Below are 46,277 nucleotides of genomic sequence, written 5' to 3' on the forward strand. Positions count from 1 at the left end.
GCCCGGGGTGGACGTCGACGACCTTCCCGTCACGGGTGCCGAACCGGGCGACGCCCTCGGTGACGTACAGGAACTGGCCTCGCGCGTGGTGGTGCCAGGCGGTCCGCGCGCCGGGCGCGAAGCGGACCTTCGCGACCGTCGTGCGCTGGTCGTCGGTCTGCGGGGTGACGATGGGGTCGAGCCACACCTGGCCCGGGAACTGCTCGTCGGGGTTGAGGGTCGTGGGTTGCGGGGGCAGGATCTTCACGGGTTCCTCACTTCTCGTCGGTGTCGGTGTCGGTGTCGGTGTCGGTGTCGTCGTCGTCGCTGTCTGCGTCGTCGGCGAAGAGCTCCTTGGCGACGCCCATGGCGGCCATCCCGCGGGGCCAGCCCGCGTAGAGCGTCACGTGGGTGATGGCCTCGACGAGCTCGTCCTGGGTGACGCCGTTCTCGACGGCGCGACCGAGGTGGAACCGCAGCTGCTCGGTGTTGCCGCCGGCGGTGAGCACCGCGACGGTGACGAGGCTGCGGTCGCGCGCGGACAGTTCGGGGCGGTTCCAGACGTCGGCGAAGAGGACGTCGTCGGTGAGCTCGGCGAGCTTGGGGGCGAAGTCGCCGAAGAGGGTGCGCCCTCCGCCGACCTGGACGGGCTGATCTGACATGGCTGAGCTCCTGGTGATGGGTGTCGGGGCCGGGACGTCCGGTGCCGGACGCCGACTCCGGGAGGCGGCGGGGTGCCTGCCGGTCCGGGCCGGGTCGCTCTCGACGCTAGGCCGGCGCGGACGGGGCAGGGAGGCCCCGCCAGGGTCACCCTGCCCCGACACGCCCCGCCCCGCCCCGGCGGGAGCCGGGCGCCGACGTCGCACCGCCGACTGGACGTCGCACCGCGCACGTGGGCGGTGCGACGTTCAGTGGGCGGTGCGACGCAGGGCAGCGACGCGGGGCAGCGACGCGAGGGGGGTACTGCTGGTACCGGGGGCGGCGGGACCTGACCGGCACCGCGCCTCCTTGGTTGTCTGGGGGGAGCGGCGCGTCGGCGACCGCGACGCACGAGAGAGAAGAGACCACATGTCGACCTGGTTGATCACCGGCTGCTCCACGGGGTTGGGGCGAGCCTTCGCCGAGGAGGCGCTGGCCCGCGGACACGACGTCGTCGTCACCGCGCGCGACGCCTCGGCCGTGCAGGACATCGCCGACGCCCACCCCGACCACGCCGTGGCCACCGCCCTCGACGTCACCGACCCCGACCAGGTGACCGCGGCCGTCCGCCTCGCCACCGAGCGGTTCGGCGGCGTCGACGTCCTCGTCAACAACGCCGGCTACGGCTACCGCTCCGCCGTCGAGGAGGGCGACGACGCCGACGTGGCGCGCCTGTTCGACACGCACTTCCACGGCAGCGTCCGCACCGTCAAGGCCGTCCTGCCCGGCATGCGCGCCCGCCGCAGCGGCACGATCGTCAACCTGTCGTCGATCGGTGCCCGCCGCACCGGCCCGGGCTCGGGCTACTACGGCGCCGTCAAGGCCGCGATCGAGCAGATGACCATGGCCCTGCGCACCGAGCTCGCCCCGCTCGGCATCACGGCGACGGTCGTCGAGCCGGGCTCGTTCCGCACCGACTTCTCGGGCCGCTCGCTCACGCAGTCCGCCACGCCGATCGCCGACTACGCCGAGACGGCCGGCAAGCGCCGCATCGAGGCCGACACCTCGGACGGCAGGCAGCCGGGCGACCCCGCGGCGGGCGCGCGGCTGCTCGTCGACGCGGTCGAGTCGGGCGAGGCGCCGTACCTGCTGCTGCTCGGCTCGGACGCCGTCGAGATCGTCACGGGCGCACTCGACGACCTCCGCGCCGACGTCGACGCGTGGGCCGACCGCAGCCGCGCCACCGACTTCGACGCCTGAGCCGGACGCCTCACCTGCAGGAGGTGCGGTGTCGGTTCAGACGACCCCGCGCCTCCTGCAGGCCGTCACCTCCGGAGTGCCCGCGACCCCCCGCGGCCACCCCGGCCCGACCGGTGACGCCCCTGCCACGACGACCCGACGGCGCCTCGTCGCCCGGGCTGGCCCACGCCGGTGACGTCGGCTGCCGGCGACGCGGTGACGCGATCGGCTGACGCGTGGCTTCGAGGTCACGCTAGTCCAGTTGGTACTAGTCATCAATGGACGGGACGAAAAAAGGGTGCCCCGCTCTCCGGGGCCCTGGGTGCACCGATCTCGCCGTCGCGCGAGTAGTCCTCGACCCAGGCCCGCTCGCTGCGCAACTGGTCGAGCAGGTGCCGGAACATCGCGACGGACTGCACCGGGAAGCGCGTCGCGTCGTCGTCGCTGGCGTCGAGATAGGCCTGGGCCGTCGCCATGCGCTCGTCGAGGGCCCGGACGCGCGTGGCGAAGATCGTCGCCCGCGTCTCCTCGTCGACCAGGTTCAGCAGCGCGAATCGGACGTAGAACTCCTCGTCGTCGCCGGCGCGGGAGAGTGGGAAGTCGGCGATCCGCCCGATCAGCAGGTCGCGCCCCGCGTCGGTCAGCGAGAACACCTGGCGGTTCGGCCGACCCGTGGTCTCCTCGGTGCGGCGGTCGAGCGCACCCCGGTCGTGCAGGCGCTTGAGCGTCGTGTAGACGGCGTTGTTGTTGACCACGCCGAGGCCCGGGCGCCGCACGTTCCGCTTGATGTCGTACCCGTGCTGCGGCCCGGCGAGCAAGTTGCTCAGGATGAGGATCTCGGTGACCATCCCCACATCATGGTGCGTGTCCGGCCCGTCGACGTCCCGACGACGTGACCGGACGCAGGAGGCGCGGTGCCGGTTCGACCGACACCGCGCCTCCTGCAGGCCCCGACGTCAGTCGGTCGGGGGCGTGTAGAACTGCAGGTCGTTGCCCTCGGTGTCCTTGAAGGGCAGGATGCGGCCCCACGGGTGCTCGCTGATCGTGCCCGTGACGTCGGCGCTGCGCGACTGCAGGTCGGCCAACGCGTCCTCGAGGGTGCCGTCGGGCTGGAATGTGATGACCGCCCCGCCCTCGCTCGAGGCCGCGGCCTCTTCGCGACCGTTCAGGCCGATCATCAGGCCGTTCGCGTCGATCTCGGTCCAGTCGTCGCTCTCGCTCTTCACCGTGAGGCCGAGCGCGTCACGGTAGAACGCCGTCGCCCGCCCCATGTCGGTCACGGGCACCCACACTGTTGCCACTCCGCTTGCCATGTCGACTCCTTCGTCCGGCACCGGACCACCCGGTGCTGCGTCCGGTCCTTGCTACGCCGTCCACCGCGCGAGCCGTGTCGCGAGTCAGGGCACTTTCCCACCCGGAAGCGTGTCTCACGGGTGCCGTCGCCCTGCCGGGCCACCCGCAGGAGGCGCGGTGCCGGTCGGACGCGCACCGCGCCTCCTGCGGGCCGTCGCGTCGGGGGCCCTGCCAGGGCCTCCCACGATCGGCGCGGGGGCGTAGCGTCGAGGACGAGGAGCCCGTCGTCGAGCACCGCGTTCCGACCCGCCCCTCGTCCCCGTACCGAATCCACCCCCAGGAGACCCATGCGCACCGTCAACGCCTACGCGGCACCGTCCGCCACCGAGCCCCTCGTCAAGACGACCATCGAGCGCCGCGACGTCGGCCCGAAGGACGTCATGATCGACATCGCCTACGCCGGCATCTGCCACAGCGACATCCACACCGTCCGCGGCGAGTGGGGCGAGATCCAGTACCCGCAGGTCGTGGGTCACGAGATCGTCGGCACCGTCTCGGAGGTCGGCTCCGAGGTCACCAAGTACGAGGTCGGCGACCGCGTCGGCGTCGGCTGCATGGTCAACTCGTGCGGCGAGTGCGAGTACTGCAAGCGCGGCGACGAGCAGTACTGCGCCAAGGGCAACACCGGCACCTACACGAGCGTCGACCCGGCCGACGGCACGGTCACCCAGGGCGGCTACTCGCAGGCCGTCGTCGTCACCGAGGACTTCGTGCTGCGCGTGCCCGAGTCGCTCGACTACGACAAGGTCGCACCGCTGCTCTGCGCCGGCATCACGCTGTACTCGCCGCTGCACCACTGGGGCGTCACCGAGGGCACCAAGGTCGCCATCGTCGGCATGGGCGGCCTCGGCCACATGGGCGTGAAGATCGCCGCCGCACTCGGTGCCGACGTCACCGTGCTGTCGCAGACCACCTCGAAGAAGGAGGACTCGCTGCGTTTCGGCGCCAAGGCGCACTACGCGACCAGCGACGAGCAGACCTTCACCGACCTGGCCAACTCGTTCGACCTGATCATCAACACCGTCTCGGCGAAGGTCGACATGGGCGCGTACCTCGGCCTGCTCGCCGTCGACGGCACGCTCGTCAACGTCGGCGCCCCGTCCGAGCCGCTCGAGGTGCCCGCGTTCGCGCTGATCCCCGCGCGTCGCAGCTGGGCCGGTTCGGCCATCGGCGGCATCCGCGAGACCCAGGAGATGCTCGACTTCTGCGCCGAGCACGGCATCGTGCCCGAGACCGAGCTGATCGACGCCGACCAGATCAACGAGGCCTACGACCGCGTCCTCAAGTCGGACGTGCGCTACCGCTTCGTGATCGACGCGGCGACCTTCGCCTGATCCGACCCCGTCCCGCCGGACGCCCCCGCACCGTGTGTGCGGGGGCGTTCGTCGTCCCCGGGGGCCGCTCTTGCCGGGTTGCGGTTCGCCGGACCGCATCGCTCGACGCGCCATGCGTGACTTCCTTCGCCGATGAACCCGCTTTCGAACGATGCACCCGGAAGCTTCTGGGTGCATCGTTCGAAACCGGGTGTCTCGAGGCGGGCGTCGGCGGCTCAGCCCTTCCGCTGTGCCCGGTACGCCGTCGGCGAGACCCCGTGGACGGCCTTGAACTGGCGGGCGAAGTAGAAGGGGTCGACGTAGCCGACGCGCTCGGACACGAGGCCGACCGGCGAGTCGGTCGTGTCCAGCAGCTCGCGGGCCCGCGCCATGCGCAACTGGGTCTGGTACCGCAGCGGCGTGACGCCGGTCTCGCGGCGGAAACGGGTGGCGAAGTGCGAGGGGCTCAGCCGGGCCATCGCGGCGAGCTCGTCGACCGAGACGCGCTCGGTGACGTGCTGGCGCAGGTACTCCTGGGCCTGACCGACCGCGGACACCCGTGGTGCCCCGGCCGTCCGCTCGGACGACACGAGCGCCATGAGGTGCCACGCGGCTCCCGAGGCGGCCAGGGCGCTGGCGAAGGTCTGGTCGCGCTCCATGGCCTGGACGACCTCCTCGACCAGGGCCACGATGCGGTAGACGTCCGACAGCTCGCGCACCGGGGCGCCGGCCCGGACCCCGGCGACGCGGAGGAACTCGGCGAGGTCGTGCCCGGCCACGTGCAGCCACCAGAGGGTCCAGGGGGTGGCGTCGTCGGCACCGTAGGCGTGCGCGACGCCCGGAGGCACGATCACGACCTGCCCCGACCGTACGGGGTGCCGCACCCCGGCGACCTCGCACCAGCCCGAGCCCCGGGTGCAGACCAGCACCACGCACTGGTCGACGCCGTCGGGCCGGGTCATGCCGTGCGCCCGGGCCCGGGGGAAGTAGCCCGCGTCGGTGACGACGAGGTGGGACGTGCCCGGCCGCGAGAGGGCGGCCCGCACCCGGGGTCGGGGCATGACGAGCAGGCGTTGACCGGGGAAGCCGTCCTCGAGGAGCATGTGGACGAGTCTGGTCCGCCGCAGTGGTTTCGTCCAGGCAGTCGGCAGGATCGGTCGTTCCGACGGGCTCGGGGCCTCCGTACGCTCGGACCATGCTCACCGCCGAGTCGAAGATGGCTCTTCCCCCCGTGCCCACTGATCAGGCCGCCGCCGGAGTCGCCGTCTGGTCGGAACCCCTCGTCCTCGACACCTACCTGCCGGGCGAGCCCGACCGGTACCCCGCCTTCCTCGACGCCCGCGTCTACCAGGGATCGTCCGGGCGGGTCTTCCCGCTGCCGTTCCACGAGCGCATCTCCGCCGAGAAGCGGCCGCACGAGTGGCAGGCCGTCCACCTCGAGAACCGCTGGCTGCGCCTGGTGATCCTGCCCCAGCTCGGAGGACGGCTGCACGTCGCCTACGACAAGACCGCCGACTACGACGTCTTCTACCGCAACAACGTCATCAAGCCGGCCCTGGTCGGCCTGGCCGGTCCGTGGATCTCGGGCGGCGTCGAGTTCAACTGGCCCCAGCACCACCGCCCCGCGACCTTCCTGCCGACCGACGTGTCGATCGAGCGAGAGGCCGACGGGTCGGTGACGGTGTGGTGCTCCGACCACGACCCCTTCGCCCGGATGAAGGGCATGCACGGCATCCGGCTGCGCCCCGACTCGTCGCTCATCGAGGCCAGGGTGCGCCTCTTCAACCGCAGCGACGAGACGCAGACCTTCCTCTGGTGGGCCAACGTCGCCGCCGCCGTGGGCGACGACTACCAGTCGTTCTTCCCCACCGACGTGCGGCACGTGGCTGACCACGCCAAACGGGCCGTCGTGACCTTCCCCCGGGTCGAGGGCGACTACTACGGCGTCGACTACCCGGCCCGCGTCGACGACGAGCACCCCGACGCCGACCGCCTCGACTGGTACCGCAACATCCCCGTGCCGACCTCGTACATGGTGACCCACACCGACGACGACTTCTTCGGCGGCTACGACCACGGGCGGCGCGCGGGCTTCGTGCACTGGGCCGACCGGGCCATCTCGCCCGGCAAGAAGCAGTGGACCTGGGGTGACGCCCCCTTCGGCCACGCCTGGGACGCGAACCTCACCGACGGCGACGGCCCCTACGTCGAGCTCATGGCCGGCGTCTACACCGACAACCAGCCCGACTTCTCGTTCCTCACCCCGGGCGAGACGAAGACCTTCAGCCAGTACTGGTACCCGATCACCGAGATCGGCCCCGCCCACCAGGCGACCCGTGACGGGGCCCTGCGCGTCGAGCAGCTCGACGACCCCGCCGGGGCCGGGAGCGCCCTGCGCATCGGTCTCGCCGTCACGGCCGTCCACCCGCGGGCCGAGATCGTCGTCCGCACGGTCGACGGCACCGTCCTCGACTCGGTCACGGTCGACGTCGAACCCGGCCTGCCGTCGGTGCTCGACCGGTCCCTGCCGGCGGACGTCCTCCTCTCCGACGTCGTCGTGGAGGCGCGCTCCGCCGGACGCACGCTCGTCACGGTGCTCGGCTCCACGGTCCGGGCGAGCCTCGACGCGGTGGCCGCGGCCGGCACCCCGGAGGCCGACACCCCCGTGGACGGCACCCCCGAGGCCGCCCCCGAGACGGCCGCCCCCGAGGCCGCCGTCGCCCCGCCCGCCCCCGCCGACGTCGAGACCGTCGAGGAGCTCTTCCTCATCGGCCAGTACCTGCGGCAGTACCGTCACGCGACCCGCTCGCCCGAGCCCTACTGGCGCGAGGCGCTCCGCCGCGACCGGGGCGACGTCCGCAGCAACGTCGCCCTGGCGACCCTCCTCCACGCCGCGGCCCGCTACGACGAAGCCCTCGCGCTCCTCCGTGTCGCGGTCGGCCGTCAGTCGGCGTGGGCGCCGAACCCGGCCGACGGCGAGGCCCTCTACCGTCTCGGCCTCACGCTCGTGCGCCTCGGGCGCACCGACGAGGCGAAGGAGGCGCTGGAGAAGTCCGCCTGGAACGCCGCCTGGGTGGCTCCCGCGTCGCTGGCCCTGGCCCGGCTCGCCGGTCCGGCCGACCCCGTCCGGGCCGAGGCCCTCTTGCGCACGGCCCTGTCGCACGGCACCGACAACCTGCAGGTGCGCGACCTGCTCGCGCTGACCCTGCGCGGCCTCGGCCGGCACGACGAGGCGGACAGGCTGCTCGCCGAGACCCTCGAGCTCGACCCGCTCGACCAGTGGGCGCGACACCTCGCGGGCCGACGCCTCACGGACGACGCCCCGACGCTGCTCGACGTCGCGCTCGAGTACGGCTCGTCCGGGCACGTCGACGAGGCGCTCCGCGTCCTCGACCTCGCCCAGGGGGCCGTCGCGTCCACCGCGCTCGGGCAGGTGGCGGTCGGTCCGCTGCTCGCCTACCACCGCGCCTCCTCGTTGGCGAGGACCGGCCGCGTGGACGAGGCGCGTCGGGCACTCGCCGCGGTCCACGCCCTCGACGCGACCAACTGCCTGCCCTCGCGCCTCGACGACGTCGCGGCCCTGCTCGACGCCGTCGCCCTCGAGCCGGCCGACGGCCTCGCCTGGTCGCTGTTGGGCAGCTGGTGTTACGACCGGGGCCGCGGGCAGGACGCCGTCGACGCCTGGCGACGGGCCGCCGCGACCGACCTGGACGACGCGCAGGCCGCCGTCGTGCAGCGGAACCTCGGCGTGGCCGCCTACAACGTGCTGGCCGACCCCGACCTCGCGGCTCGTCACTACGACGACGCGCTGCGCGTCCGTCCCGACGACTCCCGGCTGCTCTTCGAGTCCGACGAGCTGGCCGGGCGGCTGGGGGCGTCCGCCGACGACCGGCTGGCCGAGCTCGAGTCACGGATCGACCTCGTCGCCGAGCGGGACGACCTCTGCGTGGTGCGCGCCCGACTGCTCACCGAGGTGGGACGCCCGGACGACGCGCTCGCCGTGCTCACCTCGCGCAGCTTCCAGCCCTGGGAGGGTGGCGAGGGCCAGGTGCTCGGCGCCTGGGACGACGCCTGCCTCGCCGTGTCCCGTCGGGCGCTGGCCGAGGGCGACGCCGAGCGGGCGCGATCCGCCGTCGAGGCCGCCCTCACCCCACCCGCCACCCTCGGCGAGGCGCGGCACCCGCTCGCCACCACGGCCGAGCTGCACCTGGCCCTCGGCGACGCGCTCGCCGCGGCGGGAGACGCCGACGCCGCCCGGGCCGCCTGGGCCGAGGCCTCCCGGTCGACCGGCGACTTCGCGGGCATGGCCACGCAGGCCTTCACCGAGCGCAGCGCGGCCACCGTCCGTGCCCTCTCCCGTCTGGGCGAGGTCGAGCGGGCGGCCGACCTGCTGGGGGACTTCGACTCGTACGTGGACGAGCTCTCGCGCACACCGGGCGAGGTCGACTACTTCGCCACCTCGCTACCGTCGATGCTGCTCTTCCACGACGACCCGCAGGACGTGCGCGACGCCGAGGTGGCGACCCTGCGCCGCGTCGTCGCCGCCCTCTCGGCCGAGCTCGGGGTCACGACCGACCCGACCCGCGCCTCCTCCGACCCGACCGCACCCGTGGTCACGCCCGGCGACGACGCCGTGCGCCCCTAGAAAGGAACCCCGACCCATGTCACCCATCACCAGGACCCGACGGCGCGTCCTCGCCGTGGCCGCCGCGCTCGCCGCGTCGGTCGCGCTCGCGGGCTGCTCCATCCCCAGCGCCGACGGAGGCGACGGCGGCACCGAGCGCATCGGCGCCCTGTACCTCGACTCCCAGGGCTTCTACGGCGGCGTCAAGAAGGGCGTCCAGGACGCCGCGGACGCCGACTCGAAGAACGTCGACTTCCTCGAGTCCACCTCGGCGGGCGACGTGTCGAAGGAGAGCTCGTTCATGAACACGCTCACCTCGTCCGCCGTCAGCGCCATCATCCTGTCCGCGGTCTCGACCGACGGCAGCGTCCCCGCGGTCCGGCAGGCCAGCGAGGCCGGCATCCCGGTCATCTGCTACAACACCTGCGTCAGCGACGACGCCGTCGACCAGTACGTCACGGCGTGGGTGCTCGGCGACCCGCTCAAGTTCGGCGGCGACCTCGGGAAGCAGGCCGCGACCTACTTCACCGAGGCCGGCATCACGGCGCCCAAGATGGGCGTCATCAACTGCGAGCAGTACGAGGTCTGCCAGCAGCGCTACAAGGGCTTCTCCGAGGCGCTGACCGCGGCCCTGCCCGGCACCGTGTTCGTCGCCAACCAGGAGGGCGCCGAGGTCGACACCGCCGTCTCGACCGCCGAGCAGATGCTCAGCGCGAACCCCGACCTCGACGGTCTCTACGGTGAGGCGGGCGGCGCGACCGTCGGCGCCTACAAGGCCGTGCAGACCCGAGGGCTCGTCGGTCAGGTCGCCGTCTTCGGTTCGGACATGACGAGCGACATCGCCGCCGAGCTCGCCGACGGTTCGGTGCTCAAGGCCGTCGTCGACATCAGCGGCATCGAGGCGGGCAAGCTCGCCTTCGCCGCGGCCCAGGACGCCATCGACGGCAAGACGCCCGCCGAGAAGGTCGTGGCCGCACCGATCGACCTGTACCTGCCGGCCGACGCCGCCGGGTGGACCGAGACCCACCCCGACGGCCTCCCCTGATCGGCGCCGGGGGCCCCGGCACGACGCCGGGCCCCCGCCGCCCCTCACCCCGTCCCCTCGATCCCAGGAGGATCCCCTTGTCAGAGTCGACAGCTCCCATCCCGGACGCGCCGCTCGATCCCGCCCGTGACCGCGGCGCCCCCATCGCCGAGGCCCGCGGCGTCAGCCAGGTCTACCCCGGCGTCACCGCGCTCGACGGAGTCGACTTCGCCGTGCACGCCGGCGAGGTGCGGGCGCTGCTCGGCCAGAACGGTGCCGGCAAGTCCACGCTGATCCGGCTGCTGAGCGGGGTCGAGACCCCCACGACCGGCGAGGTCCTGCTCGGTGGCGTGCCGCTCGGCGCCGGCGGCGTGACCGCGGCCGCCGCAGCCGGCGTCGCCACGTGCTACCAAGAGCTCAGCCTCGTGCCCGGCGTGACCGTGGCCGAGAACCTGGCCATGGGCCGATGGCCGCGCGGTCGTTTCGGCATCGACACCCGGGCCATGGTCGAGCGGGCCCGTGCCACCTTCGAGCGCCTCGGCGCCGACATCGACGTGCACGCCGAGGTCGCCGGGCTGACCCTCGCGCAACAGCAGATCGTCGAGATCGGACGGGCGTTGCAGGACGACCCGCGCCTCCTGATCCTCGACGAGCCCACCAGCGCGCTCGCCGCCGCCGAGGTCGACCTCGTGCTCGACACGGTCAAGCGTCTCGCGGCGCAGGGCGTCGCCGTGCTCTACGTCAGCCACCGCATGGACGAGATCCGGCAGATCGCCGACACGGCCACGGTGATGCGCAACGGGAAGGTCGTCGAGACGGTGTCGATCGCCGGCAGCGACACCGCCCACATCATCGAGCTGATGATCGGTGCCGACCCCGAGGAGCGCGGCGTCGTCACACGCCCCGTCACGAGCGGCGAGGTGTTGCTCGCCGTCACCGACCTCGAGGTCGCCCCGAAGCTCTCGGGCGTCACCTTCGAGGGTCGGGCCGGCGAGGTGCTCGGCATCGCCGGCCTGCTGGGCTCGGGACGCACCGAGCTGCTCCAGGCGATCGCGGGCTTCCGTCCGGCGACCGGGGGCACGATCGCGATCGCGGGCTCCGTCGTCGACCGGCCCAGCGCCTCCCGCATGCTCTCGCTCGGGGTCGGCATGACGCCCGAGGACCGCAAGGGCCGCGGCGTGATCCCCGGCCTCGGCATCGACGAGAACATCGTCATGAGCGACTTCGGCCGGGTGACCCGGGGAGGCGCGCTGTCGTCGGGTGCGATCGCGACGGCCACGAAGGCGCTCGCCGAGCGTCTGAACATCAAGGCACACGACCTGGGCCGGCCGATCGGCACGCTCAGCGGCGGCAACCAGCAGAAGGCGGTCATCGCGCGGTGGCTGCACGCCGACAGTCGCGTGCTCCTGCTCGACGAGCCGACGCGAGGCGTCGACGTCGAGGCGAAGGCGCAGATCTACGAGATCATGCGCGCCGTCGCCGACACCGGCAAGCTCGTCGTCTTCGTCTCGAGCGAGGTCGAAGAGCTGCCCCTCGCCTGCGACCGCGTGCTCGTGCTGCGCGACGGCGGCCTCCGCGAGGAGTTCCGCGCCCCCGACATCTCCCTGCCCGTGCTGCTCCAGGCCTCCATGGTCTCGAGCTGAAGAAGGACGACCCGATGACCACCACACTCGACCCCACGACCACCCCGACCGGCGGACCAGGAGGCGCGCCTCGCGACTCCGCGCTCGGTCGCGTCCGTGACGCCTTCCGTCGCAACACCACGCTCGTCAACATCGTCGGCCTGCTGGTCGCGATCGTGCTGCTGTACCTCTACCTGATGTTCAACGCGGTCGGCTTCTTCACCGTGGCGAACCAGAGCGGCCTGCTGCGCGACGCCGCGCTGATCGGCATCGCCGCCACCGGCATGACCCTGGTGATCATCGCCGGCGAGATCGACGTGAGCACCGGCCCCGCCGTCGCGCTCTCGTCGGTGATCGTCGCCGTCGCCATGACCCAGTGGGGGCTTCCCGCCCTGCTGGCGATCCTCATCACGCTCGTGGTCGGAGCCGGCTGGGGTGCCCTCGCCGGCGTGCTGCGCGCGAGGTTCCTCGTGCCGTCGTTCATCGCCACCCTCGGTCTCTGGAGCGTGCTGCGGGGCCTCGGCCAGTTCGGCACCGACGCCCTGCCCGTGCCGCTGCCGCTCGACGACCCGGTCATGCCGTTCCTCACCGGCACGGTGTTCGGCGTCCCGACGCCCGCCGTCGTGATGATCCTGGCCTTCCTCGTCTTCGCCTTCGTCGCCCGCAAGACCGCGTTCGGCCGCTCGGTCTTCGCGATCGGCGGCAACGCGGCGGCCGCCCGGCTGGCCGGCATCAAGGTCGCCCGGGTGCGGATCGTGCTGTTCGCGATCATGGGCATGCTCGGCGCGCTCAGCGGCGTGCTGCTCGCGGCCCGTCTCGGCTCGGGCAACGCCGGCGCCGCCAACGGCCTCGAGTTCGACGTCATCGCCGCGGTCGTCATCGGCGGCACCGCGATGTCGGGCGGCCGGGGCAGCCTGATCGGCACCTTCCTCGGCGTGATCTTCATCACCCTCATCGGCAACGGGCTCGTGCTGCTCGGCGTCGACTCCTTCCTGCAGAGCGTCGTCCGCGGTGTCATCATCGTGCTCGCCGTGCTGCTCAACGTCACCCTGTCCCGCAAGCGCGGGTCGATCGAAGAGAGCTAGACCATGACCACCACCGCACCCTCCGCCACCGCGTCCTCCGCCGGGGACGCGACCCGCGCCTCCTCGTCCCCCTCCGGCACCATGCAGGGCGTGTTCCTGCCCGGCGACGGCACCGCCGAGCTGCGGACGCACGACGTGCCGACGCCCGGCCCCGGGCAGGTGCTCGTGCAGGTCGGCGCGAGCGGCATCTGCGGCAGCGACATCGGCTTCATCTACCACGGCTACAAGACCCACAAGGGTCTCGACGGCGCCCCCGCCTACCAGGGCGTCGTCGCCGGCCACGAGCCGAGCGGCCGCATCGTCTCGACGGGCCCCGGGGTCACGCGCTTCGGCGTCGGCGACGACGTCATCGTCTACCACATCCAGGGCTGCGGACGCTGCCGCAACTGCCGCTCGGGCTACTTCATCAGCTGCACCGACCAGCCGAACAAGGCGTCGTACGGCTGGCAGCGCGACGGCGGCCACGCCGAGTACGTGCTGGTCGACGAGTCGACCTGCGTGCCCCTGCCCGACGGGCTGTCGTTCGTCGACGGCGCCCTGATCGCCTGCGGATTCGGCACCGCCTACGAGGGCCTGCGCCGCACCGGCGTGCACGGCGGGGAGGACCTGCTCGTCGTCGGCCTCGGGCCGGTCGGCCTCGCCGCGGCCATGCTCGGCCGCATGCTCGGCGCCCGCCGGGTGATCGGCGTCGAGCGGTCGCCCGAGCGCATCGAGTTCGTCCGGGCGACCGGCCTGGTCGACGACGTCGTCCTCGCCGACGGCGACGCGGTCGCGAACGTGCTGGCCCTGACCGACGGCGTCGGCTGCCAGGTCACGGTCGACTGCTCGGGCAGCACGCCCGGCCGTCTGACCGCGGTCGAGGCCGCGGCCGAGTGGGGTCGCGTCGGCCTGCTCGGCGAGGGCGGGCGCCTCGAGACCGAGGTCTCGGACACCCTGCTGCACAAGCAGCTCACCCTCACGGCGTCGTGGGTCACCTCGGTGCAGGGCATGGAGGACGTCGCGCGCATGATCGCCGCGGACGGCCTCAGCCCCGAGATCGTCGTCTCGCACCGGCTCCCGTTGACCGACGCCGACGAGGCCTACCGCATCGCCGCGGCCGGGGCGACCGGCAAGGTCGTGCTGATCCCGGCGGGTGCGCCCGTGCGCGAGGAGGTCGGCTCGCGCGAACCGGCTCCGCGCGCGTGACGTCCCGTCCGGTCGTCGTCGAGGCGGGCACGCCCGAGCTGCCGCTGCTGCGGGTGACGACGCCCGACCTCGAGCTCGTCTTCGCACCCACCCGGGGCGGTCGCTTGCTGTCGCTGGTCGCCCACGGCCGCGAGCGGCTCTGGCGCGACCCGGCGCTGATCGACGCCGACCTCGCACCGGTCGTCCCCGTGGCCGAGTGGCCGGCGGGCGACGGCGACATGTCGACCTGGGCCAACGTCGGCGGCTCGAAGACCTGGCCGGCGCCGCAGGGCTGGTCGGGACCCGACGAGTGGGCCGGCCCGCCCGACCCCGTGCTCGACTCGGGGCCGTGGGCGGTCGGGTGGCACCTCGACGACGGAGCCGTGACCGTGGTGCTGACCAGCGCCGACGACGTCCGCTCGGGCCTCCGAGTCGAACGCCGCTTCACGGTGCCCGCCGTCGGTGCCGCGTTCCGCCAGACGGCGACCTTCACCAACGTCTCGGACGTCCCGCGCACCTGGTCGATCTGGGAGGTCTGCCAGGTCGACACCCGAGGAGGCGCGGGTCGCCCCCTCGAGGACGCCGCGGTCGTCGTCGCCCACGCCGCGCCTCCCCTCGAACTCGACCTCGGCGGCTGGGAGGGCGACGTCCCGTCGTCACGCCACGGGGACGACGTGCTGCTGCCGGTCGGGACCGGCGTGGCCAAGCGCGGCTACCCCGAGGCGTCGGGCTCCGCGGCCTACCGCGACCCCGACGGCACCACACTCACGCTCGCCACCGAACCCGCGGCCGGGGGCACGTGGCCCGACGGCGGGTCGAAGGTCGAGATCTGGCTGCAGCGCCCCACGGCGTCGCCGATCGGCGAGCTCGGCGACCTGCACCCCTCGGCGCACCTCGTCGAGCTCGAGGTGCTGGGGCCGCTCGTCACCCTCGCGCCGGGCCAGGCGACGAGCCTCGACGTCGCGTGGTCGGTGCGGCAAGGCTGAGCCGCCCCGCTGCCGCCTCCGCCCCGCTGCCGCCTCCGCTCCGGTCCGCTCCGCGCGAGCCGCCCTCGCACCCGGTTCCGAACCATGAACCCCGAAGCTTCCGGGTTCATCGTTCGAAACGGGGTTCATCGCGACACGAGTTCACCCACCGGACACCCACCGCCCCTACGCTCGCCACGACAGCGCCTAGGGTTCCGGGGTCCCACGATCCGACTGGTCCGAGCGGCGCCACGGTCGGGCGCCATCGCCGGGCCGTCATCTGAACGGACAAAAGCCTGGAGGACCCGTTCGGCGCGCCCCGCGCCGAGCCGATGGGTCCTCGCATGTCCACCACCGCCCTCCTGCTCGTCCTCGCCGCCGCCGTCTGCCACGCCGGCTGGAACGTCGTCGCCCACGGCGTGAGCCGCCTCGGCACGCCCTTCCTCTGGTGGGGTGCCGTCGCCAGCACCGTGCTCTGGCTGCCGGTCGTCCCGTTCTCGGGCGGCCTCGGTGCGAGCGTCGGCGGGCTCGCGGTCGGGGCAGGCGTCTCGGCCGTGCTGCACGTCGTCTACATGACGGTGCTGCAGCGCGGCTACGCGGTCGGCATTCTGTCGACCGTCTACGCGACGGCTCGCGGCAGCGGCCCCGCGGTCAGCGCCGGCCTCGCCGTCCTGCTGCTCGGCGAGCAGCTCTCGGTGACGGCCGTCGTCGGCATCGCCGTGGTGGTCGCGGGGGTCGTGGCGACCGGACTGATCGACCGGCGGCCGACGGGCTCTCCGGCACCGCGCCTCCTGCACGGGCCGTCGACCGCGTCGACGCCGTCCGCCCCGGGCCGCCGGCGCCGCCTCGACCCCGGCATCGCCTGGGGCCTGCTCACCGGCCTCGCCATCGCGAGCTACACGATCTGGGACGCCCACGCCCTGCGCACCTGGGACCTCTCGCCCGTGTCGTTCATGGTCGGCGTGACCCTCGTCGAGGTCGTCTTCTACAGCGCGTCGCTCGGTCGGCGTCGGGGCGAGCTCGTCGCCGTCGCGCGCGCCCACTGGCCGCGCGTGCTGGCCTTCGGGGTGCTGTCGCCGCTGTCGTACATCCTCGTGCTGACGGCGATCCGGACGGCTCCGGTCGCCCTCGTCGCCCCGGCGCGCGAGACGAGCGTCGTGATGGTCGCCGTCTTCGGTGCCCTCGTGTTGCGCGAGGGGTCGCTCGTCAAGCGCCTGGCGGCCTCGGTGGTCGTGCTCGGCGGCATCGCCCTGCTCGCCCTCTGACGGGCCTCGCCCGGGCCGCCGCCCACCCATGAACCCGGGTTCGAACCACGAACCCAGAAGCTTCCGGGTGCATCGTTCGAAACCGGGTTCACGGACGCATGAGCCCAGGAGGCGCGGGTCGGCCTACAGGAACCCGGTCACCGCGACGGCGACCGCCGCCAGCAGCGCCACCGCGGCCAGCACCTTCGACGACCCCATGACGAGTCGGCGCCTCGGCCCACCGTCGTACGGCTCGTCGTCGGCGTCACGCAGTTCGGGCGGGAGCTCGGCCTCACGGCGACGGCGCTCCTGCTCGAGGCGGGCGGCGCGTTCGGCACGCTCGACCCGGGCGACGCGCTCGGCCTCGTGCCGGCGGGCCAGTTCGGCCTCGCGGTCACGGGCGACGAGCAGCTCGAGTTCACGGTGCGCCTCGTCCGACCAGGCTTCGAGGTCGTCGTCCGAGGCGTCGGGGGTGCCCGGAGCACCGGGGGTGCCCGGAGCGCCGGACGCGCCCGGAGCATCGGGGACGCGGGGCGCGTCGGGCGGAAGGGCCGGGTCGTCGGGGGTGCCGTCGTCGTGTCGCATGCGGAGGCCTTCGTCGCGGGAGCAGGGCGGGGTGGTCGTCCGAGGGTAGACCGCCGCACCTGGACCCGTCATGGCCGCGACGGCACTCCGTCTCGGCCCGGCGGCCACCCCCTCCGTCTCGGCCCGGCGGCCACCCCGCCCGGGTTAGGCAGACAAGAGGTGAACTCTCGTTGAACGAGGCCGAAGGTAGGTTCCTATGTCGGTCGAGCGCGTGCCACCATCGTCACGTCCTGCTCCCACCCGAAAGGCCGTCATGACCCTCCGCCGTCCCCGCGCCGCGACCGCCCTCGTCGGCGCCGCCCTGCTCGCCGTCACGCTGTCCGCCTGCTCGACCCCCGCCTCCTCGGCCACCGGCTCGTCCGACGCGGCCGGTGGCTACGCGGTCGACGACAGCACGCTCGTCTTCGGCGTCGTGCCCGACTCGGTCGACACCGAGACGAACTACCAGCCGCTGATGGACTACATCGCGAAGGAGACCGGCAAGACGGTCGAGTACCACGAGTCGACCGACTACGCGGCCCTGATCGAGGCGAGCATCGCCGGCCAGATCGACGTCGCGTCGTTCTCGGGCTTCACCTACGTCACGGCCACGAACAACGGTGCCGAGCTGACCCCGATCTCGTCGATCACCACGGCCGAGGGCCAGGAGCCCGGCTACTACTCGCAGGCCATCGTGCCGAAGGGCAGCGACATCGAGTCGATCGCCGACATGAAGGGCAAGAAGATCTGCTTCGTCGACCCGTCGTCGACCTCGGGCTACCTGTTCCCGAGCTACGCGCTGCTCGAGGCCGGCATCGACCCCGAGAAGGACATCACCCCGGTCTTCGCCGGCAAGCACGACGTCAGCGTGCAGAAGGTCGGCGAGGGCACCGAGTGCGACGCCGGCTTCGCCGAGGACAGCGAGGTCGCCAAGAGCGACGCCGTCGAGGTCATCGACCAGCAGATGGTGCCCGGGGCGCCGATCGTGGAGTCGAACTCGCTGCCCAGCGACGTCAAGGCCCAGCTGAAGGACATCCTCTCGAACGTCACCGCCGACGACATCGTCGCCGCGGGCATCGAGGGTGCCGACAGCGAGGGCTTCCGTGCCGTGTTCTTCCAGACCACCCCGGTCGACGACGCGTACTACGACCAGATCCGCGACATCTGCGAGAAGACGAACGCGTCGCAGTGCAAGGCCTGACCCGCACGACCTAGCACCTCTCACACCCCAGGAAGTCGCCGAGACCCTCGCGCGCGCATGAGTGTCTCGGCGACTTCCCGGGGTCCGAGCACGACGAACCGGAGACGAACATGAACCCGCACACCGCCCCCGCCGAGACCGTCGTCCGGCTCGAGGGCATCACCAAGCGCTTCGGTGAGACCCTCGCGCTCGACGACGCCTCGATCAGCGTCCGACGCGGCGAGGTCGTCGTGCTGCTGGGCCTCTCGGGCTCGGGCAAGTCCACCCTGTTGCGCCACGTCGACGGCCTCGAACGGCCGACCGACGGCCGCGTCACGGTGCTCGGTCGCGAGGTCACCGAGCTCACCGGGCGGGCGCTGCGGCGGCTGCGCAGCGAGGTGGGGTTCATCTTCCAGCAGTTCGAACTCGTGCCGTCGCTGACCGTGCTCGAGAACGTGCTGACCGGCTCGCTCGCCACCGTGCGCGGGCCCCGCCTCGGGCTCTGGTCGTACGGCCGGGCCGCGAAGGCCGAGGCGCTCGCCCGGCTCGAGCGCGTCGGCCTGCTCGACCGGGCCTACCAGCGCGCCGACACCCTCTCGGGTGGCCAGCAGCAGCGCGTCGCCATCGCCCGCGCCCTGATGCAGCGTCCCCAGGTGCTGCTCGCCGACGAGCCGGTCGCCTCGCTCGACCCCGAGTCGAGCGACCAGGTGATGGCGCTGATCCGCGAGATCGCCGCCGACGAGGGACTCACCGTGATCTGCAGCCTGCACCAGGTCGACCTCGCCCTGTCGTGGGCCGACCGCATCGTCGGCCTGCGCCACGGCCGGGTCGTGCTCGACACCGAGACCGAGGGCCTGTCGAAGGCCCAGGTGATGGAGATCTACGGCCGCGTCGCGACGAGCACCGACCAGATGGCAGCCATCGAGCTCGAGCTCGCCGGGGACGCCGTCCGATGACCGCCGTCACCGAGCGCCCGCGCACGACCGGGGCGGCCCCCGCTCCCGTCACCGCGCCTCCTCGTCGCCGGGTCTCGCCCGAGCGCGTCGCGGCGGGCCTCACCCTCGTCGCCCTGCTGGTCGCGAGCCTCGTGGCCCTGCGCAGCGTCGACATCGACCCGGCGCGGATGTTGCAGAGCTGGGCCAACGCCGAGCGGTTCTTCGGTCGCGTCGGGGCGATCGAGTTCCCCCCGCTCGGCGAGCTGCTGCAGCTCACCGCGCTCACCCTCGGCCTCGTGATCTGCGGCACCCTGCTCGCCGCCGTCCTGTCGGTGCCGGTCGCCGTGCTCGCGGCCTCGAACACGACCCCCGGCCCCGCGTGGCGCGCGGCCGCCCGCTTCGTCACGGTGCTCGCCCGGGCCGTGCCCGACGTCGTGCTCGCCATGGTGTTCGTGCTGCTCTTCTCGCTGGGCACCCTGCCCGGCATCCTCGCCATCGGCCTGCACTCGGTCGGCATGATCTCGAAGCTCTTCGCCGACGCGATCGAGCAGATCGACGAGGGTCCGCGCACGGCGATCCGCGCCGCCGGGGGCAGCCGACTGCAGCAGTTCACCGCCGGCGTGCTGCCCCAGGTGCTGCCGTCGTGGGTGGCGACCGTGCTGCACCGCAACGACATCAACCTCCGCGGCAGCGTGATCCTCGGCTACGTCGGTGTCGTCGGCCTCGGCATGGAGATGTCGTTCGCCTTCAAGTCGCTCGACTACGGACTCGGCCTCGGCTACGCCCTCGTCATCTTCGTGCTCTGCGTCGTGATGGAGATCGTCTCGAGCAGCGTCCGCGCCGCCATGCTCGGCATCGCGCCGACCGGCCGCGGTCTCGGCGACCGCGTCGTCCGACGGGCCACCAGGAGGCGCGGTGCCGGTCGCCCGGCCCCGTCGCGTCCCGCGATCACCACCGTCGAGTCCGCGCTCCGCCGCCCGTGGGACCGCGCCCGTCGGCGCGACGTCTCGTGGGGGTGGCTCGCGGTCGCCGTGGTCGTCGCGAGCATCGCCGTCTGCGACATCGCCTGGTCCGACCTCGTCACCGTCTGGGCGAAGGTGCCCGCCGTCGCGACCCAGTTCTGGCCGCCGTCGTTCGGCAGCTACGAGGCCTCGACGATGGTCGCCGCCATGGGCGAGACGATCGCCATCGCGCTGGCCGCGACCGTGCTGACCCTCGTCGCCTCGATCGTGGTCGGGTCGCTCGCGGCCCGCAACGTCGCCCCGAGCCGAGGGGTGCGCAGCGGCATGCGCCTGCTGCTCGTCGGCATCCGCGGGGTGCCCGAGGTGATCCTCGCCATCGTGCTGATCGTCGTCACCGGGCTCGGCACGCAGGCCGGCACCCTCGCCCTGGCGCTCGGCGGCGTCGGGCTGCTCGGCAAGCTGCTCGCCGACTCGTTCGAGGAGGTCTCGCCCGGCCCCGAGCGCGCCCTCTCGGCCACCGGCGCGAGTCGCGTGCAGGTGTACGCCGGAGCGACCCTGCCGCAGGGCACCCGCGCCCTGATCGGCCACACCTTCTACATGCTCGACACCAACCTGCGGGCCGCGACGCTGCTCGGCATCGTCGGTGCCGGGGGAGTCGGCTACTACCTGCTGAACGCCAGCCAGGGCTCGAACTACGGGACGGTCACGGCGATCGTGCTGATGATCCTCGTCACGGTCCTGGCCGTCGAGGGGCTCGCCATCTGGATGCGGAGGGTCTTCCGATGACCGCGACACACCACACGGCCCCCGGCGCGGCCCGTCACGCCGCGGCCCCGACCCCGGCCGCGGGGCACGCGGCGGCACCGCACGACGTGGTCGTCGTCGGCTCGGGCATCGTCGGCCTCGGTGCCGCCCTCGCCGCCGTCGACCGGGGGCTCTCGGTGCTGGTCGTCGACCGCTCGGCGGTGATCGGCGGCTCGACGGTGCGCAACTTCGGCCACCTCTGCCTCACCCCGCAGAGCGGCGAGGCCCGCCGGCACGCCCTCGCCGCCCGCGAGCTCTGGCTGCGGCTGGCCCGCGACGCCGGCTTCTGGCTGTCCCGGCGCGGCACGCTGGTCGCCGCCCGACACGTCGACGAGCTCGACCTGCTCGACGAGCTGGCCCTCGCCCGCACCGACCGCGTGCTGGGAGACCGGCCCGAGATCGAGCGGCTCGACGCGGCCGAGCTGTCGCCACTGGCCCCGGTCGCTCCCGGTGCGGTCGTCGGCGGCGCCCTGCTCCCGTACGACCTGCAGGTCGACCCGAGGGACGCGGCCGACGCGATCCGCCGGCACCTCGAGACGCGAGGGGTGCGCTTCCTGACCCGCACCTCCGTGGGGTCGGTCTCGTCGGGACGCGTCGAGACGAGCCGCGGCCCGATCGACGCCGGGACGGTCGTCGTCGCGACCAACCACGACCTCGACCAGCTGCTGCCCGACCTCGCCGACCGGCACGCCCTCGAGCGGTGCGGCCTCGACATGCTGCGGGTGCGGGCCGACCTCGTCCGACCGCTCGTCGCCCCGCTGCTGACCGGCTGGTCGCTGATCCGCTACAGCGCCTTCGCCGGCACGGGCGCGGCCGAGGCGGTGCGGTCCCGACTGCACGCCGAGCGCCCGGACCTCGCCGCGATGGACCTCAACCAGATGTACACGCAGCTGCCCGACGGGTCGGTGATCGTCGGCGACAGCCACCGGAAGGGCGCCGCGATCGCGCCGTTCCAGGACGAGCGGATCGCCGACGCCTTCCTCGACGAGTTCCGCGTGCTGTTCGGCGCCGAGCCGGTCGTCACCGAGCGGTGGCAGGGCGTCTACGCCTCGGGCCGCGACGAGTTCGTCGTCGACGAGGTCACGCCCGGCGTGCTCGTCACGGTCGTCTCGACCGGCATCGGCATGACCACCGGGCTCGGGCTCACCGAGCACGTCGTCGGGGCGCACCTCGACGGCGGGCGCGACCGGGCGCTCGACCCCGCCGCACCCACCTCGACCGTCACCTCGACCGTCTCTTCGCCCCTCACCTCGCCCCTCACCTCGCCCCTCACCTCGCCACTCACAGAGAGCCTCACCGCATGAGCACCACGACCGCCACCACCCCGTCCGGCACCCCCGCCCCCGAGGCCGTGACCCCGATCGGGCTCGTCGTGCTCGACATGGCCGGCACGACCGTCGTCGACGACGGCGTGGTCGAGCAGGCCTTCGCCCGCGTCGCCGACCGGGTCGACCTCGGCCCGACGCTGAGCCGCGACGAGGCCCCGCAGTACGTCCGCGACACCATGGGCCGCTCGAAGATCGAGGTCTTCCGGCACCTCACCGGCGGCGACGAGGTGCTCGCGCAGCGGGCGAACGACGAGTTCGAGGTGGCCTACGGCGAGCTCGTCGACGAGTCGGGAGTCGAGCCGATCGAGGGCGCGGGCGACGTGATCGACGCCCTCCGCGCCTCCGGGGTGTCGGTCGTCCTCACCACGGGCTTCTCGCCCGTCACGCGCGACCGCCTGCTCGACGCCCTCGGCTGGACGGTCGACGCCGCCCTCTCTCCCGTCGACGCCGGCCGTGGACGCCCGGCGCCGGACCTCGTGCTGACCGCGCTGTTGCGCACCCGTGCGTCGTCGGTCGCCGCCGTCGCGGTCGTCGGCGACACCGTCAGCGACGTCCTCTCGGGGCGCTCCGCCGGGGCCGGCCTCGTCGTCGGCGTCACGACCGGTGCCCACACCCGCGAGCAGCTGCTCGCCGCGGGCGCCGACGTCGTGCTCGACAGCGTCCGCGACCTCGTCGGGCTGCCGGCCTTCGCCGGGGTCGCGGCCGCCGGCGCGTCGACGACCGCGGTCGCGTGACCACCGCCCTGCCGCGGACGGCAGTGCCGCCGCGGACGACGGACCAGGAGGCGCGGGTCGCCTCCCCGACGCCCGTCGCCTCCCCGGCCGCGCTGCCCCTCGACCCGGCCCCGACCGCCATGGTGTGGCTCGAGCCCGATCGTCCGCACGAGGCCGTCGCGGTGCCCTCGGTCGTGCTCGCGCCCGGCGACGCCCTCGTCGAGGTCGAGCTGGCGACGATCTGCGGCTCGGACGGGCACACCACCCGGGGCGACCGGGCCGCGCCCGCGCCGCTCGTGCTCGGCCACGAACAGGTCGGCCGCGTGGTCGCCCTCGGGCCGGGGGCGGTGGCCGTGGACGGGACGCCGCTCGCCGTCGGGCAGCGCGTCGTCTGGTCGTTGACCGTGTCGTGCGGTGACTGCGCGACCTGCCGACGCGACCTGCCGCAGAAGTGCGGGTCGGTGCGGAAGTACGGTCACGAGCGGCTCGTCACGGGCTGGGAACTGAGCGGCGGCTTCGCCACGCACGTGCACGTGCGGTCGGGCACGGCGATCGTCCCGGTCGAGGCCGACCTGCCCGCCGAGCTGTGGGCCCCGGTGTCGTGCGGCACGGCGACGGCCGTCGCGGCCCTCGACGCCGCCTCGGCCATCGTGCCCCTCGACGGCGCCGTGGTGCTCGTCACGGGAGCCGGGCTGATCGGCCTCACGGCGACCACGCTGGCCACCGACGCCGGGGCCCGGGTCGTCGTCGTCGACCCCGATCCCGCCCGCCGTCGACTCGCCGTCCGCTTCGGCGCGGTCGCGACGGCCGACCCGTCGGCTGCCCCCGACGCGGACGACGGCCTCACCACCGCGCTCTCCGTCGCGGGCGGTGCCCCGCTCGTCGCCGTGGAGGCCTCGGGGTCGCCGCACGCGGTGGCCTCGGCGCTCGCCGAGCTCGGCGTCGGCGGCGTGGCCGTGCTGGTCGGCAGCGTCTTCCCCGCCCCGGCGGTACCGTTCGACGCCGAGAGCGTCGTCCGACGACTCGTGACCGTCCGCGGCGTGCACAACTACGCCCCGCGGCACCTCGTCGACGCCGTCCGCTTCGTCGAGGAGCGGCACGCGGCCTGGCCGCTCGACGGGCTCGTGGGCGAGACGGTGGCCCTGCGTGACCTCGACGCCGGGATCGCGGCGGCTGCCGCGGGCGGGTCGGTGCGGGTGGGCGTCCGACCCGAGTGACCGGGCGCGGTGGCGGCCTGCGGGGGGCGCGCCGCGCCTCCTGCGTCCTGCGTCCTGCGTCCTCGGACGCGGACGCGGGAGGGGTGCGGGTCGGCGTCGCTCAGGGGCCGATCGCGCGGATGAAGTGGTCGCCCTCGCGGGCCCGGCCCGACGCCGAGACCGTGAAGCGGACGATGTCGCTGCGGTACCGGTCGTCCGAGGCCTCGAAGGTGCGGCCGTCGGGGCCGCGCGTGATGCGGTGCAGCCGCAGGATCGGCGTGCCGGGCTCGACCCCGAGCAGCTCGGCGTCGAGCTCGTCGGCGGCGACCGCGTCGATCTCGTGGTCGATGTCGGCGTAGCCGAAGCCCCGCGAGTCGAGGTACTCGGTGATCGACACCGTGTCGAGATCGACGTCGAACAGCACGCGGCCGACCTCCTCGATGAAGGTCAGGCGCTCGAGCATGGTCGGGCGGCCGTCGACGAGTCGCAGCCGGACGACGTCGACCACGAGGGCACCCGGCTCGATGCCGAGCGACCGGGCCTTGTCGTCGTCGGCACGGCGCAGCGACACCTCTTGTGTGCGGGCACCGGGCTCGCCGCCGACGTCGCGCACCCACTTGGTGAAGGGGATCGACACGTCGACCGGGTGGTGCGCCTTGCGCGCGACGACCCGTGCCGGACGGCCGCGCCGCGTCTCGACCAGGCCCTCGGAGCGCAGGGCGGCGAGGGCGTTGCGGATCGGCCCCCGTGAGGTGCGCCACTGCTCGGCCAGCTCGCCCTCGCTCGGCACGTCGTCGCCGACCGCGAGGTCGCCGCTCAGGATGCGCCGCCGCAGGTCGTCGGCGATCTGCTCGTAGAGGGTCGAAGGCACGTGCGGATCTTACCGAGGGGCATGGTCGGCCAGGGGCGGTCTTCGTGCGATGCTCCGTGTCGCCCTGCGTGATGACCAGCACCGTGGTCGGTACGGCGCTTGTCGGATGCTGTGGTGGTCATCACCGAGGGAGGCCCCACCAGGGCATCCCACCGCGACCCGCCCCTGTCGTAGCGTCGTGGGCATGGACACCGAGAGCGAGATCCGCGACTTCCTGACCAGCCGACGGGCGCGGGTGCGGCCCGAGCAGGTCGAGCTGCCGGGCGGGCCCGGACGCCGTGTGCCCGGACTGCGGCGGAGCGAGGTGGCACTGCTCGCGGGCGTCAGCGTCGAGTACTACACGCGGCTCGAACGCGGGCGCCTCGGCGGGGTGTCCGAGGTCGTGCTCGACTCGCTCGCCACCGCCCTGCTGCTCGACGACGCCGAGCGCGAGCACCTGGCCGACCTCGCCCGCGCCGCGAACGAGTCGCCGGTCCGTGCCCGGCGCCGACGCCGTCCGCCCGAGACAGTCTCGCGCAGCATGCAGCTCGTGCTGGACGCCGTGACGGCCGGGCCCGCGTTCGTCCGCAACGGCCGCATGGACGTCCTGGCCGAGAACGCGCTCTTCCGTGCGCTCTACTCCGACCTGTACGCCCTCGACGAGCGGCCCGTGAACCTCGCCCGATTCGTCTTCCTGCACCGCGAGCTCGCCGAGGCCTTCTACCCGTCGTGGTCGGTGGCCGCCGACATCAACGTCGCGATCCTGCGCACCGAGGCCGGCCGTGACCCGCACGACCGCGCCCTGCACGACCTCATCGGCGAACTGTCCACCCGCAGCGACGAGTTCCGCGTGCGCTGGGGCGCCCACGAGGTGCGCCACCACACGTCGGGCCAGAAGCGCTTCCACCACCCGGTCGTCGGTCAGCTCGACATGGTCTACGAGGCCATGGAGCCGATGGGTCGCCCGGGCCTGAACTTCCTCGTCTACAGCGCCGAGCCCGGCTCGCCCACCGAGGAGCGCCTCCGCCTCCTCGCCAGCTGGGCGGCGCCGCAGGCCGACCCGGCGGTCGTCCGCGCCGACGCGCCGGACCGACCCGACGTCCCGAGCGGACCGCGCGAGGCGGCCGGATCGTGAGCCGTCTCGCGATGTGGTGGCGCGCCTCCTGCGAGATCTCCGACCTCACGCGCGACCGAGAGCAGGAGGCGCGGGTGCTGGACGAGATGGCGGTGCGTCTCGAGCCGGGCCCCTGGGCGATCGCCGCGCTCTTCCACCGACGCGCGCCCGGCGCGACCGATGCCGCGCACCCCGCCATCGAGACCACATCACCCCCGAACGCCGAGGAGGCACGACCGTGAAGTACACCCGTCTGGGAACCACAGGCCTGCAGGTCAGCCGCATCGGCCTCGGCTGCATGAGCTACGGCGACCCCACCCGGGGCCTCCACTCGTGGACCCTCGACGAGGCGGCCTCGGCACCGTTCTTCCGCCAGGCCGTCGAGCTCGGGGTCACCTTCTGGGACACCGCGAACGTCTACCAGCAGGGCACCGGCGAGGAGTTCGTCGGTCGCGCGATGCGCGAGTACTCACGCCGCGAGGACGTCGTGCTGGCGACCAAGGTCAGTGGTCGCATGCACGACGGCCCCGGCGGCTCGGGCCTGTCGCGCAAGGCGATCCTCGAGCAGGTCGACGCCTCGCTCACGCGACTCGGCACGGACCACGTCGACCTGTACCAGATCCACCGCTTCGACCCCGAGACCCCGGTGGAGGAGACGATGGAGGCGCTCCACGACCTGGTCAGGGCCGGCAAGGTCCGGTACACGGGCGCCTCGAGCATGTTCGCCTGGCAGTTCGCGAAGATGCAGACCGCCGCCGTGGTCAACGGCTGGACGCCGTTCTCGACCATGCAGGACCAGTACAACCTGCTGAAGCGCGAGGAGGAACGCGAGATGATCCCGCTCTGCGCCGACCTCGGCGTCGGGCTCGTGCCGTACTCGCCGCAGGGCAAGGGTCGGCTCACCCGACCGCGCGGGGCGACCACCGAGCGGTCCGCCGTCGACGAGGTCGCGAAGGCCTTCGACGTCGACGAGGACGGCCCGATCATCGACGCCGTCGAGCAGGTCGCCGCCGAGCACGGGGTGTCGATGGCCCAGGTCGCCGTGGCCTGGGTGCTGCGCAACCCCGTCGTCTCGGCCCCGATCGTCGGTGCGACGAAGCCGCACCACCTCGCCGACGCCGTCGCCGCCCTGGACGTCGAGCTGACCGACGACGACGTCCGCCGACTCGAGGAGCCCTACCGGCCGCAGGCACCGTTCTGGTGGTGAGGCGCCCGCCTCACGACTGCAGCGCCTCCGTCGGCGGGGTGCGTGCCGCTCGCACCGCGGGCCACAGCCCGGCCAGCGCCCCGATCACGAGCGTCGCGACGAGTCCGGCGACGAGCACCACCGGCGGGATCGACGGTGGCCACCCCCGCAGCGCGGCGAACACCGCGGTCACCGCCACGCCGAGCAGCACCCCGGCCACCCCGCCGAGCAGCGACAGGAACAGGGCCTCGGCCAAGAACTGCTGCCGGACGTGCGACCGCGTCGCCCCGAGCGCCCGCCGCAGCCCGATCTCGCGCCTCCGTTCGAGCACCGAGATCACCATCGTGTTCGCCACGCCGATGCCGCCGACCAGCAGCGCCACCCCTCCGAGTCCGACCAGCAGCCCGGTGAACGCCTGGTCCGCGGCCTGCTGCGCCGCCAGCGCGTCGGACGGCCGCGTCACCTCCACGTCGGACGGGCTCCGCGGCTGGATGGACCGCGCGAGCACGTCGCGCACCTGCGGCACCCGGGCGGGGTCGGCCCGCACGTAGACCGCGGTCGGGGGGACGGGCGAGCCGGCCAGCGCCTCCGCGGCCCGTTCGCCGATCAGCGCCGACGAGTCGATCTCGGGCGCCAGCGGCGCCGGTTCGAGGATGCCCGCCACCACGTACTCGGTGCTGCCGACGATCACGTGCCGTCCCGGTTCGGTGACGCCCAACCGGTTCGCCGCCTCGGCGCCGAGCACGACCACGGGGTACCGCGCCATGCCATCGGTCAGCCAGACGCCCTTCGCCACGCGGGCCTCGAGCACGTCCAGCAGCGTGGGTGACGCCGACCGCACCGTGATCCCGTTCGTGTTGCCCGCGGGCACCGCGCTGTTGCGGTACACGCCGACGTCGGCCACCGTGCCGGTCGTCGCGGCCGATCGCACCCCCTCGGTGTGCCCGGCCGACACCCCCGCCGTCAGGGGCAGGTCGACGGCCTCGCCGAAGAAGTCCTTCCCCTGGGAGGCCGAGAGCAGGTTCGTGCCGAGTTCGTCGAGGGTCGCCGCGAGCTTCGCCTGGCTCGACGTCGAGATGCCGACCACGGCGATCATGGCGGCGATGCCGATCGCGATGCCGAGCGCCGACAGCACGGCCCTGGTGGGTCGGGACGCCAGCCCCGACACCCCCAGTCGCACGACGTCCGACCCGAGGAGGCGCGAGGGCGTCCCCGAGGCGCTCATGCGGTCACCCCCGCGAGGGTCGCGCTGTCGTGCACCAGGTGCCCGTCGCGGATCGTCACCCGCCGGGGCAACCGCTCGGCGAGCTCGACGTCGTGGGTGATGACGACGATCGTGGTGCCCTCGGCGTGCAGCTCGCCGAGCAGCGACACGATGCCCTCGCCGGCCTTCGTGTCGAGGTTGCCGGTGGGTTCGTCGGCCAGCAGCAGCGACGGGCGGTGCACGACGGCCCGCGCGATGGCGACGCGTTGCCGTTCACCGCCCGAGAGCTGGTTCGGCCGGTGGGTCAGGCGGTGCCCCAGTCCGACCCGCTCGAGGGCCTCCCGCGCTCGTGCTCGGCGCTGCCGGAGCGGCACGCCCGCGTAGAGCAGGCCGTTCGCGACGTTGTCGGTCGCGCTGACGCCCTCGCTGAGGTGGAACTGCTGGAAGACGAACCCGATGCGGTGCGCCCGCAGGGCCGACAGCTCACGGTCGTTCTGCTCGGCCACGTCGACGCCGTCGACGAGCACGGTGCCCGAGGTGGGGCGGTCGAGCGTGCCGAGGACGTTCAGCAGGGTCGACTTGCCCGATCCCGACGGGCCGACGATCGCGACGAGCTCGCCGCGGTCGATCCGCAGCGACACCGACGACAACGCGGTCGTCGGGGGCCGGCCGTACTCGCGCGTGACGTCGTGCAGCTCGATCACGGCGCTCATGCGGGCACCACGACCTCGGCGCCGGCCCGGACGTCGCCGGTCACCTCGACCCGGTCGCCGGCGAACAGGCCGGCCTCGACCGGCACGGCCGTCGTCGTGCCGTCCGGCTGGAGCACCTCGACGACGAAGCCGTCGTCGACGGCCGCGCCCAGGGCGAGGACCGGCACGTGCAGCACGTCCTCCTTCACCTCCGAGACGAAGTCGACCTGCACCGACGCGTCGGTCAGGTCGCCGGCCGCCGCCGGATCGTCGAGCGACACCGTGACGGGGACCGTCGTCTTGCCCGTGGTCTCGTCGGCCACGGCCGCCCCCACGTCGGACACCCGCCCGGGAACGGTGCCGTGACCGGGCAGCGCGACCGAGACGACCCCGTCGACGGCGGCCAGCGGCGACCCGACGGGCAGGTCGACCGAGACGACCTTGTCGTCGCGGGCCGTGTCGTACAGGTCGCCGCCCGAGGCGTCGCCGACGGCCGCCGTCAGGGTGCTGACCGTGAACGACCCCGTGACGAACTGCAGGGCACCCCGGGCGATCGACCCGGTGCGCTCCTGGCCGGTGTCCTTCTGCCAGGCCGAGACGGCGTTCGCGGTGCGCCGGTCGAACGTGTCGTCCGGGGTGCCCGGGAAGTACCCCCAGGCCTTGAGGTTGTCCTCGAGCTGTCGCACGTCCGGGCCCTTCGCCATGCCCTGCTCGAACGCCCGCCACTGCGGCAGGGCGCCCTCGAACGCGGTGACCGGTTCGTCGTCGACCCGGAAGAGCTCGCTGCGTGCCGAGAGGGCGTCGCCGACCTTCGGCAGCGAGGTGATGGTGCCGGGTGCGGACCCTGCGATCGTGGGCCCGCCGAGGCGGCTGAGCCTGCCCGCCCGGGTCGTCGTGCCGGTCAGCGTGCCCTGTTCGACCACGGCTGTGGTGGGCCTCGTCGTCGTGTCCGCCGCGACCTCCGCGTCGGCGGCACGCGTCGTCCCGGGCGGTCCGACCATGAACACGGCGGTGACGGTGGCCCCGACCACGGCCATGCCGGCGACGGACGACCAGGCGACGGCTCGGCGCGACGGGCTCACCGGGTCACCGCCGTGGGCATGCTGCCGAACGCGCCGCACTCCTCGAGCACGCCCTCGGGGACGTCGTCCATCGTGTCCGTGCCGCCGGCTCCGTCGAGCTGGTCGGTCACGTCGTATCCCGCGTCACGGACGCACTCGGCGGACTCGCGCAGCATCGCGTCGAACTCGTCCTGGCTCTCCTTCTCGGACGCGGTCACGGGGCGCTCGCCGAGTTCGTCGGTCGTCGACTCCCGGCACGTCTCCGAGGCGGCCAGCAGGGCGTCCATGTCCAGACCGTCGCCCCGGGAGATCGCCATCCCGCCGCCGTCGCCCGAGGGGTCGCCGATGTCGACGCCCGCCTCGCGGAGGCAGCTCGCGTTCGCTAGATCCCACGCCTGGGCGTCGGCGGCGATCTGCGACTCGGACCCGGCGGGGTCGTCGGCGGCCGTCGAGCAGCCGGCGAGGGCGACGACGAGCAGGGGGAGGGCGGCGAAGAGGGTGCCACGGGTTCGGGGCATGAGAGGACTCCTGGTCTTTCACGGTCACGGGCCGCGACCGACGGTCACGGCGTCGCCCTCGTCGGGCGACGGGTCCAGACCACCGCACGGCTCGTTGCCAGCCCGTAAACGGCGATCTTTACGTTTCGGTGACATCCGACATGTCACCCTGGAGGAGGGCTTCCGCGTCCCGTCCGTCCCGACCCGAACAGGAGCCAGCGTGCGCGTACTCATCGCCGAGGACGAGGTCTACCTCGCCGAAGCCGTCCAGAGCGTGCTCGAGCGTCACGCGATGGCCGTCGACGTCGTGCACGACGGTGACGCCGCCCTCCGGGCGATCGCGGTGAACGACTACGACGTCGTCCTGCTCGACCGTGACCTGCCCGGCACGCACGGCGACGACGTCTGCGCCTCGGTGACCGCCGCCGGTGACGGCCCCGGCGTCCTGATGCTCACCGCGGCCGGGCGCACCCGCGACAAGGTCGACGGCTTCGAGCTCGGTGCCGACGACTACCTCGTCAAGCCGTTCGAGTTCCCCGAGCTGATCGCCCGGCTGCGCTCCCTCGCACGTCGCCCGCGTCAGGCCCGTCCACCCGTCACGGTCCGCGGCGACCTGCGCTACGACCCGTTCCGTCGCGAGGTGTACCGCGACGGCCGCTATGTGAAGCTGACGCGAAAAGAGTTCGCGGTGCTCGGCGTGCTGCTCGCGGCCGACGGCGGCGTGGTCAGCGCCGAGCGGCTGCTCGAGAAGGCCTGGGACGAGAACGCCGACCCGTTCACGAACTCGGTGCGGGTCACGATCTCGAACCTCCGGCGACGCCTGGGCGAGCCCTGGCTGATCCACACCGTCCCCGGCAGCGGCTACCGCATCGCCGCCGAGGCCGGCTCGTGACCGGCGGCGTCGACCCGGCGCCCACCAGGCCCAGGAGGCGCGGGCTGCGTCACCGGGGCAGCGCGCGTCTCCGGCTCACCGTCACCTTCAGCGCGGTGCTGACGGTCGTGGGCCTGTCGATCGTGGCCTCGGTCCTCCTCGTGATGCGTTTCGTGCCCGACTACCGCATCACCGCCCTGCGCACGTCGAGCGCCGAGCCGGGCGACCTCGCGTCGCCGACGGCCTCGTGGGCGCCCTCGGTCGACGCCGGCGTGGTCACCGGTGGGACGCCGCCCGCCGCCGAGGCGCTGCCCGTCCCCGAGACGCTGCCCGTCCCCGAGACCGCCGAGTTGCGCCCGGCGGTCACCATCTCGGGCGAGAGCGACCTCCTGCGCGTGCTCCTGACGACGTCGTCGATCGTGTTCGTCGTCGCGCTGGTCGTCGGCGTCTGGCTGAGCTGGGTGGTCGCCGGGCGCCTCCTCCGGCCGATCGAGCACCTCGCGACCGCGGCGCGCGAGGCCGAGCACGGCGCTGCGGGGTCGTTCCGGCGACGGCTCGCCACGACGGCGCCCGGGCGCCCCGACGACGAGTTCGGACGCCTCGCGTCGACGTTCGACGACATGCTCGACCGGCTCGACCGTTCGTACGAGGCCCAACGCCGCTTCGCCGCCAACGCGTCGCACGAGCTCCGCACGCCCCTCGCGACGACGCAGGCGATGCTCGACGCGGCCCTCGCGCTCGACCCGACAGGCGTCGGCGACGCGGTCGGCTCACCGCCGGCGGTGACGATCCGACGCCTGCGCGAGATGAACACCCGCAGCATCGCGACGGTCGAGGCGCTGCTCGCCCTGTCCGACGCGCAGTCCGGCGACGGCGTGGCCGCCGACCGGGTCGACCTCGTCGCCGTGGTCGACGAGGTCCTCGCCGCCACGGCGTCCGCCGCCGCCGAGGCGCGCGTCGAGGTGCGCCGCGCCTCCCGTCCTGCGCAGGTCACCGGAGACCGAGCCCTGCTCTCCGTGCTCGTCGGCAACCTCGTCCGCAACGGCATCGGTCACAACGTCCCCGGCGGCCGGCTCGACGTGACGGTCGGCACCGACGCCTCGGGGGCGGCGACCCTGCACGTGGCCAACGGCGGCGAGGTCATCGACCCGGCCGAGGTCACGCGCCTGACCGAGCCCTTCTACCGGTCGGCGGGCCGGGTCGCCGGCTCCCACGGCCTCGGCCTGGCCCTGGTCGCGGCCGTCGCCGAGACGCACGGGGCGACGCTGACGCTCGACGCGCCTCCTTCGGGCGGGCTCGCCGTGCGCGTCGTGTTCGCCGCGCCCGCGGTCGTCCCCTGACCACGCGGGCCGACGAGGCGACCGCGTCCGCTCGGCACCTCCGGGGGACACCGCGGTCGGCCAGCCAGCCGACTGTGCGGCGGACCGGGCGCTCCTAGGCTCGGTGGTGGGCCCGTCAGGCCGGGCCGACCGGCCCGGGAGGCCGGCTCCGCGACCGGGGGTGAGACGTTGACCGAGCAGGGTGGCGTCCCCGCGGACCGCCCGACGTCGACGGGGCGCCCGACGCCGGGGCGCCCGACGACGATCATGCGTCCGGGTCAGCCCCTCGGGCTGAGGCTCGACGCCCGGCACGACGAGTTCAGCGACCTGCTGCTCGACTGCTCGCTCGAGGACGTCGGCGCGACCGGCCGGTCGTGGTTGCGCGACCGGTACGCCGAGATCGTGCCGATCGTGCTCGGTCCGGCCCTCGCCGCGGTCGAGCACGGTCGTCCGGTGTCGGCCTCGTGCCTCGACGAGCTGCGTGCCGTCGCCCGCCGCAGCGCGGCCTGCCCCGACGTCGACCTGGCCGTCGTCCTGCGGGGCGCCCTGCCCGCGCTGCGCATCTTCTCGCTCGTCATGCACTCGGCGTCGGGCGGGCAGGCCGGGGCGCTCGTCCTCGCGATGGCGCGCGCCTCGCAGGTCGCCCACGAACTCGGCACCTGCTGGGCCGAGGAGTGGGCGCGGCACCGGCCCCGTCTCGTCGCCGCCCCGCCCGGCGCGGGACCAGGAGGCGCGGGCGGCCCCCAGCCACCCCCTGCGGCCCCGGGGCCCGACGTCGTGCTCGACCTCGTGGCCGACGCCCCCGACCTCGACGACGTCGAGCGGCAGATGCTCACGCTCACCGCCTACGGCCTCTCGAACGCCGAGATCGCCCGCGAGACGGCCTACAGCCGCCAGGCCGTGGCCTGGCACCTGGCCCGTCTGATGCGGACGTGGAGTGCCCCGAACCGGACGGCGCTCGTCTCGGTCGCGTTCGTCAGGGGCGTCATCCGGTCGCGCATCGTGCGGCGGGGGCGCCGTCGGGACGGCCAGGCGGCGGTCGAGGCGCCGAACCGACCCGCGCCTCCTGCCCTGCCGCCGGCCTGACGGCGCACGCGGAACCGCCCCGGCGTCCGGTGAGGACGTCGGGGCGGTTCCGCGGTGCCGCGGCGGGGTCAGCCGCCGTTGATGCTGATGACGTTGTCGGTCTTGACGTTGTTGCCGAGCACGCCCCAGTTCAGGTAGCCGCCGTCACCGTTGTTGGTGACCTTGCCGGGGCCGTCGAACCAGTAGATGACGTAGCTGCCGCCCTTGATGTCGATCGGCTGGGCGTCGACGATCGAGCCCTCGACGGCGATGTCCTGGTTCTTGTTCACGACCGCGACCGTGAGCCGGTCGGGGTTGCCGGCGTTGTAGTAGCCGACGTCCAGGGCGGCCAGCACGGCGCCCGACCGGTCGCCCTGGTCGTTGACGGCGGCGCTGATCGCGCTGACGATCGCCAGCGGGTCGAGGGTGACGCTGCCCGTGATCGGGCTGCCTGTGCTGGACTCCGGCGAGGCGGGGGCGGTGGTCGCCGCCTGTGCCGGGGCGGCGGCGAATCCGCTCAGCCCCGTGACGGCGACGCCGCTCACGGCGACGGCGGCGATGATCGTGGCGGTCTTCGACTTCAGCTTGCTCATGGTTCGTCCTCTTTCGTTGTCGTAGGAGTTCGAGTTGCGGTGCTTCGTGTTGTCGAGTGGAACTGCCTTGCGAGAACGATCCTGTGGCCGACGGCGGCGCGATGCACGCGTTCGCCGTCGACGTTGGTCGGGTGACCAACGATGGGTCCGGGCGGCGCGTCACCGGTGTACGACGCCGACGACGGCCCAGGTCACCTGCGCGTCACCTGTCGTCCAGACGTGTGCCACTCCGCTTCCCTACCGTTCGGCGTGGCCCCACCGGGCCGCCGACGCAGGTCGGTGCACGCACCCACGAGAGGCACGATCATCACGGCCACGACCCCCCGCCGCCCCCGACGCTCGGCCGACCGCCGACCCGTCCGCCGCGCCTCGGTGCTCGCCGCGGGCACGGGCCTGGGCGTGCTGCTCTCGGGCTTCGGTGCCCTCTCGGCCTCGGCGGCGACCCCCTTCGAGCCCGACCGGCTGAGCTACCCGTACACGTCGAACGCGACCTACGACTACGTGCCGATCATCGACCAGTTCACGACGCTGCGGGCCGAGCGCCCCGACATCATCGCGCTGAACGACGAGAAGACCGTCGCGATCAACCAGGGCGCCACCCCTGCCCGGGTCGACCGGGCGATCGTCGACCAGTACGCCGACATGTCCGTCTCGATGTCGGACGGCCTCGGCACCCGACTCGGCGAGATCTACCGCACCGCCCGCGCCGCCGGCGAACTGCCGAAGACCTCCGCACTGCTCGCGAAGGACGGCGGGCTGGTCGGCTACTACTCGTCGTCGAACCCCGCCAAGGAGCACTTCGACTACGACCGCCCGTACATCCGGCTCCCCGAGCGACTCACCTACCGCGACAAGCCGGGTGGCGACGCCTGGGCCTCGACCTCGGGCGCGTACCCGAGCGGCCACACCTCGCAGGCCTATTGGCAGGGCACCTCGCTCGCCACGATGCTGCCCGAGCTCGCCCCGCAGATCCTGGCCCGGACCTCCGAGGCCGGCGACAACCGCGTCGTCATGGCCGCGCACTATCCGCTCGACGTCATGAGTGGTCGCATGATGGGCCAGGAGATCGTCGAGCGCCGCTGGGCCGACCCCGAGTTCCGCGTGCTGTTCGAGGAGGCGGGCGCCGAGCTGCGCGACGTCCTCGAGACCGGATGCGGCGCCTCCCTGGACGTCTGCATCGCCGCCGACACCCCCTACCTCTCGGACCAGGAGGCGCTGGCCGTCTACCAGGACCGCATGAGTTACGACTTCCCCCTCGTCGGCACGGCCGGGCAGGCCATGACCGTCCCCGTCGGCGCCGAGTCGTTGCTGATCTCGAGCCGCCCGACCCTGACCGACGACCAGCGTCGCCAGGTCCTCGCCCTCACCGCCATCGACTCGGGCCGTCCGCTCGACGAGGGCACCGCCGGCAGCTGGCAGCGCCTCGACCTCGCGGCCGCCATGTCGGTGCCGATCACCGTCGCGGCGGACGGCACGGTGTCGCTCGCCGCCGCACCGGTCGACCCCGCACCGGTCGACCCCGCACCCGTCGACCCGGCACCCGCCGGCCCGGGCGCGACGGTGCCCGTCGTGCCGGCACAGCCCGTCGCCGGAGGCGCGGTGCAGCAGCACGCGCCCGGCACGATCACCGCGGCCGACGCGGCGACCCGTGACGCCGCCGCCCGTGACGCGGCTGCTCGCGCCGACCTGGCCTACACCGGCTCCGACCACGTGGTCGGCATCGTCGCCGCGGCACTGGGGTTGCTCGCCGCGGGCGTCGGCCTGGTCGTCCTCCGTCGACGTCGGGCCGCGCGCCGACCGTAGGCCTCGACGACAGGTCAGCATGCGCTGTACAGTTCAGCGCATGCTGACCATCGCCCCGCGCCTCGACGCGATGAGCCGGCTGGGGCGCGCGTTGAGCGACCCGACCCGCTCGCGCCTCCTGCTCGAACTGCTCGACGCGCCGGGGTACCCGGCCCGGTTGGCCGAGACGCTCGACCTGACCCGGTCGAACGTGTCGAACCACCTCGCCTGCCTGCGCGGCTGCGGCATCGTCGTCGCCACCTCCGAGGGTCGTCGCACGCGGTACGAGATCGCCGACCCGCACCTGACGGCGGCCCTGCGCGCCCTGGTCGACGTCGTGCTCGCCGTCGACGACGGGGTCGGCTGCACCGACGAGGCCTGCGACGTGCCGCTCTGCTGCGGGCCCGGCGCATGAGCCTGCCGATCGGGCCCGGCGTCGTCGCGGGGCGCGTCCCCGGGGCCTCCGCCCTCACCGCCGCCCGCCGCCTCGTCCTGCAACGACGCATCCGCTGGATCGTCGCCGCCACCATCGCCTACAACGTCGTCGAGGCGGTCGTCGCGCTCGCCGCGGGCACCGTCGCGTCGTCGACGGCCCTGATCGGGTTCGGCCTCGACTCGATCGTCGAGGTGCTCTCGGCCGTCGCGGTCGCCTGGCAGTTCTCGGCCCCCGACCCCGAGAAGCGGGAGCGCACGGCCCTGCGCGTCATCGCCGTCGCCTTCTTCGCGCTCGCCGCCTACGTCGGGGTCGACGCCGTGCTCGCCCTGACCGGCCTGCGCGAGCCCGAGCACAGCGGCGTCGGCATCGTGATGGCCGCCGTGAGCCTCGCGATCATGCCGCTCCTCAGCCTGCTCGAACGCCGCACGGGCCGAGAACTCGGTTCGGCCTCGGCCGTCGCCGACTCGAAGCAGACGTTGATTTGCAGCTACCTGTCGGCCGCCGTGCTGCTCGGTCTCGTCCTCAACCTCGCCTTCGGCTGGGCCTGGGCCGACCCGGTCGCCGGGCTCGTGATCGTCGTGTTCGCCGTGCGCGAGGGACTCGAGGCCTGGCGCGGCGACGCCTGCGCCGTGCCCGTCTCGGCGCTCACGGGCGAGCGCGACGTCGAGGCCTGCGACTGCTGCTGACGCCCGACCGCTCCCGACGCTGGGCCACCGGCCCATCACGACGGGGCCGTTTCTCCACAGGCCGCCGCTCCGCGGCCCGCTCGGTGCGTGTCCGTGGAGGAGGCGACGGGCGGTCGGCGACGTGTCAGGCCGGGCGCACCGCGACGCCGTCGAACAGCAGCTCGACGGTGGCCTCGAGCGCGGCCGGCCCGGGGTCGCGGCGCGTCACGACGTGCAGCAGCACGGTGCCGATCAGCGACTCGACGAGGGCCTCGAGAGGGGCGCCGTCCCGGATCTGCCGCGCGCGCCTCCCGGACTCGAGGCGGGCGAGCAGCGCCGCCCGCGTGACCGAGGTGACGCGCTCCTCGTAGTGCTCGGCGACGGCGGCGTCCTCGGCCGTCGCCGCGATCGACGCGCGGATCAGCCCGCCCGCCGCGGGCGAGGCGAAGGTCGAGAAGGAGGCGCGGAGCCAGTCGAGCACGTCCCGACGCACGTCGCCCGTGTCGGCCACCTCGAGGTGGGGCAGCAGATGTCCCGTGAGCATGCCCTCGGCCACCAGCGCCGCCTTCGCCGGGTACCAGCGGTAGATCGTCGCCTTGCCGACCCCCGCCGCCGCCGCGATGCGGTCGAGCGAGAGCTTGTCGTAGCCGCGCTCGGCCAGCTCGTCGCGGGTCGCGTCGAGGATCGCCAGGCGGGCCGCCTCGCTGCGGGCGCGGCCGGGGCGGGCGGTGCGTGCGGTGGTCACCGGTCCATCCTCGTGCACGTCCCGCCCTCCCTCGCCCGTCTCGCCGGGCGCTCGTGGCTCCGGCCCTACTGGACCGACCAGCCGCCGTCGCTCGCCAGGATCGCGCCGTTCACGTTCACCGCGTCGTCGCTCAGCAGGAAGGTGATCGACGCCGCGAGCTCCTCGGCCGTCGCGATCGTCGGGATCGCCGCCTGGAACGGACGCAGCCGCGCCGATCCCGCCTCGGACACGTTCGCGGGGAAGGGGATGCCCGTCGCGACGCCGCCCGGCGCCACCGCGTTCACCCGGATGCCCTGCTTCGCGTACATGAAGGCGGCCGACTTGGTGAGGCCGACGACGCCGTGCTTCGACACCGTGTAGGCGTTGCCCGACGCGTTGCCGCGCAGGCCCGCCTCGGAGGCCACGTTGACGACCGAGCCGCGCCCGGCCCCGAGCATCACGGGGATCACGGCGCGCGACAGCTTGAACCCGCCGGTCAGGTTGATGCCGATGACCCGGTCCCACATCGCGTCGCTCGTCTCGTGGAGGGGCGAGAAGTCGTCGTTGATGCCCGCGATGTTCGCCAGGGCGTCGATGCGGTCGCCGGCGGCCGCGACGATCGCATCGATGTCGTCCTGCTTCGTGATGTCGCCGGCCACGGTGACCACGTCGGCGTCGGGCAGCGAGGCGACCAGTGCCTCCAGCTTGTCGGCGAAGAGGTCGACGGCGACGACGCGGCCGCCCTCGCGGGCCACGCGGGACGCGGTCGCGCGGCCGATGCCGGACGCCGCACCCGTGACGATCACCGTCTTGCCGGCGAAGCGGCCGGGGGTCACCGTCTCGCGCCACGGGCCGTCGGCGTCGGCCGTCTCGTCGGGCACGACGCCGTCGTTCACCTGCAGCACGAGAGCGTCGACCAGCTCCTGTGGCACCTGTCCCTGGCTCATCGCGACCAGCTGCTGCAGCGGCAGACCGCGGACCGGGGCGAGCGCGCTCTCGTCGAACGCGCCTCCCTGCCCGAGAGCGGCACGGATCGCGGGCCCGCCCTCGGGGTGGTCGAGCCAGGTGCCGATGGTGCTGGAGCCGGTCAGGGGAACGGTGGCGTCGGACATGTCGTCTCTTCTCTGAGGAGGGGCGGGTCGGGTCGGGCGCGGGAGCGGCACCCTGATTCGAAACAGATTGTCTCGCATTGCGACGGTACCGCGGGCGGAGGCCCGCGTGGCTGAGCGCCTGCCGAGAGAACGCCGACCGCCGACCCACCCCCGCCGCATCCCGCCTAGCGTCCGATGCATGACCGTCACCCTGCCTCCCGCCGCCCGCCTCGACGACCGGACCGTGGTCGTCACCGGAGCCAGCTCGGGCATCGGCCGCGCCGCCGCCCGCGAGCTCGCCCGCCGTGGTGCCACCGTCGCCGTGGTCGGTCGCAACCCCGACCGCACCCGCACGGTCGCCCACGAGATCGGCGGCACCGCCTACCTCGCCGACTTCTCCGACCTGTCGACCGTCCGCGAGCTGGCCGACCAGCTGCTCGCCGAGAACCCCCGCATCCACGTGCTCGCCAACAACGCCGGCGCCACGATCCCCGAGCGCGCGCTCACGGTCGACGGACACGAGACCACGTTCCAGGGCAACCACCTCGCCCCCTTCCTGCTGACCGCGTTGCTGACGCCGCGCCTCCTCGAGACGGCGAAGGAGGCGCCGGCCGGGTCGGTCCGCATCGTCCAGACCTCGAGCGCCGGCAACCTCTTCGGCAAGGTCGACCTGGACGACCTCGACAACGCACGGGGTGCGTGGGCCGGCGGCTTCCGCGCCTACGGCACCTCGAAGCTGCTCAACGTGCTGTTCACCCGTGAGCTCGCCCGCCGCCTGCCCCGCGCCGGCGGCGGGGTCGACGCGTTCGCGTTCCACCCCGGGTTCGTCGCCTCGGGCTTCGGTGGCGACGGCGCCTTCATGACCGCGGCCAAGCGCCTCGCGGTCTCGACCGAGGACGGCGCCGAGCCGCTGATCCGCCTCGCGGGTGCCACGACCGTGCCGGCACCGAGCGGCAACTACTTCGACCGCCTCAAGGCACCCGGCCGCGTGGCCCGTCAGGCGGCCGACGCCGACCTCGCCCGCCGCCTCTGGGAGGAGAGCGCCCGCCTGCTCGACCTCGACGAGACGATCTGACCCGGCCCGGTCCCTGGGCCCGGCCCGGCCCGCCCCGCCGGGGCGCCCGGCCTCGGCGGACCGTCGAGTGGGCAGAAGACGTCCTTCCGCCACGTGGGACGGGCACCTTCTGCCCGCTCGACCCAGTTCATCGAGAAAGTACTTGCTTGACGAGAAAGTACTTTCTAGAGTGGGAGTCCTACGAGAGGACGACCACCATGACCACTGACATCACCGGCACCCCGGACTCCGCCGAGGCCCGGCGCCTGCTCGACCGGGCGGACGCCGTGGGGCGCAGTGTGACGTCGGCGGCGAGCTGGCCCGCCGTCGCCTTCCTGCTCGGCCTCGGTGCCGCCGCGTCGATGGGCACCCTCGCCATGGGGCTCACGACGGGCACCGCCTACTTCGTCGCGATGGGCGGCCTGCTCGTCTGGATCGCCGTCCTGGTCGTGGCGTTCGTCCTGCTGAGGAGGTCGGCCCGCGTCGGCTTCGGCCGGCGCTGGATGGCCTACCTCGCCGCGTTCTTCGCCTGCTACGTCGGAGCCATGCTCGTCGTCGGCTTCTCCCAGGGCCAGGACGTCGTCGGCAGTGCCGTCATGGCGGCGGTCCTCCTCGCGGTGTCGGTCGCCTGCGCGGCCGTCGAGGTGCGCGAGGCGCGACGATGACCGCGCGACCGCACCCGCGCCTCCGGCTGTCCGAGTTGCTGCACCAGCCCGTCCGCTTCTCGATGACGGCGGCGCTCGCCGCGGCCGAGGGGCTCGACTTCCGCGACCTGCGCGATGCCGTGCAGGTGACCGACTCGACGTTGAGCAAGCAGGTCAGCGCCCTCGAGGCCGCGGGCTACGTCGCCGTGACGAAGGGGTTCGTCGGCAAGCGCCCCCGGACGAGCCTGAAGCTGACCCCGGCCGGGCGCGAGGCCTGGGCCGAGCACCTCGCCACCCTCCGCGAGATCGCCGCGGGCTAGACGTCCGGGTTCGGGGGCGTCCCACGGCTGCGCGCCGGGGCGCCCCCTCCGCGTTCGGCCGGCAGGACGAGGAGGCGCGGCGCCGTGGGGTACGGAGGCCGCGTCCCGGCCGCGCAAGTCCCAGCGACTCCCCAGGCGCTCAGGGTGCACCGAGTGCGTCGCTGCACTTAGTGTAGGCAGGTGACCGTCAAGACCCTGGTGCCCGACCGCCGTGCCGCCCTCAAGGCGAAGCACCGTCAGGCCATCGTCGACGCCGCGGACGCGCTCATCGCCGAGCGCGGGGCGCCGCGGTTCAGCGTCGACGAGCTCGCCGAACGAGCCGACGTCTCGCGTCGCACGGTCTTCAACCACTTCTCGTCGCTCGACGAGGTCGTCATGACGGCCTGCGCCCGGGTGCTCACCGGCGCCGTCGACGAGTTCCGGGCCGCGACCGCCGCGACGCCCGTCGGTGACGGCAGCCGCGCCTCCTTGTTCGCCGAGATCATCCAGGCCATGCAGGGCATCGACCTGCCGGCCGTCGTCTCGTACCTCTGGGGCGTCCTCGGCGACGACGGCAGCGACCCGCGGTCGCACAGCCTGATCCAGGACGTCTTCACCCGCGTCACCGAGCAGCTCTCGATCGAGATGGCCGAGCGCAGCCCCGCGACCGACCCGCTCGAGGCCGAGGTGCTGGTCAGTTCGCTGATGAACGGCATCGCCGTCGTCGCCCGGCACTGGATCACGCGGACCGGTGCGGTCGTCGACGCCGACAGCCGCGACGTCTGGGCCGACCTGCTCGACCGGATGACGACGAGCGTCCGCGCCGGCTACGGGCCGCCGCCGACGGCCACCCCTGCAGGAGTCGCCCCGACGGCGCCCGACGCGACCACCCCCTGACCCGTCGGCCGGCGTCCCCGGCCGACCCGCACCTCCTTCTCGACGACGCGACGTGAGGCCCACCCCCGCAACCCGCATCACCCCGCACCATCCCTGGAGGAACAGACACCCATGGCATCCCTGCTCTATCGACTCGGCCGGTTCTCGGCCCGGCGGGCCTGGCTCGTCATCGTGGCCTGGCTGGTCGTGCTCGGCCTCGCCGGCGGCGCCTTCGCGCTGTTCGGCGGCACGCTGACCACCGCCGTCAGCATCCCCGGCACGGCGACCCAGAAGGTCAGCGACGAACTCGCCGAGAAGTTCCCCCAGGCGAGCGGCGGCACCGGCACGGTGGTCTTCACGACCACCGACGACTCGGCCTTCACCGACCAGCAGAAGTCCGACATCGCGGCCCTGCTGACCGACGCGAAGGACCTGGACGACGTCAAGGGCACCACCGACCCCTTCGCGACGCAGCAGCAGATCGACGACCAGGCCCAGAAGATCACGGACGGCCGCTCGCAGATCACCGCGGGCGAGGCCCAGATCACCTCGGGTCAGGCCCAGATCGACGCCGCGAAGGCCCAGATCACCGCCGGTCAGCAGCAGCTCGACGCCGCCAAGGCGCAGGCGCAGGCCGCCGGTGGGGCCGCCCTCGCCGCCGCCACGCCGCAGCTCGAGGCCCAGCAGGCCCAGCTCGACGCGGGCACGCAGCAGATCGCCACGCAGCAGTCCACCCTCGACGCGAGCAAGACCGAGCTCGAGACCCAGAGCGCGACCCTCGAGCAGGGTGCCTCGCTGCTCGAACTGACCGACGGCATCCGCCAGGTGTCGACCGACGGCACCACGGCCGTGGCCAGCATCCAGTTCGACAAGGCCCTCAACCTCGTCACCAGCGAGAACAAAGAGGCCGTCGTCGAGGCGATGAACGACGCCGACATCGACGGCGTCGAGGTCGAGGTGTCGAACGACATCGCGGCCAGCATCCCCGAGATCCTCGGCCCGGGCGAGGTTGCCGGCGTCGTCATCGCCGCCATCGTGCTGTTCGTCATGCTCGGCACCCTGATCGGTGCCGGCCTGCCCCTGATCAACGCCCTGATCGGCGTCGGCGTCGGCGTGCTCGCCTCGCTGTCGCTCTCGGGCGCCGTCGAGATGCTGTCGGTCACGCCCGTGCTGGGTGTGATGCTCGGCCTCGCGGTCGGCATCGACTACTCGCTGTTCATCCTCAACCGGCACCGCACCCAGCTGAAAGAAGGGGTGCCGCTGCACGAGTCGATCGGCCTGGCCAACGGCACCTCGGGCAACGCGGTCGTCTTCGCCGGCTCGACCGTGCTGATCGCCCTGCTCGCGCTCAACCTGACCGGCATCCCGTTCCTCGGCCTGATGGGCACCGTCGGCGCGGTCTGCGTGTTCGTGGCAATCCTGATCGCCATCACCCTCACCCCGGCGCTGCTCCGCCTCGTCGGCCTGCGCATCCTCACCAAGAAGGCTCGGAAGGCCGTCGGCAACACCGGGGCCGTCCGGGTGCCGACCAAGCCGATGAGCACCACGCGTGCCGTGCTGACCCTCGTGGCCGGCGTCGCCGTGCTGCTGATCGTCGCGATCCCCGCGCTCTCGATGCGCCTCGGCCTGCCCGCCGGGTCGTCCGAGCCGGTCGACTCGAGCGCCTACAAGGCGTACAAGCTGATCGACGAGAAGTTCGGCGCCGGCGTCAACGGCCCCCTGGTCGTCGTCGCCGACCTGCCGACCGCGATCTCGGACGACGACCTGGTCTCCGAGCAGGTGCGCATCGGCACGATCCTCAAGGACCAGGACGACGTCGCCGCGGTCGCCCCCATCGGCGCCTCGGACGACGACACCCTGCTGGCGTTCCAGGTCGTGCCGAAGGGCGGTCCGACCGCCGAGTCGACCGAGCAGCTCGTGCGCGACCTGCGCGGGCTCGACATCGACGACGTGTCGTCGCTCGGCGTGGCCGGCAACGCCTCGGGCAACATCGACGTCAGCGAGAAGCTGGCCGGAGCCCTGCCGCTCTACCTGCTCGTCGTCGTCGGGCTGTCGCTGATCATCCTGATCTTCGTGTTCCGGTCGATCCTCGTGCCGATCACCGCCACCATCGGGTTCGTGCTGTCGCTGTTCGCCGCGTTCGGCGGCGTCACCGCGGTGTTCCAGTGGGGCTGGCTCGGCCCGGTCTTCGGGGTGCACGACCCGGGGCCGATCCTGAGCTTCCTGCCGATCCTGATGGTCGGCGTGCTGTTCGGGCTCGCGATGGACTACCAACTGTTCCTGGTCAGCGGCATGCGCGAGGCCTACGCCCACGGTTCGCCGGCCCGCCTGGCCGTGCAGCGCGGCGTGCACGCCGGTCGCACGGTGGTCACGGCCGCGGCGCTGATCATGACGGCGGTCTTCTCGGGCTTCGTGTTCTCGAACTCGGTGATGATCCAGTCGATCGGCCTGGGCCTCGCCCTGGGCGTGCTGGTCGACGCGTTCGTCGTGCGCCTGCTGCTGATCCCGGCCGTGATGCACCTGCTCGGCGACGCCGCGTGGTGGCTGCCGAAGTGGCTCGACCGCATCCTGCCCGACGTCGACGTCGAGGGTGCCTCCCTCGAGCGGTCGCGGCCGCACGCCTCGGCCGGCGACGCGTCGGGTTCGGGCTCGGGTTCCGGTGACGGGCACGTCTCGCACGTCGACCCGACCGCCCCCGTGGACGCCGTCCCCGACGGCAGCGACCCCGACCACCACGGGCGCCACGCGGGCTGACCCCGCACGTCGCACCGCCGACTGGACGTCGCACCGCCGATTTCGGCGGTGCGACGTCCAGTTCGTGGTGCCTCGGGGCCGGCGCCGGCCTCGAGGACGCGACCCGCGCCTCCGGAACCGGCGAAGCGCTCCGGGTCGAACCACCGGTGCGCCGTCGAACCGCGCATCTGCATGGTTCGACGGCGCACCGGTGGTTCGACCCCGATCGCAGGAGGCGCGGCCCCGTTGCTGAGGGCGGCTCACCGCCGTAGGGTGGCCCGGTGATCATCCCGTCCGCACCTGCGACGCCCACCGGGCGTGAGGGGGTCGTCGGCGCCGCGTGCGCCGGCTGCAGGTAGTCGCGTCTCCGCAGCGGATCGGCCGTCCGGGTCGGTCCGTGCACCGCCGTGCCGCGTGGGCTGGAGCCCCGGCACGGTCCCACGAGAACACCCGGGTCGGCCGACGCGTCGACGGCGGGCAGCCGGGCGGTCGCCGACCGCTCGTGCCCGCCGACGCTGCCGCCGCCCCGGGCCCGACGACCGGAGAACCACATGATCCCCCTGACCGAGAAGACCGTCCGCGCCTCGTTCGTCAACGCGAGCCGCAAGGAAGCCACCGACCTCACCCTGCCCTCGGGCTTCGCCGACCTCGACTGGACCGACCTCGAGTACCTCGGCTGGCGTGACCCCAAGCTCGCCCGCCGGGCCTACGTCGTCGTGCCGACCCTCGACGCGGACGGAGAGCCGGGCCCCGCGGTCGCCGGCGTCGTGCTGCGCCAGGCCGAGGCGTCGCCCCGTCACCGCGCCCAGTGCACGTGGTGCCAAGACGTCAGGCTGCCGGCCGACGTGCTGTTCTACGCCGCCAAGCGTGCCGGCGCGGCCGGCCGCAACGGGGACACCGTGGGCACGCTCGTCTGCGGTGGGTTCGAGTGCTCGGACAACGTGCACGTCGCACCGCCCGAGGCCTACCTCGGGTTCGACGTCGAGGCGGCCCGGCTCGAGCGCATCGCGAGCCTGCGCGTGCGGGCCGCGGGTTTCGTCGAGAACGTGCGCCGCGCCTCCTGACCGTCGCCGCGCCTCCTGACCCGGCGAGAACCGGGACGCACCATCGTGGCGTCGTCGAACCACCCTCGTGCGTGGTTCGACGACGCCGGCGTGATGCGACCTCCACTCGGCGGACGTGGCGACGGCCGGACGGCCGGACCGCCGGAGCGCAGGAGGCGCGGGTCGGCCCGCTCACGGACCCCGGCGGTACCCTGGTGGGCATGTCGTCACCCGCCTGCCTGCCCCGCGCCCCGCGCCGGGCGCGCACGGCGCAGCAGGCGTTTCCGAAGCGGCTCGTGCTGACGAAGCGCACCTGCGGCACGAACGGCTGGATGAGCCTGTGGGGCAGCAACGCCCACGGCGAGATCGCCGGGTGTCCGCCGCCCGTGGCCTAGCACCGCTCCTCGTCGTCGACGGGTCGAGCGGACTCCCCGCCCTGCTCACCGACGCTCCCGAAGGACGACGACCTTGACCGACCGCACGCCCGCCGATCCCACTCCGGCCGCCCCGACTCCGGCCGCCCCCGCCGCCGACCCGACGGCCGC

45 protein-coding genes (1 of these 45 cut by a window edge) are annotated in these 46,277 nt (G+C 73.4%); 31 read left to right on the top strand and 14 right to left on the bottom strand.

The features are described 5' to 3' along the window. Positions 1-247 carry the 5' portion of a cupin domain-containing protein gene (locus SZ60_RS06200; protein ID WP_043594630.1) on the bottom strand. It extends 164 nt beyond the left edge of the window, so 247 of the gene's 411 nt are visible here — the first part of the coding sequence; the start codon lies at positions 245-247; its stop codon lies off the left edge, out of view. Between the two features lie 7 nt (positions 248-254). Further along, entirely contained in the window at positions 255-641 is a 387-nt protein-coding gene (locus SZ60_RS06205; RefSeq protein ID WP_043594631.1) for a carboxymuconolactone decarboxylase family protein, read from the bottom strand. Positions 642-1,047: 406 nt separating this feature from the next. Between SZ60_RS06205 and SZ60_RS06210 the strand changes: the two genes are divergently transcribed. After that, entirely contained in the window at positions 1,048-1,878 is an 831-nt protein-coding gene (locus SZ60_RS06210; RefSeq protein ID WP_043594633.1) for an oxidoreductase, read from the top strand. A gap of 254 nt (positions 1,879-2,132) precedes the next feature. Here SZ60_RS06210 and SZ60_RS16380 read toward each other — a convergent pair whose 3' ends face one another. Both SZ60_RS16380 and SZ60_RS06220 read right to left on the bottom strand, forming a co-directional pair. Further along, the gene (locus tag SZ60_RS16380) at positions 2,133-2,705 is read right to left on the bottom strand and encodes a PadR family transcriptional regulator (RefSeq protein ID WP_052505201.1); all 573 of its coding nucleotides are present in this window, start codon (positions 2,703-2,705) and stop codon (positions 2,133-2,135) included. A gap of 108 nt (positions 2,706-2,813) precedes the next feature. After that, positions 2,814-3,170: a VOC family protein gene (locus SZ60_RS06220; RefSeq protein WP_043594635.1), complete on the bottom strand. Its 357-nt coding sequence runs from the start codon at positions 3,168-3,170 to the stop codon at positions 2,814-2,816. 327 nt (positions 3,171-3,497) lie between these two features. On the opposite strand from SZ60_RS06220, the gene SZ60_RS06225 reads away from it, so the two are divergent. Further along, positions 3,498-4,544: an NAD(P)-dependent alcohol dehydrogenase gene (locus SZ60_RS06225; protein ID WP_043594637.1), complete on the top strand. Its 1,047-nt coding sequence runs from the start codon at positions 3,498-3,500 to the stop codon at positions 4,542-4,544. 215 nt (positions 4,545-4,759) lie between these two features. Here the strand turns inward: SZ60_RS06225 and SZ60_RS06230 are convergent, their stop codons facing one another. Continuing rightward, positions 4,760-5,626: an AraC family transcriptional regulator gene (locus SZ60_RS06230; protein ID WP_043594638.1), complete on the bottom strand. Its 867-nt coding sequence runs from the start codon at positions 5,624-5,626 to the stop codon at positions 4,760-4,762. Positions 5,627-5,718: 92 nt separating this feature from the next. Here SZ60_RS06230 and SZ60_RS06235 point away from each other — a divergent pair, with 92 nt between their 5' ends. The 7 genes from SZ60_RS06235 (at position 5,719) to SZ60_RS06265 (ending at position 16,272) form a co-directional block, all read left to right on the top strand. Next, positions 5,719-9,168 carry a DUF5107 domain-containing protein gene (locus SZ60_RS06235; protein WP_052505202.1) on the top strand — a complete coding sequence of 1,150 codons (3,450 nt, stop codon included), beginning with the start codon at positions 5,719-5,721 and terminating at the stop codon, positions 9,166-9,168. A gap of 16 nt (positions 9,169-9,184) precedes the next feature. Continuing rightward, the gene (locus SZ60_RS06240) at positions 9,185-10,192 is read left to right on the top strand and encodes a substrate-binding domain-containing protein (protein WP_052505203.1); all 1,008 of its coding nucleotides are present in this window, start codon (positions 9,185-9,187) and stop codon (positions 10,190-10,192) included. A 77-nt stretch (positions 10,193-10,269) separates the two neighbouring features. Further along, on the top strand, positions 10,270-11,814 hold the full coding sequence (locus SZ60_RS06245) for a sugar ABC transporter ATP-binding protein (RefSeq protein ID WP_197073515.1): 1,545 nt from the start codon (positions 10,270-10,272) through the stop codon (positions 11,812-11,814). Positions 11,815-11,828: 14 nt separating this feature from the next. Further along, the gene (locus SZ60_RS06250; RefSeq protein ID WP_043594640.1) at positions 11,829-12,878 is read left to right on the top strand and encodes an ABC transporter permease; all 1,050 of its coding nucleotides are present in this window, start codon (positions 11,829-11,831) and stop codon (positions 12,876-12,878) included. 3 nt (positions 12,879-12,881) lie between these two features. Beyond that, entirely contained in the window at positions 12,882-14,063 is a 1,182-nt protein-coding gene (locus SZ60_RS06255; protein WP_043594642.1) for a zinc-binding dehydrogenase, read from the top strand. Further along, complete coding sequence (locus tag SZ60_RS06260) at positions 14,060-15,028, top strand: hypothetical protein (protein WP_052505204.1); 969 nt, start codon at positions 14,060-14,062, stop codon at positions 15,026-15,028. Before SZ60_RS06255 ends, SZ60_RS06260 begins: the two co-directional genes overlap by 4 nt. A 323-nt stretch (positions 15,029-15,351) precedes the next feature. Beyond that, complete coding sequence (locus SZ60_RS06265) at positions 15,352-16,272, top strand: EamA family transporter (RefSeq protein ID WP_043594702.1); 921 nt, start codon at positions 15,352-15,354, stop codon at positions 16,270-16,272. A 123-nt stretch (positions 16,273-16,395) separates the two neighbouring features. On the opposite strand, the gene SZ60_RS06270 is transcribed toward SZ60_RS06265, so the two are convergent. Beyond that, on the bottom strand, positions 16,396-16,836 hold the full coding sequence (locus SZ60_RS06270; RefSeq protein ID WP_043594644.1) for a hypothetical protein: 441 nt from the start codon (positions 16,834-16,836) through the stop codon (positions 16,396-16,398). A gap of 253 nt (positions 16,837-17,089) precedes the next feature. Here SZ60_RS06270 and SZ60_RS06275 point away from each other — a divergent pair, with 253 nt between their 5' ends. The 6 genes from SZ60_RS06275 (at position 17,090) to SZ60_RS06300 (ending at position 23,954) form a co-directional block, all read left to right on the top strand. Further along, entirely contained in the window at positions 17,090-18,016 is a 927-nt protein-coding gene (locus SZ60_RS06275; protein WP_043594645.1) for a phosphate/phosphite/phosphonate ABC transporter substrate-binding protein, read from the top strand. A gap of 110 nt (positions 18,017-18,126) precedes the next feature. Beyond that, positions 18,127-18,951 carry a phosphonate ABC transporter ATP-binding protein gene (gene phnC, locus SZ60_RS06280; RefSeq protein WP_043594646.1) on the top strand — a complete coding sequence of 275 codons (825 nt, stop codon included), beginning with the start codon at positions 18,127-18,129 and terminating at the stop codon, positions 18,949-18,951. Beyond that, on the top strand, positions 18,948-20,678 hold the full coding sequence (phnE, locus tag SZ60_RS06285; RefSeq protein WP_043594647.1) for a phosphonate ABC transporter, permease protein PhnE: 1,731 nt from the start codon (positions 18,948-18,950) through the stop codon (positions 20,676-20,678). Before phnC ends, phnE begins: the two co-directional genes overlap by 4 nt. Further along, positions 20,675-22,000, top strand: a complete 1,326-nt coding sequence (locus SZ60_RS06290; RefSeq protein ID WP_082059917.1) for a TIGR03364 family FAD-dependent oxidoreductase — start codon at positions 20,675-20,677, stop codon at positions 21,998-22,000. Before phnE ends, SZ60_RS06290 begins: the two co-directional genes overlap by 4 nt. After that, positions 21,997-22,758 (top strand): HAD family hydrolase, encoded by a 762-nt coding sequence (locus SZ60_RS06295; RefSeq protein WP_043594649.1) that lies wholly within the window; start codon positions 21,997-21,999, stop codon positions 22,756-22,758. Before SZ60_RS06290 ends, SZ60_RS06295 begins: the two co-directional genes overlap by 4 nt. Then, a complete protein-coding gene (locus tag SZ60_RS06300; protein ID WP_231567063.1) occupies positions 22,755-23,954 on the top strand; it encodes an alcohol dehydrogenase catalytic domain-containing protein in 1,200 nt (399 codons plus the stop codon). Before SZ60_RS06295 ends, SZ60_RS06300 begins: the two co-directional genes overlap by 4 nt. Before the next feature lie 100 nt (positions 23,955-24,054). Here SZ60_RS06300 and SZ60_RS06305 read toward each other — a convergent pair whose 3' ends face one another. Next, entirely contained in the window at positions 24,055-24,804 is a 750-nt protein-coding gene (locus tag SZ60_RS06305; RefSeq protein ID WP_043594651.1) for a GntR family transcriptional regulator, read from the bottom strand. A 184-nt stretch (positions 24,805-24,988) separates the two neighbouring features. Between SZ60_RS06305 and SZ60_RS06310 the strand changes: the two genes are divergently transcribed. From SZ60_RS06310 to SZ60_RS06320, 3 genes are read left to right on the top strand one after another with little or no spacing between them, the layout of a single operon-like run. Next, positions 24,989-25,918 carry a helix-turn-helix transcriptional regulator gene (locus tag SZ60_RS06310; protein WP_082059918.1) on the top strand — a complete coding sequence of 310 codons (930 nt, stop codon included), beginning with the start codon at positions 24,989-24,991 and terminating at the stop codon, positions 25,916-25,918. Then, the gene (locus tag SZ60_RS06315) at positions 25,915-26,139 is read left to right on the top strand and encodes a hypothetical protein (RefSeq protein ID WP_043594653.1); all 225 of its coding nucleotides are present in this window, start codon (positions 25,915-25,917) and stop codon (positions 26,137-26,139) included. Before SZ60_RS06310 ends, SZ60_RS06315 begins: the two co-directional genes overlap by 4 nt. Further along, complete coding sequence (locus SZ60_RS06320) at positions 26,136-27,104, top strand: aldo/keto reductase (protein ID WP_043594655.1); 969 nt, start codon at positions 26,136-26,138, stop codon at positions 27,102-27,104. Before SZ60_RS06315 ends, SZ60_RS06320 begins: the two co-directional genes overlap by 4 nt. Positions 27,105-27,114: 10 nt before the next feature. Here the strand turns inward: SZ60_RS06320 and SZ60_RS06325 are convergent, their stop codons facing one another. Genes SZ60_RS06325 through SZ60_RS06340 form a run of 4 tightly spaced genes read right to left on the bottom strand, consistent with a single transcriptional unit; the run spans position 27,115 to position 30,558 of the window. Beyond that, a complete protein-coding gene (locus tag SZ60_RS06325) occupies positions 27,115-28,308 on the bottom strand; it encodes an ABC transporter permease (protein WP_043594656.1) in 1,194 nt (397 codons plus the stop codon). Continuing rightward, positions 28,305-29,000, bottom strand: a complete 696-nt coding sequence (locus SZ60_RS06330) for an ABC transporter ATP-binding protein (protein ID WP_043594658.1) — start codon at positions 28,998-29,000, stop codon at positions 28,305-28,307. Before SZ60_RS06330 ends, SZ60_RS06325 begins: the two co-directional genes overlap by 4 nt. Further along, positions 28,997-30,061: a peptidoglycan-binding protein gene (locus SZ60_RS06335; RefSeq protein WP_156155514.1), complete on the bottom strand. Its 1,065-nt coding sequence runs from the start codon at positions 30,059-30,061 to the stop codon at positions 28,997-28,999. The genes SZ60_RS06330 and SZ60_RS06335 overlap by 4 nt, the downstream gene beginning before the upstream one ends. After that, the gene (locus SZ60_RS06340) at positions 30,058-30,558 is read right to left on the bottom strand and encodes a hypothetical protein (RefSeq protein ID WP_043594660.1); all 501 of its coding nucleotides are present in this window, start codon (positions 30,556-30,558) and stop codon (positions 30,058-30,060) included. The genes SZ60_RS06335 and SZ60_RS06340 overlap by 4 nt, the downstream gene beginning before the upstream one ends. A 199-nt stretch (positions 30,559-30,757) precedes the next feature. Here SZ60_RS06340 and SZ60_RS06345 point away from each other — a divergent pair, with 199 nt between their 5' ends. The 3 genes from SZ60_RS06345 to SZ60_RS17420 all read left to right on the top strand — a co-directional run bounded on the left by SZ60_RS06345 (position 30,758) and on the right by SZ60_RS17420 (position 33,813). Further along, positions 30,758-31,429, top strand: coding sequence for a response regulator transcription factor (locus SZ60_RS06345; protein ID WP_043594661.1), 672 nt, complete (start codon positions 30,758-30,760; stop codon positions 31,427-31,429). Further along, a complete protein-coding gene (locus tag SZ60_RS06350; RefSeq protein ID WP_043594662.1) occupies positions 31,426-32,748 on the top strand; it encodes a HAMP domain-containing sensor histidine kinase in 1,323 nt (440 codons plus the stop codon). Before SZ60_RS06345 ends, SZ60_RS06350 begins: the two co-directional genes overlap by 4 nt. A 246-nt stretch (positions 32,749-32,994) precedes the next feature. Next, positions 32,995-33,813 (top strand): LuxR C-terminal-related transcriptional regulator, encoded by an 819-nt coding sequence (locus SZ60_RS17420; protein ID WP_052505207.1) that lies wholly within the window; start codon positions 32,995-32,997, stop codon positions 33,811-33,813. A gap of 68 nt (positions 33,814-33,881) precedes the next feature. On the opposite strand, the gene SZ60_RS06360 is transcribed toward SZ60_RS17420, so the two are convergent. Next, positions 33,882-34,385 (bottom strand): hypothetical protein, encoded by a 504-nt coding sequence (locus SZ60_RS06360; RefSeq protein ID WP_043594663.1) that lies wholly within the window; start codon positions 34,383-34,385, stop codon positions 33,882-33,884. A 279-nt stretch (positions 34,386-34,664) separates the two neighbouring features. Here SZ60_RS06360 and SZ60_RS06365 point away from each other — a divergent pair, with 279 nt between their 5' ends. Genes SZ60_RS06365 through SZ60_RS06375 form a run of 3 tightly spaced genes read left to right on the top strand, consistent with a single transcriptional unit; the run spans position 34,665 to position 37,289 of the window. Continuing rightward, positions 34,665-36,188, top strand: coding sequence for a phosphatase PAP2 family protein (locus SZ60_RS06365; protein ID WP_231567064.1), 1,524 nt, complete (start codon positions 34,665-34,667; stop codon positions 36,186-36,188). A gap of 40 nt (positions 36,189-36,228) precedes the next feature. Beyond that, complete coding sequence (locus tag SZ60_RS06370) at positions 36,229-36,582, top strand: helix-turn-helix transcriptional regulator (RefSeq protein ID WP_043594664.1); 354 nt, start codon at positions 36,229-36,231, stop codon at positions 36,580-36,582. Then, on the top strand, positions 36,579-37,289 hold the full coding sequence (locus tag SZ60_RS06375; protein WP_043594666.1) for a cation diffusion facilitator family transporter: 711 nt from the start codon (positions 36,579-36,581) through the stop codon (positions 37,287-37,289). The genes SZ60_RS06370 and SZ60_RS06375 overlap by 4 nt, the downstream gene beginning before the upstream one ends. A gap of 124 nt (positions 37,290-37,413) precedes the next feature. Here SZ60_RS06375 and SZ60_RS06380 read toward each other — a convergent pair whose 3' ends face one another. Both SZ60_RS06380 and SZ60_RS06385 read right to left on the bottom strand, forming a co-directional pair. Then, positions 37,414-38,013, bottom strand: a complete 600-nt coding sequence (locus tag SZ60_RS06380) for a TetR/AcrR family transcriptional regulator (RefSeq protein ID WP_043594668.1) — start codon at positions 38,011-38,013, stop codon at positions 37,414-37,416. 65 nt (positions 38,014-38,078) lie between these two features. Then, a complete protein-coding gene (locus SZ60_RS06385; protein WP_043594670.1) occupies positions 38,079-39,104 on the bottom strand; it encodes an SDR family NAD(P)-dependent oxidoreductase in 1,026 nt (341 codons plus the stop codon). A 178-nt stretch (positions 39,105-39,282) separates the two neighbouring features. Here SZ60_RS06385 and SZ60_RS06390 point away from each other — a divergent pair, with 178 nt between their 5' ends. From SZ60_RS06390 to SZ60_RS06420, 7 genes are all read left to right on the top strand, one after another. After that, entirely contained in the window at positions 39,283-40,158 is an 876-nt protein-coding gene (locus tag SZ60_RS06390; RefSeq protein ID WP_043594672.1) for an SDR family NAD(P)-dependent oxidoreductase, read from the top strand. Between the two features lie 197 nt (positions 40,159-40,355). Continuing rightward, complete coding sequence (locus tag SZ60_RS06395; protein ID WP_043594673.1) at positions 40,356-40,802, top strand: hypothetical protein; 447 nt, start codon at positions 40,356-40,358, stop codon at positions 40,800-40,802. Then, the gene (locus SZ60_RS06400) at positions 40,799-41,101 is read left to right on the top strand and encodes a transcriptional regulator (protein ID WP_043594674.1); all 303 of its coding nucleotides are present in this window, start codon (positions 40,799-40,801) and stop codon (positions 41,099-41,101) included. The genes SZ60_RS06395 and SZ60_RS06400 overlap by 4 nt, the downstream gene beginning before the upstream one ends. Before the next feature lie 180 nt (positions 41,102-41,281). Next, on the top strand, positions 41,282-41,977 hold the full coding sequence (locus tag SZ60_RS06405; protein WP_043594676.1) for a TetR/AcrR family transcriptional regulator: 696 nt from the start codon (positions 41,282-41,284) through the stop codon (positions 41,975-41,977). A 111-nt stretch (positions 41,978-42,088) separates the two neighbouring features. After that, positions 42,089-44,710: an MMPL family transporter gene (locus tag SZ60_RS06410; protein ID WP_043594678.1), complete on the top strand. Its 2,622-nt coding sequence runs from the start codon at positions 42,089-42,091 to the stop codon at positions 44,708-44,710. Between the two features lie 530 nt (positions 44,711-45,240). Then, a complete protein-coding gene (locus SZ60_RS06415) occupies positions 45,241-45,753 on the top strand; it encodes an FBP domain-containing protein (protein WP_043594680.1) in 513 nt (170 codons plus the stop codon). A gap of 200 nt (positions 45,754-45,953) precedes the next feature. Next, complete coding sequence (locus SZ60_RS06420) at positions 45,954-46,127, top strand: hypothetical protein (RefSeq protein WP_156155516.1); 174 nt, start codon at positions 45,954-45,956, stop codon at positions 46,125-46,127. Positions 46,128-46,277 lie beyond the last annotated feature (150 nt).

The organism is Frigoribacterium sp. MEB024 (genome assembly GCF_000878135.1).
Classification (GTDB): Bacteria; Actinomycetota; Actinomycetes; order Actinomycetales; family Microbacteriaceae; genus Frigoribacterium.

Coding starts and splice junctions, on each gene's coding strand:
- SZ60_RS06225 (WP_043594637.1), top strand. CDS start 3,498: ATGCGCACCGTCAACGCCTACGCGGCACCGTCCGCCACCGAGCCCCTC.
- SZ60_RS06295 (WP_043594649.1), top strand. CDS start 21,997: ATGAGCACCACGACCGCCACCACCCCGTCCGGCACCCCCGCCCCCGAG.
- SZ60_RS06395 (WP_043594673.1), top strand. CDS start 40,356: ATGACCACTGACATCACCGGCACCCCGGACTCCGCCGAGGCCCGGCGC.
- SZ60_RS06340 (WP_043594660.1), bottom strand. CDS start 30,558: ATGCCCCGAACCCGTGGCACCCTCTTCGCCGCCCTCCCCCTGCTCGTC.
- SZ60_RS06275 (WP_043594645.1), top strand. CDS start 17,090: ATGACCCTCCGCCGTCCCCGCGCCGCGACCGCCCTCGTCGGCGCCGCC.
- SZ60_RS06210 (WP_043594633.1), top strand. CDS start 1,048: ATGTCGACCTGGTTGATCACCGGCTGCTCCACGGGGTTGGGGCGAGCC.
- SZ60_RS06240 (WP_052505203.1), top strand. CDS start 9,185: ATGTCACCCATCACCAGGACCCGACGGCGCGTCCTCGCCGTGGCCGCC.
- SZ60_RS06230 (WP_043594638.1), bottom strand. CDS start 5,626: ATGCTCCTCGAGGACGGCTTCCCCGGTCAACGCCTGCTCGTCATGCCC.
- SZ60_RS06290 (WP_082059917.1), top strand. CDS start 20,675: ATGACCGCGACACACCACACGGCCCCCGGCGCGGCCCGTCACGCCGCG.
- phnE (WP_043594647.1), top strand. CDS start 18,948: ATGACCGCCGTCACCGAGCGCCCGCGCACGACCGGGGCGGCCCCCGCT.
- SZ60_RS06265 (WP_043594702.1), top strand. CDS start 15,352: ATGTCCACCACCGCCCTCCTGCTCGTCCTCGCCGCCGCCGTCTGCCAC.
- SZ60_RS06250 (WP_043594640.1), top strand. CDS start 11,829: ATGACCACCACACTCGACCCCACGACCACCCCGACCGGCGGACCAGGA.
- SZ60_RS17420 (WP_052505207.1), top strand. CDS start 32,995: ATGCGTCCGGGTCAGCCCCTCGGGCTGAGGCTCGACGCCCGGCACGAC.
- SZ60_RS06255 (WP_043594642.1), top strand. CDS start 12,882: ATGACCACCACCGCACCCTCCGCCACCGCGTCCTCCGCCGGGGACGCG.
- SZ60_RS06325 (WP_043594656.1), bottom strand. CDS start 28,308: ATGAGCGCCTCGGGGACGCCCTCGCGCCTCCTCGGGTCGGACGTCGTG.
- SZ60_RS06390 (WP_043594672.1), top strand. CDS start 39,283: ATGACCGTCACCCTGCCTCCCGCCGCCCGCCTCGACGACCGGACCGTG.
- SZ60_RS06420 (WP_156155516.1), top strand. CDS start 45,954: ATGTCGTCACCCGCCTGCCTGCCCCGCGCCCCGCGCCGGGCGCGCACG.
- phnC (WP_043594646.1), top strand. CDS start 18,127: ATGAACCCGCACACCGCCCCCGCCGAGACCGTCGTCCGGCTCGAGGGC.
- SZ60_RS06205 (WP_043594631.1), bottom strand. CDS start 641: ATGTCAGATCAGCCCGTCCAGGTCGGCGGAGGGCGCACCCTCTTCGGC.
- SZ60_RS06360 (WP_043594663.1), bottom strand. CDS start 34,385: ATGAGCAAGCTGAAGTCGAAGACCGCCACGATCATCGCCGCCGTCGCC.
- SZ60_RS06270 (WP_043594644.1), bottom strand. CDS start 16,836: ATGCGACACGACGACGGCACCCCCGACGACCCGGCCCTTCCGCCCGAC.
- SZ60_RS06220 (WP_043594635.1), bottom strand. CDS start 3,170: ATGGCAAGCGGAGTGGCAACAGTGTGGGTGCCCGTGACCGACATGGGG.
- SZ60_RS06410 (WP_043594678.1), top strand. CDS start 42,089: ATGGCATCCCTGCTCTATCGACTCGGCCGGTTCTCGGCCCGGCGGGCC.
- SZ60_RS06370 (WP_043594664.1), top strand. CDS start 36,229: ATGCTGACCATCGCCCCGCGCCTCGACGCGATGAGCCGGCTGGGGCGC.
- SZ60_RS06415 (WP_043594680.1), top strand. CDS start 45,241: ATGATCCCCCTGACCGAGAAGACCGTCCGCGCCTCGTTCGTCAACGCG.
- SZ60_RS06400 (WP_043594674.1), top strand. CDS start 40,799: ATGACCGCGCGACCGCACCCGCGCCTCCGGCTGTCCGAGTTGCTGCAC.
- SZ60_RS06375 (WP_043594666.1), top strand. CDS start 36,579: ATGAGCCTGCCGATCGGGCCCGGCGTCGTCGCGGGGCGCGTCCCCGGG.
- SZ60_RS06235 (WP_052505202.1), top strand. CDS start 5,719: ATGCTCACCGCCGAGTCGAAGATGGCTCTTCCCCCCGTGCCCACTGAT.
- SZ60_RS16380 (WP_052505201.1), bottom strand. CDS start 2,705: ATGGTCACCGAGATCCTCATCCTGAGCAACTTGCTCGCCGGGCCGCAG.
- SZ60_RS06330 (WP_043594658.1), bottom strand. CDS start 29,000: ATGAGCGCCGTGATCGAGCTGCACGACGTCACGCGCGAGTACGGCCGG.
- SZ60_RS06310 (WP_082059918.1), top strand. CDS start 24,989: ATGGACACCGAGAGCGAGATCCGCGACTTCCTGACCAGCCGACGGGCG.
- SZ60_RS06385 (WP_043594670.1), bottom strand. CDS start 39,104: ATGTCCGACGCCACCGTTCCCCTGACCGGCTCCAGCACCATCGGCACC.